The sequence below is a fragment of the Solirubrum puertoriconensis genome, from assembly GCF_001483135.1.
GTDB lineage: Bacteria > Bacteroidota > Bacteroidia > Cytophagales > Hymenobacteraceae > Solirubrum > Solirubrum puertoriconensis.
Map to the genome: position 1 here is coordinate 1,373,041 of NZ_LNAL01000008.1, position 54,122 is coordinate 1,427,162.

Here is a 54,122-nt window from a genome sequence, read left to right on the forward strand (position 1 = left end):
GCAGGTCTTCGCTGCGCTCGGAGAGCGTACCGCCGTTGAAGAGCGGACGGTGCGACATCCACTGGGCCGTGTGCTCCATTTCGATTTCGTCCGCAGCCAAGGCCACGACGGTGCCGGCCGAAGCGCACAGGCTCATGATGTGGGCGCTCACCGGAATGCCCAGGCCGCGCAGCAGGTTGTGCACGTCCATGGCGTGGCGCACCGAACCGCCGTAGCAGATGCCGAACTCCAGCTTGATGCTGTCGACCGTGCGGCCCTGGTAGTGCTCCCATTCGATGCGCATGCGCACGTCTTCGGCGGTGAAGCCAATCACGTACTCAAACAGCTCCCAGTCCATATAGCTGGGGCCGATGTGTTCACCAACAGGAATAACGAGTTCGGGCATGTTGCGGACCGCACCGCTTCAGGGTGCGTGCAACAAAGGTTCGCGCGGGAAGATGGGGCCTCCAACGAAAGGGCCGAACTTGGTACCAATCTGGTACCGTGTTGGTCCCACACCGCTATGGCCCAATTGAAATTGAATCCTGCCGAGAGCATCGCCGACGAAATCCGCAAGCAGGCGGCTTCGCTCGGCATCTCCGTAAACGCCTACATGGCACCCTACCTGAACGCCATTGCGCGCAAGGAACTGGTCATGGTGCCGCACTTCCCGCCGCCTTCGCCGCCGCAGCGAGAACCATCAGTAAATCGGAAATAATTAAGCAGTGTTGATGTATAATCACGTTGATTTAAGTGATAGCACTGATCAATCTGTGAATTATAGATTGTAAATTATGTCTATATAAATCACTTAAAATTCACATATATGCCAGATCCAAAAGAAAAACCAGAAAAACCCGACAAGCCAGAGCGTAAAGAGGTAGCCACTCATAAAGAAACGCGGGTTACTGACCGTCGGTTAGACAAGGAGCATAACGAAACATTTGGAGGGGGCGATAAGCCTTCGCCATCACCATCTCCAAAGGGAGGGGACCAATGAACCCTAAGTCTTAGTAACGAAAAAGCCCGACCACTACGGCCGGGCTTTTTCATTCCTAGGAATTAGCTAGCACTTCTGTGTAGGCTGCTTTGCTCTGCGCCGTTTGGATGTCGGTGACGCGGGTGTAGATCGGCCGCTTGCTCATGGCATCAGCTAGGCGGTCGTAGTCGATGCCTGGAGCTACCACCGGTGTGCCTGCCGACGCTATGCCACCTAGGGCCATGTAGCCCGAAGCTACCAACGGTACACCACCCGCGGCCACGTTGATGGCCGAGGCCGCCGCCAGCAGGGCCGGGTTGCGCGATACGCCAGCGGTCAGGATCGGCTCGCCACCTTCGGCCTCGCCGAAGTGGGCGCCGCTACGGCTGTAGAGCTGGATGCCGCCGGCCGCGTGGCTCGGGCCCTGCAGCACGCCACCACGGGCAAACTTCTGCCCTTGGATGGCGGCAATCTGCGCCGCCGAGGTAGCCAGGGCCAAGCCGATCTGAATAGCTGTCATGATGCCAAAGTCTGCTTTAGGCGTTTCAGCCAGGATTTTCACCACCGCTGCAGCGGCATTGATCTTGGCCTGCGCCAAAGCAATGCGGCGGCTGCGTTCGGCGGCGTTGCGCTCCAGCTGCTCACGCTTCTTGGTGAACTCTTCTTCGATCTTGGCGCGCTCCTTCGCATTGCCCTGTGCTCCACGCAGGCGCGCCTGCTGCTCTTCGTTGAGGCGGGCCAACGCTTGGTTTTTGCGGGCCTCCTCAATCGTGTTGATGGTGCTCAGCGCGCCCTGCGCCATCTGCGTCCACTCGTCGAACTGCGCCCCGAGCTCCTGCCGACGCTGCTGCGCCGTTTGCTCATCCAGTTCGAAAATGCGCTGTTGGGTTTCCTGCTCGATGCGCAGCCGCTCCGCTGAGCCTTCCTTCGTACCTAGGACCTGCGCATCACGCTCGGCCAGAATAGCGGCCTTACGGGCGTTGAGGTAGCCGTTGCTGAGTTCGACTTCTTTCCGCTGCCGTTCGCCGAGGCCCTGCAGCATCCGGTCGGCACCTAGGTTCTGCAGCTCGGCCGCTTCTGCCAGCACCTGGCGCTGGCGCTCCACTTCCGCCGCGGCATTGTCCTTAGCCAGTTGCGCCAGGTCAGCCGAGAGCTTCGCCCGAATGGCGTGCTCTTTCTCCGCATTGTTCTTGCGCTTATCCAGCGCCGCCAGCTCTAACTCGGCCTGCACCTCCAATTGGCGGCGCTCTAGTTCGTAGCGCTGCTGCGTGCCTTCCTTAGCGACAGCCAGTTCACCGGCTACCCGATCCGCTTCGGCTTGCAACGCATCCTGGTTGCGCTGCCGGTGGAAGTCGGCCGTTAGCTTGAGGCTTTCGGTTTCGTACTTCAGATCGGCCAGCTTCTTCTGGCCCACCGTCACGTCCTTCTGGGCTAGCTCCAGATCCCGGGCAATGCTTAGCTTGCGCTGCAACAGATTCAGCTCTTTGTCGGAGCCCTGCTGCACTGTGAGCAGCTGCTGCTCGATGCGCTGCTGCTCCAGCTGCAAGGCCTCGCGCTGGGCTTTGACACGGGCCTCGGCCGCTTTATCAGCCGCTTCCTTTTCTTTCTCCTGGCCTTCTTTGGCGAGCTGGTACCGATTCGTAATCAGTTCGTTTTGCTTGCCGGCGGCATCCTCCAGAATGTCCGACAGCTCGTTTTCGGCTTCCTTCAGCTCCTGGTACCGCTCGCGCGACACCCGTTCCCTGCCACCCTCCAGCTCGATCTGCCGGCGCAGGATGTCCACACGGCGGCGTGCCAGGTTGGCCAGTGTCTGCTCACGCTCCATCTCCACTTTGTAGGCATCCTCGTTGGCCTTGCGGCGGGCTGCCAGGGTATTGAACTCGTTGTCGCGCACGTTCTTCAGCCGCTCTACTTCGTTGAGCAGCCGCTTGTTGGTGTCGATGTTGTCGTCGGTGGCGCGGTCCAGCTCGCGCTGCAGCTGCGCCAGCCGCTCGCCTTCGTCTGCCGCGGTGGCCAGGCGCTGCCCCATAGCCTGAATCTTGCCCGTGGCGCCCTCGACGCCGGTACCGAGCTGGATAATGCCATCGGTCACCTTGCGCGGGTCTAGGTCTAGTATGCCCTGCGCAATCACACCGAACGACTTGAGGCGGTTGAGCAGGTTGGTTTCGATGAAGTCCACCAGATCCGAAAAGGCCTGCTTCGGGTTCTCGGCTGCTTTGAACAGCGTCTCGCTTAGGTCAGCTACCACGTTGGTAACAACCGAAACGACAGCTTTGAGCGCCCCCAGCTTGCGACTGAGGAAGTCGGCGCCAGCCTGCGTCTTGGTGAAGTACTGAAACAGGGCTACCAGCGCCAGTACCAGCAGGCCGATGCCGGTAGAAGCAATAGCTCCTTTCAGGCCGGTGAATCCGGTTTTGGCTAGCTCTACGCCTTGGTTGGCCTTGGCCCACGCATCTTTCAGGCCGCCTACATCCACACCGAGCGTCTCGGCCACTTCGCCCGCGGCCCCCAGGGCGCTGCCGGCTTTATCGGCTTCGGCCGGGGTATCCTCGAGCTGCTTGTTGACGGCGGCAATTTGGAAGCCGATTTTGCGGTAAGCCTCGGTGGACTCTTCGCCCGTCTCGATGATCTTGGCTTGTTCGGCCTCCAGCTTCACCAGTTCCGCCACGGCAGGCTGGATCGACTTGGCGTAGTTCTCGATGGCGTTGGTTGCCTCCTCGTAAGTTTTGCCCTGCCGCGCGGCGGCTTGCTGGACCGCGGTGAGGAAGCCCACCCGGCGGCGCTCCATTTCGTTGGCCTCGGCGGAGCCCACCACCAAGCCTTTCTGCGTTTCCTGCAGGCGCACCATTTCGCGCACCAGTGCTTCCAGCCCTTTCGAGGCATCTGGGTAGTTGCCCACGTTGCGCCGGAAATCGCCGTTAGCCTGCTCCGCCGCCTTGAGCGCGTCGCTGATTTCCTTGGTTTTCGCTACCAGCGCTTTCCCACCCTCGGTGTTGCGCTCCGCTTCCGACAGCGCATTCACCTGCTGGGTAGCCAGCGCGAGTTGCGCCCGCAGCTGGTTGATCGAGCCTTCCGCAGCCTGGTTGCCGTTACGGAAGGCTTCGAGCGCTTTGGTGGCGTCGGTCTGCTGCTTGGTCTGCTCGCGCAGCTGGGTGCGCAGCTCTACCGATTTCTTGGCGTATTCATCTTCGGAGATGGCACCTTCCTTCCGGGCCTGCGTCAAAGCCTTCTGGGCGGTGCGCGTGCTCTCGATGTCGAGCGTGAGCTTCTCCAGCTGCTTGACGGTTTGGCCTTCGTCGAGCTGGATGCGCAGGAGTAGGGTTTCGTTGGCCTCGGCCATAGACTCTAGAGATTAAGCTAGAATAAAGGTCGGAGCCATTAAGGAGGCACCTCGTTATCTCTTAAGTGTTTTGTTGCACGCGCCAAAAACATGCCTTAGTAAGCTTTTATGTGCCATTAATTATGCATGAGCATGATAGCAAGCTTACCTTTGAGGTCATGAATAAACATCTACTATTGCCTGTGTTAGTTGCTTTTTGCTTTAACACAGCTCAAGCTCAATCGAAGAAGCTTCATGCTGCTAATGACAAAGAACAGCTAGTCTCTAAAAGAAAAGCTTCTTTGCAAGAGAATGCATCTTCAATAATCATATTGAAAAGTGCTGAGGATTCGACCAAAAAATCTATTCCGATTGATTTAAACGTTAAGTTGAAACAGGATACTGAAGGTGTAGTGGATAAACATCCATTTGCAGTATACTTTATACTCATTGCCGCGGGTTTGGCAGCAGTAGCATCACTTGCTTCATCTATTATTACCGCTAGACTTAACCTAAAATCAAAGGATAAAGAGTATCTAAATGATTATCACAAAAAAGTAATCGATAAAAGAATTAAGGCAATTGAAGCGGTTGAAAGCTTGATGGCTTTGTTTTCTACCAGCTACACCCATCAAGTTAATGGAGAAAAAAAGCTATATAATTGTTTTTTTGTTGATGAATTAGAGAGTGAAAAGCTGTCAAATATCGTTGATAAAATGGGCGAATTTGGCATGTGGTATAGCATTAATACTATTAGATCATTAGAGGGATTTTGTGAAATGATTTTTCCTATTGTTAGAAGAGCAAGGACATTAGAGGGTGAAGAATTAGTTATGTATGCAATAAAACAAAAGGAAAAAATTAAACACAAAATAGAAATTATAGAGGGCTGTCTAGGAGAAGATATGGATAAGCTATACGATGTTAAAGGCTTTTTTAAAGCTAAGTTCAAAAATAAACACCCGAGTACTGAGAAAGTATTACAATCATAAGAACATCGAATAAAGCTTGCTAGAATTTTTAAATCCATATTCAAAGAGCGATGAGCCGTCGTCTTACGAGGCCTATGTTGAAAGGCATCAAGGCGTTTCATGCTGTGAGTTATCCCAAATGACATAGCCCCCTCCATCTTGGGCTATTATTAAGTAGCCCCCTTCATTCAGTGACTTGCCTAGCTGCCAAGGTTCGTAGCCATCCAGTGAACGCCCGCTGAAGAGCATTTGCACACCGTTATCAAATGAGATGGTCAAATTGGCCTCGTCATCACAATGCACTTCCGTGACCAAACGCAAATTCACCTTGCTGAACAGTAGTAGGATTTTTTCCTCTCTGCCGAGGCTTAGTCCTTCACCAACAACGATATTGGAAGTAACTTCTATTTCGCCGAGCGACAAGAGGTGATCAGCAGGCTCATCATCTCTAAACTCGAGAATAAGAACTTGATGCGAGAAGCCGTAACTCTCAACAGCTGCGTTACCGATGGCAGCCGTTAGCAGCTTATTAGCAGCAACGGTATCTGGGTTCATCCTCCAAGTTTAGGTATTATAGGCATTTAGGCAGCATAAGCATTAAACCCCGCCTCACTCTTAATCGGAGCTCGCCATAGGTTAGTAGTATTCGGTGGGGGAGAATTCACGGCCGTAGAACTCGAAGCCTGGCGCCTCGCCGGGTACCGGCAGCGGCAGCAGGTAGGCCGGGTGCAGCCGGGCCAGCTCCACGACGGTGGCGCGCCGCGGGTCGTGTTCGACAATGCGCGTCACGGCGAAGAAGTCGCCGAGTACGCCGTCCCAAATGGGGGTGGTAAAGTCGAAGCCGGCTACATCGGCCGCACTCAGGCGGTACTGCTCCTTGAGGTAGCGCGCCTCGGGCAGCATGGCCTGCAGCGCGGCCCAGTTGCGGGGCAGCACGTAGGTACTGGCATCGAGCGACGGCCGCAGCGGATCGTCCGACGCGAAGTAGGCCAGCCCGGCCGTCACCGGCGTGCTGACCCCATCGGCCAACAGCACCACATCAGTCGTGTCGCCGGCACGCACCAGTAGCCTAGGGACTATCGATTGCCGCTCGTAGTCGGTGCCGTCGCTGTTCTCTCGGTAGAGCGGCAGCAGCGGCAGGCCCTGCAGCCGCGGGCTGGGCAGCGTAGCCGCAAACGGCAGCGTGGCCAGCACCGCTTCGGGCGGTAGCGTCTGGTCGGGGCAGCTCAGGTAGCCGTCGCCGTAGCCCTGGGGCGCGGTGGTGGCCGGCTCTTTGTTGTCAAGCGCCGCGCCGTCTTCGGCCCACTTCAGGTAGTTGCGCTGGCCGTAGGAGCCGAAGTCGAACGACAATGACCTGGGTAGATGCGCGTGCACCGCCGGCGCGTCGCGCTTGCGGGTCCAGTCGCGGGCCTGCGGCACCTGGTCGAGCAGGGCGCGGGTGGGCGTGAGTTGCAGCCGGTCTTCGTACAAATCCACCTGCGGCGATAAGCCCCCGAGCTGCACCAGCACCTTGAAGAAGTCGAGCAGCTTGAGGTCGGGCAGCCAGTCCTGCAGGCGCATCGGCCCGCCCGGCGCCAGCTCCTGGGTGCAGGTCACGCGGAAGTAGTTGCGGTAGCCGTTGGGCGTGCCGTACACGAAGGCGCGGTAGCCCCAGACGGGGAAGCCCGCATCGAGGCCGCGCAGCTGCACCTTGGCCTTGAGCTGATCACCGGCCGCTAAGAAGATGCGCGTGCTGCTGGCCTGCGCCCAGATCCAGCCATCCTTGCGCGTTTCCACCCGCTCGCCGTCCACCACGCGGCCCACCTGGCCGTTGGCGCGGATGCAATCCACGTACACCTTCGCCGAGCAGCGCGAGTTGCTCAGGCGGAAGTACACGGGCAGGGCCACGTCGACATCGACGTAGCACGCCACGTCCGCGGTGTAGGTAAACGCTACCGGATCGAAGTTGCCGTTGGGGCTATTAACGTGGCCCAGCTGCCCGGTGAGCCCGAAGGGAATGTCGAGCTCCGTATCCGGCCGGTTCACCGACTCGCCTTTGTCCTGCTCGTGGTCCGGGCCGATGCCGAGGTTACCGGTGCGCGCCTTGGCGAAGGCTTCCGATAGGCCGCTTTCCGCCACGCTGGGCACCTCCAGCGCGTCGAGCAAGGGCGAGGCCCAGTCGTTGGCCGTAAAGCCCGCCTCGGCCAGCATTTGGCGCCAGATCAGCTTAGCTGACACCGTGGGGTACAGCTCGTAGGGCGAGACTTCCTCCAGGTTCAGCGGCTTGCCGCGGTCGGCCAGCAGGTAGCCCCAGCCGACCGACGCAAAGTGCCCAGCCTGCAGGCGCACGGCGATGTTCTCCGCGCTCCAGTTGTGGTCGAAGCGGGAGAAGTCTAAGTCGCGCAGGGTCTTTTCGCCCTGGGTGCCATCGGCCCGGGTCACCACTTCGCTCAGCGCATCCACGAAGCGGCGGTTGCCGCCTACGAGTCGGAGCTGGTAGCGCCCGCCCTCGGCACCCATCACCAGTAGCAGCGCCCTAGGCATAGTTTCCACGCCCGCGCAGCGCAGCACGGCTTCGGTGTAGCGGTAGGCGCGCGTCAGGCTGCTGGTGCCATACGCCGCTTGGCCCAGCAGCCGGTGGTTGCGCGGCGTGAACGGCACCGAGAACTCGGGCGCATAGTCGCTCTGGATGCTCTCCGGCTTCGTGAGGTCGTTGGCCTGGTAGGTGGGCAGCAGTTGCGTTTCCGCATCGAGATCTAGCAGCTCGCCGGCCACGAGTACTTCGTTGGTCATCATTGGCCTTGCACGTGGCGAGGCGCGGCCTCGGTGACTTTAGTATTGAATTCGAAGCGGCGCTGGCCTATGCGGTAGTTGGTCGACTCGCCGGCCTCCACCAGCACGGGTACCCAGGGGCTGTCGGGGCCGTCGAGCTGCGCCCACGCCTGGATGCACTCGCGCAAGGTAAGCAGCCCGTCGATGAGCGCCTGCCCACCGAAGTAGCCCGATCGCAGCAGCAGCGTGCGGCGCGCACCCGGGCGGCTGCTCAGGCGCTGCTCCCGGGTCTGGGCCTCGATGAAGCCTTGCCCTTCGGGCGCCAGCAGACCCGGGTCGTGCTTGCCGCCGAACACCCAATACCCGTAGCCGCCCGAGCGATCCAGCCACATCACCGGTACCGGGTACTGGGGGCACGACAGGTAGTGACTCACGGGCGCCGGGTAGCTCTCAATCACGCCGAACTTGCCCGTGGCGTCGGTACCCAGCTCGGCTACCTGGTAGTCATACCCGTGCCAGCCGGGCAGGGAGGCGAAGGGCGTCAGCTGCTTGCCGGTGAACAGCTGCGCATCACCTACAGCGGCGTTCACGGCATAGCCCCGTTCCCAGACAGCGCCGCGGCTGCGCAGCTCGTAGCCCAGCAGCAGATCCGAGGTCAGCGCCGTGGGGCTGTTGGCATCGAGGCGCGGCAGCAGCGGCTGCAGGTACGGCCCTAGGTCGAACTCGGCTTGGCCCGTTACCGGCGAAACGGTAGCGCGCATGTCGGCTACCTTGGCCATGGTCTTAGCAGCTGCGTACGGGTGGCCAGTTGGAAAGCCGGCCCACACCTCGGCGCTGAGAAACGCTTTCGGGTTGCCTTCGAAGTTGGCTAGGCGCACCTTGAGCTGCGGCCACAGGGCGCGCCACCTAGGGGCGTAGAGGCACACGCTGTTGTCGGTACCACCCACCACGTAGTTGGTTGCGTCCGGGTCGCCGCACTGGCCCGGCACCGGGTCGGGCTCGGGTTCGGGGTCCGGCTCCGGATCGGGGTCTACCGGCGGCACGTAGGGGCACGCGGGGCTATCGGCTTCGTCGCTGTAGCTCACGCCCTGCGCCACCAAGTTGCCGTCGAGCACCGAAGGGTCGTAGCTGTAGCTGCGCAGCGTGGTGCCGAGGCAGCGCGTGGCAAACACGCCGGCAGCTAGCTCCTCATCCGGAGGGGCGTTCTCGAAGTTGCGCAGGATGTAGAAGGCCTGCGAATTGTCGTAGGTGGTGCGCTCGAGGGCCGTGTCGTACACCCACACGAGCCGCCGTACTTCCTGCTGGTCGTAGGTCGGGTCGTTGGCGTCGGGAATAACCGGGCCGCGTTCGTAGCGCAGGCGGAGCTGGTGAAGGGCCATTACTGGGAAAGGGCGTGTCGGAGTTCAGTGGCAATGGCCACCATCTGCCCGGCGGCGATGCGGGCCTTGAGCGTGTTCAGGCGGTCGGGCGTGAGGATGTCGGAGAAGAGGCGCGAAGGCTGACCCAGGCGGTGCAGCGCGGTACCGGCGCGGTGAATCTTGCGCGCGGCCAGAAAGCCGAACTGCTGGTAGGTCATGCCGCCGGTGAGCTGAATGCCTTTGTCCTGGGCCCACTGCGCCAGAATCGCGCGCAGCGGCTCGCCGCCGGCGTTGCCACCGCCCCGGGTAGGGCCGCGGCCGGTGATGAGCGTTTGCGCGTGCGCCGGGCCGTACACCGCCCCGAAGTCGTCGCCGTGTTCTTCGCGGATGAGCTGGGCCGTGCGGCCGCTGGCCTGCGCCGGGCGGCCATACGGCGGCTGCGGATGCTGGCGCAGCGCCTCGATAGAAGCCTGCACCAACTCGGGCATGCTCTGGGCAAACGCCACCTTGGCCGAGGCTAGCATTGGGCGTAGTGGCTAAGCGTGAAGCTGACCACGTAGCCGGTACCGATGGCGGCCCCTTGGCGCAGCACGGGCGTGCGGTCCATGGCGCCGTCCACCAGCTCAACCTCGGTCAGGTCCGCAAACAGGCTATAGAAGCGCTGCGTCAGCAAGTCCATGGCATCCTGGATCACGATGCTGTCGGCGTTGCCGTTCTCGTGCTTGTCGGCCCCGTAGAAGCACATCGTTACCTGGGTGCGGATGCGCTGCTCCCGGAGCTGCGAAGGCATGAGGAACAAATGCGCCTGCGGAAACGGGGCGTTGTAGTTGATGTCTTTGGCCGTCTGCTTGCCGTGCCAGAAGGACTTGGCGCCGGCCTCCATGGCCAGTTGCTCGAGCAGGTGGGTGAGGTCAGCGTGGGTCATAGTTTTGGTTCTTGCCACTATCTTGGAGCATGCTCGTGCGTCTAACCTTGGTGCTGCTCACTGCTTTTTTGCTGATTGGCGGCCTAGTGCTTTTGGGATTTGGCTCTGCCTTTGAATACCTGGCCGGATGGGCATTCATCATCTTCGTGGTCGGATGGCAGGTAATCTTTCCTTTCCTGCTCATGGCCATCCTAGGGTGGTTGCTGTTCAGGTCGTGGGGGCGGGCGTCGAAGTAGATTCGGGTTAAGTCTGTTGGCTTTTAAGCTTCTGGTAGCGGCGCTGCGTGGCGGCTTTGGCTTGCATGAAGCGCAGCTTGGTGTAGGCGGTATCCGCGTCGAGCTGGAGCGTCTGCTCGTAGCTCAGGCGCAGGCTGTCGGCGAGGGCGTCGAGCGAAAGAAACGCGCCGAAACGCGCTGCCAGATCTTCCCCGCCGGCTTCGAGCCAGTCGTCGTCTTCGGCGTCGTCGTCACGGGGGCCGGGGGCGTGGCGCTCGTTAAAAGCAGCCAGCCCCCGTAGATAAAAACCACGTCGGGCCACACCTCCGTGACGGGGCTGCCGAGCACCGCCTGGCGCATCTGCTCCAGCTTTTGCGCATCGTGCTTGCCGTAGAGCTGGTGCGAGCGGTAGAGCGCGTAGAGGTAGGGCGCAGCGAGGATCTCGGCCTTGCCGTCGAGTGCCTGCAGGTGCTGCATGGCCAGGATGTGCAGCCCGTAGGAGGAACTGCCCACGTCGGGCAAGCCTTCCGACTCCTGCCGGTTCAACAGCTGCGTATCGCTGCCTAGGGAGCCCAGCACGGTGCTCAGGCGCAGGCCGTCCTGCACCGCCAGGCTGTCGATTTCCTCCATGCTCAGGCCGGTGAGGATGCTCATGGGAGGCGTGTCGGGTTCGGTGACCAGGCGCAGGTACTGCGCGAGCGTGACGTCGGCCCAGCTGGTGGGCACCGGTACCTGGCGCAGCGGCTGGCCGGTGGCGGTGGTGAGGGTTACGGTTAGCATCAGCGAACGATTGAGGGTTGGGCCGAGCGGCGGCGGGGCAGCGAGAGGGCCGGCAACGTGGCCAGTGCGGCGTAGCGCAGCGCGTCCATGCCGTGGTTGAACTTGTCGATGGGTTCGTTGGTCGGTTCCCCGGTTTTCGAGTCCACCTTCCACTTGTAGGCGTCAAACTCCTTGCGCAGGTTGGTGCTGCGGCGGGTGATGTTGAGGTGGTAGCGCTTGAGCGAATCGATGCCGGCCCGCAGCGAGTCCGGCCCCTTAGCGGCGCCTTCAATGGGTAGCCCCAGGGCCTTCAACTCTTGGATGGATTTGGGCTCGGCCGAGTCCGCCACCACGCGCTTGCGCCGGCTCATCGGGTCTTCCTCGAGCAGCCGGCGGTAGATGTCGGGGTTGGTGAGCCCGGTTTCCCACAGCACCTCGTCGACCCACAGCTCGCCGTTCTGCGTGAACAGGTCCACCACGGCGGTGGGGTCGTTGGTGAAGCCGAAGTCGAGCCCGCGGGCCAGGAACTTGGCGTGCTCCGGAATGGCCTCCACCACGGACGTTTTGCGGTAGATGATGCCTTGAATCTTGCCCGTCAGCCCGCGGCCGTACACGCGCCACAGCTCCTCGTCTTCGTCCTTGATGGCCTCGATGTCGGCGTGGTCCTGCGCCGACAGCCACAGGTTATGCCGGTGATCCGAGATGATCAGCCGTACGCCGGGCTTGCCGATCACCTTCTCGTGGGCCCAGAACTTGGCCGAGGGGTTGTAGTCGAGCAGCACCTTGAAGCGGGTGCGGCGCGCCAGCTGCCAGTAGATCTGGTAGCTGATGCCGTTGGCCTCGTTGACGAAGAGCACGTCGCGCTTGCCGTTCTTGGCGCCTTGCTCGGTTTCGTAGGAGGTGAACTCAATCAGGCTGCCGTTGTGGAAGCGGATGATGCGCTCGGTCTGGTTCCACGCGGCCACGTATTGGCTCAACTCGGGCGTGAGCGTGAAGATGGTTTCGGCGTCGCGGTAGGCGCCCTTTTTCAGGTTGGGGATGGATTCGCCCACCACCGTGATGACAAAGCGTGGGCGCGTGATGGCCCAGTAGTACAGCAGTTGCACGATGCTGTACGTCTTGCCCGAGCTGGTGCCGCCCTGGTTGACAAGCACCTTCTCGGGGGCGTTCAGGTTTTCGAGGTAGAGGGGGCCGGCGTCGAACATCAGGCATCCACCTCCTTTTCCGAGCCGGCCAAGGGCGGCGCGCCGGTGTAGATGCGGATCTCGGGCGTGGGCAGCGGCGCGCCGTCGGCGCCGCTGTGCTCCACCTGCTGCTTGTCGCCGTACTTCTTGGGCAGCACCTTAGCGGCGTACCACTTGCGCGCATCCACCCGCAGGGCGCTGCGCTGCATCCATTCCTTGTTGGGGAAGGCGCCTCTTTCGCCGTGGAGCGTGTCGGGCTGAGCTTCAATGTCATCCACCGGCCGGTTGTCGGCGATATCGATGATTTCGTCGACCAGCGTCTCGGCTTGGACTTGTCGCGCGCGGGCGTACTGGTCTTGGAAGGCGGCGAACACCCCCTCTGCGTCATCGTCCTTGCCCTTAGACAGCCAGCTCAGCACAGTGCCTTTGGCGGGCATTCCTTCCAACTGGCAAATGCGACGCAGGCTCATGCCTTCCATAAGTAGGAGGCAGATGCGTTGCGCGATTTCGGGCGAAAAGGAGGATGGGCGGCCGGTAGTGGGCATAGCCCAAAACTACCTCGGCAGGTCAGCGGCTTTGGGAAGCAGTTGGCACTACTTGTTGCGTGAACCTAGCTTCACGTTTTCCAAATCACCGTTTAGAAAACGTGACAGCCCGGCTGCATACGTTCCATTAGCCAACATTATCCAATTTAATAAAAGCTACTTAGGCGCTAAAACCGGGGGGTGATGTCACACTACCGAAGCTTGTACTGGTTCCTGATGGGCAGGTGCTGCTCCACGAGGATGCTCCGGTGTGGCGCGGCGGTACTTACATAAACCAATTGAGCGTGAATGGCCACCGACTTCGCCGTGGCGTTAAGGGTTCGCAAGAACAGGGCCGTATTACGAGGGGTGCACACCAGGGCAAAGACCTGCTCGTCTTGCAGGTAAAGAGTCCTGTTCGTGTGCGGTAGAATGCGGGCGAGCTCCTGCGCCTCCGCTTCGGGGTCGTAGGCAGCCGAGTGCAGCGTGTCCGAGTAGATGTGATTCTGGTAGCGGTACGTGCACCAAAACCGGCTGCGTTTGAAATCGAGCACCAGGGTGTCATCACTCCCGTTCGTCAGCCGCAGCTGGGAGACAAAGTACGGGCTGGCGCAATGCGCTTGCTGCAATGCCTTTGCCGAGGCACAGCGAAATTCCGTTTCGGTATGCACCACCAGAAGCGCAGTGGTGCCGGCAGCCAAGCACACGCCAGCGCAAGCGAATACCTGCCCGCAGGCAGTCAAGAGGGGGCTGATCACAGGAGCGGCAAGTCAGACGTACGACAACTTACGCGAACATAGTACCACTTTGCTCACGCGCAAGGTTCACGCGCTACTGAATGAAGTTTGCCTATGCTCCATGGCTTGTACAAGTACCATCCCACTACAGCCAATACAACCGGTCAGCAGCAGTACTTTCCCGAGGGGGCGGTTAGAACTACCATTACGTTAAGCAACTTTCCCTAGAAACCATAAAAGCCTTTGCTGCATCTTCGTGATAGCAAAAGTCCAGTTTATGTAAACTTCTATGAGGATCAAGAAGCATCTTATTGATGGCAGTATAATAACTATTATGTCTCTCCTGCTGATGTGCTGCGGGCGCGTTGCCCTCCCATCCGAAGCAGAAGTTAGCCAAGAGATGTGTAGCTGTTACCAGGCACAAAAAGGCGGTGACATTGATGCTCGCATGAAGCCCTGTTTAGAGGTGCTTAACGCCCGGCTAGCTGAAACTGCCCAGTTGCAGAGCCAGCCCGATACAGTTGCGCTACAGACTTTTTTATATCAAGTCCTAAGCGACATGGTTCTTTCCTGCGACGCTTTCGGAGCAGAGCTGTCCTCGATGTATGACAACTTCTATCCGCCGGATACCTCTGCTGCCAACCGAGCCAGTATTCAGGCTTTAGCGCGTGAGCTGTCCGCCACGTCAACGCCTGACAGTACAAAGAAGCTGTTGCATAAATTAATCACAAAGAGCATGGAAGCTCGATTGTTTGAACAAGGGCTACAGTATTGCGCTCGGCTAAAAGAGGTTGACCCTAATGAAGTAGCAGCCTACTTTGCCAGCGGGTATGCTTACAACCAACAAGGCAAATACGACTTAGCAGCTGGCGAAATAGAGAAAGCAATAAGCTTAGATAAAGAAACACACATGGAGATCTTTCTTGCATTGATCAAACGCCACCAAGAAACTAGTCAGAGCAAGCCTTAGTGCTAAGCCAAAAGGACAAAGAGGGTAAAGACTTACCATAAGCTAGTGCCATAGGTGGCCTTATGATAAGCACCGGTTATCATAAAGCTATTTATTGAAACCTGTACCGGGCAAGCAAATCCGATGGTATGTCCGCCTGCTTAAATTGTAGCGGCAGGCAGCCGCGGCCACACCTGAATTGCTGCAGCTGCTTGTGGTGTAGACGGCCTCGCGCCGGGTGCGGAAGCCCAAGGCGTTGAGCTCGGCTGCAACCCGTGCTTCTTGATTCAGTGCTACGTATCGGCTGTTTCATCAACTTGTATTTTGCGGGGCTAGCGAGTCCCCTAGTAGGGTGTCAACCCAATCGGGGACGTAGAATCAAATTGCCTTGGCAACTCTCTTCCTCAATCGTGTGTATGGTGATCCACTTCTTACTACCTGCTTCGTTGGTACTTTTCCCGCCGATAGCGCTCCAGACGCACCTTCCTGCTGCTCCAACCAAGGAAGCGGAGAAGCCCGTGGAGGGTTGCTATAAAGTGTTGAGGATTGACTCCATCACTACGGTCGTTAAGACCAAGGACACCAGGGACGAACGGAACCTAGAAGGCGTGTACATCATCTATGCACAACGTGAGCAGCGCGTCTACAAAATCACTTCGCCGAGGAAGCTTACCAGCTACCGCAAATGCATTGCAGTTGGGAAATGCTACCGGTTCCTACTCAGAAGCTGGTTTGACCCAGAGCCGAATGAACTAGGTGAACCGGCCGGCGGTGTGGTTGCAAACGGGGCCCTCGTAACGCGGGAGAAGCGCTCTGGTGATTTGTGGGATTACGAAGATCTGTACTACGATACCCGTTTGAACAACCTCTGCTTCGAGCACGTGCACAGCAAAAAAACACCGCGCAAAGGGCGCCAGTGAACCAACCATGAACTTGTGTCAGCCGAGGTAGTAGCGTCTTGGAGACGAGCAGTGCACGTGTATCAACTGGCAACCACATAAAACTGCTGTATTTTAGATATGGTGGTCCGGAAAATGTGACAAGACTCGATTAGATCTGATAACCCTTGCTTTGAGCACTTACTGTTCAAGCAAGCGGTACAACCCAGCCGTAGCCGCTACCTCATCCGCCAGCACCAGCTTGATGCGCTTGCGCACCTGCACGCCGTCGTGGAGTACGTCGCGGCTGATGTGGTGGGCGCAAAAGAACATGGGGCGCGTGGCGGGGGTGTGCGTAAGGGGCTTACCCACCCGCGGCCGGATATCCAGGTGCCAAACGCCTCCGCGGCGGGGCGGAGGAATCAGGTCAATGCGGTGGCCGGCTTTGAGGCCTAGCACGCGGCAGAGTTCTTTGCTCAGGAGCACACGGCGCGTGGCCGACACGCTGAGCGTGGGGGCGGTAGTGGAGGTAGACATAAACTGGTGGAGAGGGGCAGCCGGATAGGCTGTGTGGAGCGCTAAACTTTGTGCAGGCGGTGGCGTAGAGAAGGCGGGGAGAAACTCTTCCCGAACGTTGCAATAGGTGACCTGGTGGGCCTTGCCTGTCGGGTCCTTTTTGTATTGAATGCCAACCCTTTGTAGGCGGAGTCGTTAGCAATACTTGGTGAGGGGGTATTCGCCCCAAATAGTAAGGTGTGTAGATCCGGCGGGCCGTGCTTGCTGGGTCTCTGCCTTAGGCTTACAGCGCCTCCTCTACAGGGCAGCCAAACGCTCGAAGGCCGGTCGGTTTTGCTCGTCCAGCAGGTTGGCCATCCAAAACCCGAACGCAGCCGCGGGCAGCAGGTAGCCGCTCCACTCCATGCGGCGGGCGTACACCAGGCGAATGGTCTCGTAGTCGAAGTGGACTGTGCGGTACGGCCGGTGGTCCGAGTAGCGAAACTTTCGTTTGCGGGGATTGCCCGCGGACTTCACCGTTGCCAGTTCCGTGAAGCCAAGGTCTAAGAGGTGCCGCGCGAAGGCGTCGTTGGCTTCGTACACGGGCGCTTGTAGGGGTTTGCGGGGCTTTGTTTTTTGCATTGGTTCATCCATACGTGGCTGGCGCTCGGGCTCTCCGAAGCGGCAGGTAATTGCGGGCAGCTGCCCTGCGCGGGGCGAACTCATCCGGTGGGCGTACGTACGGCCTACGATGAGTCACGTTCTGCCCACCATCCTGCTGGTTGACGACGACGCGCCCACGCGCTACCTCATGCAACGCGCCCTGCGGCGGCTGCAGGTGCGGGCGCAGGTGCTGGAGGCCGAAGACGGCGCCCAAGCGCTGGCGGCTGTGCAAGCCCACTGCCGCGCCTCCGACCAGCCCAGCTCGCTGCTGGTGCTGCTGGATTTGAACATGCCCGTCATGGACGGGTTGGAATTTCTGGAACACCAGGTGCACTTGCCGCAGATCTGCCGGCAAGTCACGGCCGTGATTGTCGTGACGGGCACGCCCGACCCCAAAGAGCAGGCGCGGGCCCGCGCCCTCGCGGTGGACCTGGTGCCTAAGCCCCTGGGCCCCGACGGGGTAGCGGAGCTGCTGCGGCGGTACTTGCCGGTGGCGTTGTCGGCGTAGTGCCATTGGCGGTCGGGGGTTAGTTTTTTCCTAAATCGCAGGCGGAAAGTTGCAGGGCGAGCTCGCGCACCCCGTGGTCGGCAGCCAACTGCCGCAAGGCTGCAATCAGCCGAGGCGGGCAATTCGTAAAGACCACTCGGCCGTTAATGCCGGTGGCCACGGCGAATGCCGGCGGGAGCGCACGAAACACCTTGCTTTCGGCTTGTTTCGCAGCCTCAGAGCGCACCACCTCGGCCGGGAGCGTCTCCGATCGGGTGACGGGCTTCGGTGGCGCTGGTGCGGCGCTGGTAGCCTTAGTGCGGCCTTTCTTGTCCAGCTTCACGCCCTGCGCTTCCAGCTGCTTGCGAACGGCGTCGGTCATACCGGTATCCCTTGAGCACTTCTGGGTTGTTTTAGGGAGGCCTGCACGACCCGGTGCTGGTTGGCCTGGTTGAAGGCTAACACCACGTCATCGTCCTGGCTGCGGTCGGCGTGCGGGTTGCGGAAGTGATAATAAACACGCTTGGCAGCATCGGCCGTGCGTTGGCGGTTGAGCTGATCGTTGTTGGTGGAGGTGTTCATTGCTTGGTGGGCTGTTCCAGCGGCAGGCGCCGGCGTAGGAGTTCGGTGTTGAAGAAGTTGACAGTGTCCTGATCACCGCGCCAGAGGTGCCGGCGGCGGTAGAGCTGGGCCGGCGGTTCGTCGGCCAAGGCCAGCCAGAATTGCTTGCGGTTCATGCGCGCCGATCGGGAGCCTCTGCCGAAAACTTGACCGTATTGAACATCTCCCGCATGCGGCTCCGGACGCGGTTCTCGTACCGGGCCTCGATCTGGTCGGCACTCAGGTTGGTGGTGATGTGGGTGGCGAAGGGCTGCAGGCGACCGGCTACCAGCTCATCGTAGCGCGAGAGCAGCACCTCGGCCATGGGGTTGACGGCGTTGGCGTAGTGCTTTACCTCGGTCGACTCGGCCCCTAGATCATCGAAGCACACCCCGGTGGCGCCAGCCTGCAGGTAAGGGCCCAATCCCTCGGGGCCTTGCTGCTGGTAGCGCTCGGCTACCTTGCGCGTGCTGAGCACCCCGTAGCCCTGCAGCGGGTTGCGCATGAACAGCTTCATCAGGAAGCTCTTGCCGCGGCCCACGTTGCCCATGAGCAGCAAGCCTTTGCGGCGGGAGTAGCCCGGGCGCAACGCATCGAACCGGGCGTCGCCGGCGAAGTACAGGCACAGGGTCCAGAACACTTCCTCCACGCCGTTGTCGAGGCTGAAGCCGGGCACCAGCTGCCGGGCCTCGTAGAGCTTGATCTGGTAAATCTGCTCGGCGGTGAAGGTTTCCGGCTTGGGCGGGTTAGCCACGTCCCAGCGGTACTGGGCCATGCGCAGCGCGTCCCATTTGGCTTGGCGGGCCGCAGCCAACGCTGCCGCTGCTTCTTCCTCGGAGAGCACGGTGTCGGCCGGCGAGGACGGCAGCACGGGGCGCAGGTTAGAGATCGCCGTAATCGTCATTGTGGGGGGCACGGTAGCGGTCGGCGGTGCTGACACGGGCAGCAGAGCCGCCAGGCTTGCGGGTTGCGTCATCGGATTTCAGGGGGTAGAAGCCGGTCCATTCCCGGCCGATGGATTGTTTGATGATGGCCACCGCCTTGGCTTCGTTGCCGGCGGCGTGGCGGCCGAGGGTGAGCATGGCTTCCTGCTCGGAGATGTCGCCCCGGTAGGGCTTGCCCTGCTCGAGCAGGAAGCGGCGCCAGAGCACCCAGCTGTCTCGGAAGGTGTCGGTGTCGAAGGGCAGCGCCAGGGCCGGCGAGAAGTCGGTGATCGGGCGGCGTAGCCAGGTCGGCAGCGGCTCGGCTGGGGCGAGGGGGGCCGTCGCAACCGGGGGGAGTAGGGCTGCGCCTGCTTGGTCGGTAGGGGGGGCAGACTGCTCCATTTTTTTTTCGACCGGCGCGCGCTCCACTTTGTCTTCGTCTTCTACTACAGAACTAGTCTTAGTCTTATCTTCCTTATATATGTAGGTGTCAATTTTTGACACCTTTGCTGACACCTTTTCGCCCGGAATGGTATCAGAAATTGACACCTTCTCTGACACCTTTTCGGCGGAATAGGTATCAAATTTTGACACCTTTGCTGACACCTTTAGCGGGGCTACTTGGTGTCCGTTTTGCAGGGCGTAAACCGTCGCATCCCCGCGTCCATTGCCGCCGCCTTGGAAGGCCACCACGCCGCGCTCCACGAGTTCCGCGCGGGCTGCCTTCATGGTGTTCAGCGTCATGCCCAACACCAAGCAGAGCTGCTTATCGGATAGGACGAACGGGTTCGTCCAGCGCAGCCGGTTGCACTCCTGCACCAAGAAGAAGTACAGACGCGTCGCGCTGGCGCCGAACTTGCGTTCTCCGTCCAGTTGCCAGAAGCGGTTGAGCAGGTCGATGTAACTCATCTTGGGGGTGGAAGCACCGGTGGCGTCGGTGGTAAGCAAGGCCTTCATGGCGGCTGGAAACAACAGGATAACCCGCCGGCGCCAGCTGACGGGTTACCCAGGGTTAAGCGCTGATCTTTTGTTGTTGGCCAGCGACGATTTCTCGGGCCTCGGTGAGCAGCCCATGCATCTCTTTCACGGTAGTTACCTGCCAAGCAGAGTCTCGCAGCACTTGTTGCTTTTTGGGCAACGCGTCGAAGTATTGGTCGTGGGCGTCGAGGTAATGAAGCAACTCGGTGCGGGCCGCATTTAGCTCTTTGCGCAACGCATCGTCAGGCGTGTCGCCGTTCTCGCGCTCGTCGATGGTTTTCCTCAGGTTGGCAATGGCCTGTGTGGCACGTTCCTGATCGAGCTTGTTGATGTTCAGGAGCATCTTGGTCTTCTCCTGACGCGTAATCACCGGATGGTTCAGCAAGCGGATGATTTCCTCCTTCTGTTGCGCCGTAGCGTAGGTCGCAGTGCCGGCCAGTGGAGCGGCCTGTTCGACCTGAACCGCTTGCATCGGCTTTACTTCCACCGCGCCGGTACCGGGTTCATTACCCGAATTATCCATCTCTTCGGCCGGAGTCGGCTCGTAGCCCGCGGCGCGGATAATCCACGCCAAGATGTTGCGGTAAGCCTTGCCCACAGCGCGGGTTTGCGCCATCGATGCAATAGCAAACTCCTGGTAGAACTTCTTGCCTTGTTCCTTATTCGAGCATATGGCGAAGCCAGCACCGACTGTGGCTTTGTTGTTCAGGTCGTAGAGCGTCACTCGGGCCTGGTACTTTAATTCTGTGTCGGTGCTCAGGCTGATCACCTCCTCCACAATGGGCACTATGCCCAAGCGCGAACCGGCGTACTGCCAGCCTTCGACGTTGACAAAGTCTTTGCCTTGCACCACGGTACTCAGCTTGTTCTCTTTAATGAAGTTGGCTAGGTCTTTAGCAAGCGTAAGCGTTTCATCGCTTCTCTTCAGGTTAAAGGAAGCGGCAACCGACTTGGAGGTGCGAGCGGGAGTATTCGACGTTTCTTGCATAAGTTTGCAGGGCGTTAGGCGCTTTGCGCCAAGGATTACAATCGGTTTGAACCGTCGGCGGAGTGCCATCCGCCGACGGTTTTTGTTTTTAGCGGGCTTGGGCGGCTACTTTGGAGGCTTGCACTAACACATCCAGCGGACCGGCGAAGCTGCGGGCCTCCTTGCTGGTGAGGTGTTGGCCGAGCACGGTGAACAAGGCCTCTCTGGCGGTGTCGTAGGCTTGGCGAAAAGGCGCAGCGGCTTCGTCGACAGCTAGGTGTAACTGCTCATTAAGCGGAGCAGCGAGGCAGGCTGCTTGGCACACCGATTCGGCGGCGTCTTTTGCGGCTTTTGCTAACCGGTAAGTGTTGACAGTGGCGTTGGTGTCCATTGTGCCGAATGGAAGTGAAGGGTAGGGGAAGCAGTTGCAGATGGAGTTGGTTGACCCGGATAGCCAAGGGGCATCGCGTGCCAGAAACCCAGTTGGGTTATGCAACACGCAGGTAGCAGTGGCCACCGAGTCGCTTGCTGAGTTTGTAGTCGATGCAGCTGCGGCGCGAGTACAGGCACTTAGTGCCTTCCTTCCGGTACTTAAGCAGCGTGCCTTTTCGGTCTCGCTCGGCCACCAGCGTGGTGCGCGAGTTGATGCCGGTGAGCTGCAGGGCCGTGGCCGTGTCCACGTCGTCGTCGATGGCCTCGACGTAAGCCTGCAGCTGCAGCTCCAGGGCAGCAAAGCGCTGCTCCAGTTCGTGCATCTTGGCCGGCAGATCGGCGAGTTCGGCGAGGGTGGACATGGAGCAGCTAGCGGACGATGCGGAGAATAGGCTGATTGGCTTGATCGCGGCGGGCCTGTTCATCGGCCAGCACGAAGGCTGTTTCTTCAGCGAACTGCGGGTGCTGGTAGGCCACTTCGCGGGCGACGCGGGCGACTTCGTCGATGTGGGCAAAGCGCACGATGAGTTCTGGCATGTGGCTTTGGCGCACTTCGGCCAGCTCTTTCAGGTTCACGGGGCCGATGGTGGCGGCGGATAAGGCGAGGAGGCGGAGAGGCATAAGTGGAGTTGCGGAAATGCCCTATCTTTACTGGGCGTATTGGAATCAACAAAGGGGTTCCTCGAGCCCTCGGTCGGTAGCACGGCCGGGGGCTTTTTGCATTTAGGCGGCTAGGCGTAGCGTGAGCTGAGCGGCAGTGGGGAAGAAGACCAAATCGCCGGCGGCGTAGTCGTCGACTACCACTTCCGTCAGGTGCGTGGGGGCGTCGCCGAAGAAGACTTCTTGGACAAAAGCGGGGGCGTGCTCGGCAGCGGTGCGCAGCTTGGCGGCGGTGTGACCGGGCACGTACAGGCACAAGCCATCCGGCGTTCGGGCATAGCCCAGCAAGGGCTGGGCCGGCAGCAGCAGGCCAGTACTATCGCACCGCACGGCCAGCTGATCGCCTAGGCTCGGTTGCGAGAGGGTCGTGGTGGGGCCTTCTGGTAGCAGCAGACGGCGCGCGGATTGGGACTTTTTCATCGTGCGTATTGGGTAGGGGTAAGGGGTTATTGGTGCGGCTGCAGATGTGCAGCCTGCCAGGCGGCAAAGCCGTTGGGGTCGGTTTCTTGGGCTAGCTGTTCGACGGCGGGCCAGTACTTCGAATTGGTGGATTCGCTTAGCACGACATCGTTGAGCGTTGCCTTCTGCTTACAGTCCGTGCGCGTCTGAAGAATGCGGAGGTAACCAGCCGGCATGAGCTGGCGAATTCGCGTCGGCTGTGTGGCTGGATTGTCCATATGCAGTTTCAGTAAAGGCGTATATTGCGCCGTTCGTAGTAGTAGTAAGCCAAAGGTTAGGTATTTACGAGAGTAAATCAAGTTTTTGCCTAAATAAATTTCAGCAAATGCCTGAATTAGATAGTAAAGCCACTGTTAATCAGCGTATTCAAATGCTGATTGATAAGTATGAGGGTGGTAACAAATCTGCCTTTGCGCGCGCAGTTGATATGAAATCCGGCGTAATCGGCGATTTGGTAGGGGGCAGGCTCAATAAGCCGAGCTTCGATAACCTTCTGAAGATTATGGCAGCCTATCCTTCAGTAAATACCGAATGGTTATTAACTGGAAAGGGCTCTATGCTCAAGCCAGATGTTATTGTGCGCGATGGCGACCAAGCGTTCATTGCTGAGGCAAAGAATTACGCTAAGCCCGAAGTTGCTCACACAGATACGCACGTAGTAACCCTCGACTCAGCTCACGCCGACAACACGGCTGCACCCGTTTACAACGTAAAGGCCGCGGCTAACTACCTCGCCGGCTACGACAGCCAAGAGCAGGTGGAGCAGCTGGATGTGATCAGCTTCCCACGCTTTATGGTGAAGGGTGGCGAGCACGCCGTGTTCCCCGTGATCGGCGACTCCATGGAGCCGACCTTCCTGGCCAAGGACTACGTGCTCTGCCGGAAGATCCCGCAGTCGGATTGGCAGTATGTCAATGACCTCACCGTGTGCGTCGTGGTGAGCAAGCCCCACGGCCTGCAGCTCAAGCGCGTGAAGGTGCGCCCCGACGAGCACCTGGTGCGGTGCAAGTCCGACAACCGCCGCCACCACTCGTTCAACCTGGACTTCGCCGAAGTGGTGGAGCTGTGGCGCTTTGAGTGGCGTCTGACGGCCAACGCCGAAAACATTACCGAAGACATCTTCCTGAAGGTCGACCGCCTCGAGGACAACCTCGAAGACCTGCGACAGACCTTCCAGTCGCTCGTGGCTGCCAGCAACGTGCCGTTGGTGCGGGCTGGGCGGAACAACCCCGCTCAGTAACTCCAAGCAGACCCAGCATAGGTGCCTTAATCCTTGCTTCCGTGCTTAGGCACGTGTTCGTGCAATTGCAGGAGCACAGCTTTCTTCTCTCACCCATTACCTATATGGAAAACTTACACGATTGGATTTCGAGTGGATGCGCCCTTGTCTCCCTTGGTATTTCATTGTTCACCTTGGATAAGGTGAATAAGATCAAAAAGGAATCTAACATGTCCACTGGCGACATGACCAACAGCCGGCCAGTTAACCAAACGCTTCATGGAGGCTCTAACAACACCCAAGTAGGCGGAGACCAGTACAATGGCCGATAGCAACCAACGAATACTAGGCGGTACTGGACACACGCAGATTGCAGGTAACCAGTACAACAGCAATCATTACTACGCCGCGCCCACTTCCGATGCTATTGAACTTGGCGTCATTGGTGAGGTATTCTCCTTTGTTACCCAGAACATTGACGCCTGCAAGCAGTACAAGAAGAGCAAACCTGACACTTGGGTCCAGACGCAGGATAAAATGCGAATCAATTTTTCAGCAAAAGATTGCGAAGCGATAGAACAGCTTTACTACAACGCTTTGCCCAAGATGAAATTAATTGAATCGTATTTTCAAAAGTTAGATGAAGATCAGCACGATGATCTTCATAATTACTTTTATGAGCTATATCTAATTCATAGATCGCGAGATATTAATCCAATGATGATTTTTAGCGATTTAATAACGTCAATAATTCCTCCAAATCGACAGAGAGATCCGCAATACCGAAATATTGCAATGGCTATGGTAATGATGTTTTTTGAGGATTGTACTATATTTGAAAAAACAGTGACGCCAACACTCTGGGACTGATGATAACCCCAACAAAACATGGAGATATAACCAAGAATGCATTGGTTGTTGCTGCCGAGGTAATTAAATTATTGAAAAAGGATGATTATAATATTGATGAGTTGCATAAGGTTTTAGCTAAGAAAAAAGAAATATCTCTGTATTTGTATAACGACGTGTTATTGTTTTTGTATTTGGTTGATGCTATTGAGTTAGTTCAAGATAAAGTAATTCTCATCGAAAAAAAGGACGAAAATGTTCTTAATTAATATTTATTCAGAGCCTGCAGGTCTCTTTCCAGAAGTAACATTTAAAAATGGGGTCAATTTTATTTTTGGAAAGAAGGAAACCTCAGACCCTAAGGAGTCTTTGAATGGCATTGGTAAATCCACCTTTCTGGACCTTGTAGACTTTTGTTTGCTTGCTTCTTTACAAAAAACGCACAACCCGCGTCTGTACGCCGCTAAAGAAATAACTGACGATTACTTCATCGTCTTGAATTTCCGAGTGGGTGGAAAAGTGTACACAATCAAGCGCTCCACGGCAAATCCCAAGTTTGTTGCATTCGGCGAACTAGGCTTTACCCAAGGAATGAACGCCGACGAAGCACGCGAACTGCTTGCCGAACTCATTTTCAGCCGTCCAGAAAATTACCAAGGTTTGCTGGAGGCCAAGTGGTTTCGCCCCTTAATATCCTTCTACTTAAAGGTTCAGAAATTTAAGAAAGGACTTTTTGCTGATCCGTTTAAGTACTTGGCTGAGGCAAAGGACTTAGACTTAAATGTATATCATTTATACCTGCTCGGGCTTGATAATAACCTTGCAATCAAAAATGCAGAGTTGTATACGGAGCTTAAGTCTTTAAAGCCAGCAATTAAAAAGCTTCAGCACTTCGTTTCCAAACGCTTAAAGCTGAAGGATTCAGGTATGGTGGCGAGCGAAATAAATAAGATTGTTGCTAAAATTAAACGACTTGAAAATACTATCGATTCGTTCCGGCTTGCGGAACAGTATAAAGATGTGGAAAATGAAGCCAATGAATTGACCGGTAAAATTAAAGAGCTATTGCTTCAAAATGTTACCGACAATAAATTATTGGCAGACTATATATCTACCTATGAACAAGATGAGAAAATAAGCCCTCAGCGTGTTGCAAAGATTTATAATGAAATATCTGAGGAGTTGGCCTATGCTGTCAAAAAATCATTAAATGAAGCTGTGATTTTTCGACAGCGAATAAACATCTCAAGAAAGAAATTTTTGTCAGACGAAATCCAGCGTCTCACTCAGTCGCTTCAGGTCAACGAAAAGCAAATTCGTGAGTTAGAAGAGCGACGGGCTAAGCTGTTCACGTTTTTGTCAAACAAAAATGCTTTAAAGGACCTGACTGAATCTTACTATATTCTGAACGAACAGAAGCAACACTTGGCAGAAATACAAGCCAATACCAAATTGCTGGAGCAGTTGAATCAGGATCTAGCGCTGTTGGAGGTGCAGGTGTCCAACATTAAGGCAGCTTACTTTGCCTTTGTCAGAGAGAATAAAAGAACTATTGACGACCTGACAATGCTGTTTTACGAAGTATTGCAGGCGCTGTACTCCGAGGAAAACAACACGGCAGGATTTTCAATTACCCCAGACCAGACCAAGGAAAAGGTGTTAGACATTGTGGTAACCCTGCCGGATATGTTTGGGAAGGGCAAAAACCACGGACGAGCATTGCTTTACGATCTAACCGTGGCCATTCACAACATCCGCACAACCTACAACTTTCCCCGTTTCTTGGTGCATGATGGCATTTTCGATGGGATGGATAAGGCGCACTTCATCGCCACGCTCGAGTTTGTCGATAGGCAGGTAGAGAATGGCCTGGAGTTCCAGTACATTGTTACGGTTAACGAGGAAGGTTCATTAGAAGACAACTTCGGAAAGAAAGAACTAGTGGATCCAAGAGTGGTTGAGGATGAGGCCATCTTGGTGCTTTCGCCGAGCCGAAAGTTGTTCGGAACTGACTTCGCCGCATGATCTGTATTTCAACCACTTATGCCCGCCACCTTCAAGCTCGTTCTCTCCGCCAAGCCCGACGCCATCGACGGGCTCTACGATGTGCGCCTGCGCATCACGGCGGAGCGGGTGAGCCGTTTCCTTAATACGGGGGTCGCTATTGCACAGAAGCATTGGAATCCGAAAGCCACGCTGGACAAGGAGAACTGGATCAAGACCAGCCACCACGACCACGCCGAGCACAACGACTCCTTATATAATATGCTGCGGCATGCTAAAAAGCTGGCGACGGCGCATCCAGCCTGGAGCGCCGACCAGCTCAAGGCGGCGCTGAAGAACGGTGGGGTGGATCCTTCCGCGCCCGACTTTATTGCGTTCTGCCGTAAGGTACTCGCTCAGGAGCAGGCCGTGCTCGACGAGGCGCATCGCAAAGGCAAGCCGACGCCTGGCCTCAGCCAAGGCACCATCGACTCCCGCCGCCCCATCATCGAGAAGCTGGCCAGCTGGCACGGCAAGCCGTTGCCGTTCGCCCAGCTCACCGAGGAGCTCATCAAAAAGTACGAGCACTACCTGCTGCGTGACGTCGGCAACGCCGGCACCACGACGGTGAAGAACCTAAAGACGCTGCACACCTTTATCCGGGAAGCGATCAAGGCGCGCTACCTCACGCCCGACAAGGACCCGATGGCGCTCTACGAGTACCCGGATGCCAAGCCGAAGCGCGTGTGGATGGAGAAAGGGGAGGTGGATAGCTTTGAAACGGTGACGCTGCCGGCGGCCCAGCACGCCGCGCGCACCGTGTACTTCCTGCAGCACTACGCCCACGGCTCGCGCATCGGCGTAATCCTGCGGCTGAAGTGGCGCGACCGCGCCGCCGGGCGCATCCGGTTTGTCATGGACAAAGGCGGCCGCATCAAGCTGGTGGAAGAAACGCCCGAGCTCACGGCGCTGCTCGACTCCTTCCTGCCGAAGCAGGGCAAGCCGGATCCGGACGCGTACATCCTGCCGTACCTGCCCGCCGGCTTTGAGCAGCTGCACCCTAAGGAGCAGCTCGAGACGACCAAGCGCGTGACCTCGGCGATCAACGCCAACCTGAAGCGCGCGGCGCAGAAGCTGGGCATCGAGAAGAAGCTGAGCAGCCACGTGGCCCGGCGCACGCTGGCCACTCTGTCGGAACGGGTGCTGCGCGGCGACCTGCGCCAGGTAGGAGGACTGCTCGGCCACACTAACACCCGTACCACGCAGATCTACTTGCAGGATATGGATACCTTTGTCGTCGACGAGGCCGCAAGGCAGGTGTACCAGGCGCTTGGGGCGTCAGGTACAACACAGGTACAACAACCACTGAACACCGGTGAACAGCCGGTGTCCGATCCGGACGCTGAAAACGCTGCCTAGCCGGCAAACTGAACACCGGCTGTCCATAGCTGACCAGTTGTTGCGGTCCGCTCGTCACCTCAACTAAAGAAAAGCCCCAAAACTCCTTTTGTTTTGGGGCTTTTCGTTTTCCAGGGTACGCCTAAAGTCTTGCGTGCCCACTACCCAAGCCATCGTCTTGCAGCCACTTCTTTCAGCGGCTTTCCTCAATGCGCGAGTTCTTCAAAAATTCAGTAGGTAAGGTCATCTACCACAGCCAAGGCTATGTGCGCTTGGTGTATGGCCCTGAAAAGCGCGCAGTAGAGGAGCTAGAAGTTTTTGTGCGGCAGGTGAGTAACCTCATCAAAACGTCGGGCCTTAATAAGGTGCTCATTGACCAACGACTGATGAAAGAGTTTTCGCTTTCCGAGAGCCAATGGATAGCCAATTTTTGGCTTACTCAAGCCCAAGATTTAGGCCTGATTTACCGGGCAACTTTGCCGCCTAAGGATGTAATTGCACGGTTAGCAGCAAACAATCTGTTAAAAGCTTCCTCAGCACCTTACCTCATCAATCAGGCTTTTGAACACGAGGCCGAGGCGTTGGCCTGGCTGCTGAAGCAGCCTTAAAATGTCGAGTGCTATACGCAAGCTAAACCCGCTTTCAGCAAATACCTGAAAGCGGGTTTTTTGTGTTGATTTTGCCGCTGTTTAGGTGCACACAGCAAGCTTAAAAGGGCGGTTACTTAGCGCACCAATAACCTAGAAAAGCATAAAGCCCCGGTTCAACGAACCGAGGCTTTTGGGCTAACCTAGCAGCCAACTAATGTCGGCTACGGATACTTACGAAGCACTTTGCGCGACTGGATTTAGGGCAAGCAAAATTTATTTGCTCGGGCTACAACGGAAAAAGCCACGGACCAGAGGACCGCGGCTTTTCCCATATTCCAAACAAGAACGCCCTAGGGCGTTCTGGAGTGTAAACCAATCAGCTATCTGATAAGTGCCTGAAGGGTAACAAGAAAAATAGTGCACATATACCGTTTGTGGTTACTGGTTGCAGTGAGTATAATCAGCTGAACAGAGAAAAGAGCAGAGAAGAAGCTACGTATTTGTTCACGATAAAATGCGTATTGTACTGTAGGCATTTGGCAAGGATGAGCCGTACAATGCAGGAGGGAGCCTTACGTAAGTAGCGGCGCCCGAAAATGCCTGAGCTTAAGCAAGGTGGCAATGCCGTTGCACCAGTAGGTGGCCCGCTACCGAGCCCAAGCGAGGGTAATGTTGACAGCATTAAACCTCAAAAAGGCCTTGTTAAGCTGCTGAAGCCACATCCCAAAGACAAGCTCAGCCGTAGAGGAGCCCGATCTACATTCTCTCAACCTTCCCTCAGCTATGAAAATCGTCGACCTCCGCACCATGCGTGGGCCTAGCTACTGGTCCGTGAAGCACCCCAAAATCATCGTGCTGAAACTTGACCTAGAAGAACTGGCCGATACCTGGAGCAACGCCGTGCCGGGCCTCGATACTCGCCTGTTGCGCCTACTGCCCGACCTCGAGAAGCCGCGGAGCAACGATGCCCGCGAGGCTGCGAAGCGCCCACCGCTTACGTGCGAGCAAATCGCCGATGGCGAACCGTGGGGCCATATTGTGCAGCACGTAGCCCTAGAGCTGCAGCGCATGGCCGGTATGCCCATGCGCTGGGGCAAATCGCACCCGGCCCACGAGGAGAACATGGAGATGGTGCTGTTTGAGTACCAGGAGGAGCGGGCCGGCCGTGTAGCCGCCGAAGCCGCCGTCGACCTAATTAACGCCTTGGTGCGCAAGGAGAAGTACGACGTGCGGGCCATTGTCGATGAGCTGCACGAAATACGGGAAGAAGAATACTTTGGGCCCAGCACCTACAGCATTGTGGCCGAAGCCGCGTCGCGGGGCATTCCGTACATTCAGCTGCGCGAGAGCAACATTATCCAGTTGGGCTACGGCGTCAACCAGAAGCGCATTTGGGCTACCACCAGCAGCTACACCTCGCACGCAGCCGTGGAAATTGCCGGGAACAAGAACCGCACGAAAGCCATGCTGGCCGAAGCCGGGGTACCAGTGCCGCGCGGTACCACCGTGTACGATGCCGACGAGCTGAAGCAGGCTGTTGAAGACCTAGGCTACCCCATCGTAACCAAGCCGCTCGATGGCAACCACGGCAAAGGTGCCACTATCAACATCAAAAACTGGAAGGACGCACTGGCTGGCCTCAAAGCCGCGCAACAGTACTCCGAAGCAGTCATTGTAGAGCAATTCATCGAAGGGTTCGATTTCCGCTTGCTTGTGATTAACGGCAAGCTGGTAGCTGCGGCCAAGCGTACGCCGGCAGCCGTTACCGGCGACGGGGTGCACACCATTCAGGAGCTGATCGACGAGATAAACAAAGACCCGCGGCGCGGCATAGGTCACGAGAAGGTGCTTACCAAAATCAAGATTGATAAGCACACCAACCAAATCCTGAAAGCCCGCGAGCTGACACCCAAATCGGTGCTGCCGGCGGGGGAGGTGCTGTACCTCAAGAGCACGGCCAACATCAGCACGGGCGGTACTGCCACCGATGTCACCGACCTTGTTGACCCCTACAACGTGCTGCTGGCCGAACGCGTGGCTGGCATTGTGGGGCTCGATATCTGCGGCATCGATGTACTAACTACCGACATTGCCATTCCGCTGAATGAAACCCGCGGGGCCGTAATCGAGGTGAATGCTGCGCCCGGTTTCCGTATGCACATTTCGCCGGCGGAGGGCTTGCCGCGCAACGTAGCAGCGCCGGTGGTGGATATGCTGTTCCCGCGCGGTGCTAACTCGCGCATTCCGATTTTTGCGGTAACGGGCACCAACGGCAAAACCACCACCACGTTGCTGCTCTCGCACCTGGTGGCTTCCAAAGGCTTCAAAGTTGGGCACACTACTACTAGCGGTATTTATATACAAGGCCGCCAGCTGCAAAGCGGCGACTGCACGGGTGGCCAAAGCACCGAGTTTGTGCTGAAGGACCCCACCGTAGACTTTGCCGTGCTAGAAGTAGCCCGCGGCGGTATGCTGCGCTCGGGCTTGGGTTTTCAGTACTGCGATGTGGCCGTTGTAACCAACGTAGCCGCCGACCACCTAGGGATGCGGGACATTCATACGGTGGAGGAAATGGCAGCCGTAAAGGGTGTGCTGCCGCGCACGGTGCGCAAGAGCGGCTGGGCTGTGCTTAATGCCGACAACGAGTACACCTACGCCATGCGGCAGTGGGTCGATTGCAAAGTAGCCTTGTTCAGCATGGATGAGAACAGCCCGCGCATTCGCAGCCACGTGGAGGCTGGTGGGCTAGCCGCCGTGTACGAAGAAGGCTACATCACCATTTACAAGAACACTTACAAGCAGCGCATCGACCAGGCCGAGAACTTCCCCATTACCCTAGGTGGCCGGGCCAAGTTCAACATCGAGAATGCGCTGGCAGCGGCGTTGGCGGCGTACTGCTACGGCTTCGAGAAGGACGACATCAAGACGGCGCTGCGCACGTTTGTGCCCTCGGCTACCAAAACGCCGGGCCGCATGAATGTTTTCCGTTTCCCCGGCTTCGAGGTAATCGTCGATTACGCGCACAACACGCACGGCATCGAGAAATTTGGCGAGTTTCTGGCGGCCACTCCGGCGTCGCACCGGGTGGGCATCATCTCAGGTCTCGGCGACCGGCGCGAAGAAGACACCATCGATTACGCACGCACGGCTGGCCGCATCTTCGATGAAGTGGTGTTGCGCCAAGACCGCGACCTGCGTGGCAAGACCGCCGAGGAATTGGAGCGCCTAATGCGCACGGGCTTGACCACCGACAAGCCGAATTTGCCTATCACGTACATCGAGGATGAGCTTGAGGCCATTGAGTACGCCGTTCAAACAGCCCGCGAAGGCTCGGTAATCACCATCTTCACCGAGAACATCAAAGGCGCCCTAGGTAAGGTTGAAGAGCTGCAAGCCCGCATTGGGCAGCCCCAGCAGCAGCCTGCCTAGCACCTAGGTGCTACAAAGTAAAACGCCCCGCCGGATGCATCCGGCGGGGCGTTTTACTTTGCTGAGTAGCGCTTGAGGTTACTTCAGCGTGAAAGTGGTTTTGCCGATCAGGTATCCATCGGCGTACAGCTCCACGGTGTGGGCGCCGGTTTTGTACTCGTTGCCTTTGGCGTACACAAACTGCACGGGCTGGCGGGTGTTGTCGTACACAATTTCCTGCTTGGCGGTGTAGAAGGCTTCGTTGCCATCGATCAGGAAGGTGCCGCCGCCGGTGCTCAGGTTGTACAGGGCCGAGCCATCGGGCTCGAGCAGGCGCATCATGATTTGCTTGGTTTCCTTCGGGGCCACGTCGTTGCGGGCCAGGTTAAAGGTTACCTTGATCTTTTCGACGCGCTTGGCCTTAAACTCGTTGTCTTCGTCCTGGGCTTCTTTGTTGCGGCGGTTTACCACGCCCACCCGAATGTTTTCGGCCTGCAGGCGCGAGGCAATGGCTACCTTTTCGCTGAGCTCCTGGTTGGAGCGGGCAATGGTGCCGAGCGTATCGGTAAGCTTGTTCTGACGCTCTTTCAGGGTTTGCGTCTCCGTGAACAACATTTCGTTGTCCTTTTTCAGCTGAACGATTTCCTCGTCCTTCTGGCGCAGCTGGCGCTCAAAGTTTTGGGCGCGTTGCTGGTAGCGCTTTTGGTCGGCCAGCGAGAACGAACCGGCTCGGAAGGAGCGCAGCTTCAGCAGGTCGGCATTAACGCTGGCAATCTTAGCTTCCAGCGAATCGTTGGCGAGGCCCATGCCTTGCAGTTCCTGGCTTTGGCGCTCGAAGTCGGCTTTCAGCGTTTCGTACTGCTTAATTTGTTCCTCCAGCTTGGTATCCTTCACCTTGATATCAGCGGCGAGCTGCTCGTTCTGCTTGCTCTTTTGCTGGTTCATGTAGAAGAGGATACCGTTGATGCCTAGCAGCACGAGAAACAGCGCGACAATCAGCAGCACGCGATTATTGTTGCGGCGTTCGGGGGCTTGCTCTTGTTCCATAGGGGGGTGGAAAGTGAATGAAACCGCACCGGGAATAGCCCGGCCACAGCGTTACCTTTACGCCAAAAATACACGGATATTATAGCCGAGCAACTTTATTGCCCAGCTAGCCTGCCGTTCGTCGCATGTCAGCAACCTCTTTCGACGCCGCTTACTGGAGTGCCCGCTACGCCGACGGGCGCGACCAGTGGGACACCGGCACCGTAACCGAACCGCTTCGGGCCTACTTCGCTCAGCTGGGCCCTGGCGATGCCCGTCGCATTCTAATTCCGGGCGCCGGCCGTGCCTACGAAGCTGAGTACCTGCATAGTGCGGGTTTTGAGGAAGTGTATGTGGCGGATATTGCGCCGGAGGCCCTAGGTGCTCTGCAGCAGCGTGTGCCTACTTTTCCGGCTGCACACCTGTTGCTCCAGGACTTCTTCGAGCTGGAAGGACCTTACGACCTCATCGTGGAACAAACATTTTTCTGCGCCCTCAGTCCGGAACTGCGCCCGCGCTATGCCCAACAGTGCGCCAAATTGCTCCGGCCAGGCGGAAAACTCATGGGTTTGCTCTTTGATGGCCAAGTAGGGCCGGGCAACGAGCCGCCCTTTGGTGGCACCCGCGAGGAGTATCGTCGCTACTTCGAACCCTACTTCGAGTTCGTGCACTTCGATACGGCCTACAACTCCATTAAGCCGCGGGCCGACCGCGAGCTGTTCATCTGCCTTCAGAAAAAAGCCGACACCCCGGCCTAGGTACCCGGGTGTCATTTCTCTACCAACATGCTGAATACCCTAACCGCTGCACTGCCCAACTTCGCGCATACCAACTCGGGCCAGTTTTTCCTGATGGCCGGACCCTGCGTAATTGAGGGCGAAGACATGGCCTTGCGCATCGCCGAGCAAGTGCGCACCATTTGCGACCGGCTGCAGATTCCGTACATCTTCAAGGGCTCGTATCGCAAGGCCAACCGTTCGCGCCTCGACTCGTTCACTGGCATCGGCGACGAAACCGCCTTGAAGATTCTGCAGAAGGTAGGCCGCGAAATCGGGGTGCCTACCGTCACCGACATTCACGAGTCGAGTGAGGCTGCTATGGCGGCCGAGTACGTGGATGTGCTGCAGATACCGGCTTTTCTGTGTCGCCAAACCGAGTTGTTGGTAGCTGCAGCTAACACGGGAAAGGTAGTCAACATCAAAAAAGGTCAGTTTCTGTCGGGCGAGTCGATGGGCTTTGCCGTGGATAAGGTGCGCCAGTCGGGCAACCCGCACGTTATTCTCACCGACCGCGGCAACTCCTTTGGCTACTCCGATCTGGTGGTGGATTACCGCAACATCCCGGCCATGCAGGGCTTCGGCGTACCTGTGGTGATGGACGTAACGCACTCCCTGCAAGAGCCTAACCAAAGCAGCGGCGTAACTGGCGGCAAGCCACAGCTCATCCAAACCATTGCCAGCGCTGCCATTGCCGTTGGTGCCGATGGCTTGTTCATCGAAACGCACCCGACGCCTGCCACGGCCAAATCCGACGGGGCCAACATGCTGCAGCTCGACCGCCTCGAAGCCTTGCTGGAGCGCTTGACGCGTATCCGCGAGGCAGTGCGCGCCTAGGTGCCAGAACTTTCTCCTGGGGCAAAAGCGAAGCGCCTGCTCGCAGTTGGTAATTATTACCAGCTGCGAGCAGGCCTTGTCTTAAGGATAGATCAGACGCCCAACCCGCGCGACTCTATCCGCAGGATAAAGTGCTGCTTGGGCGCGTTGCGCCGGAAGAACACCAAGCCGATAAAAAACAGGTCGATGGTCAGTGCCACCTCCGGATGCGCTTTGATGGCCTCCCAGGCCCGGTCCATCTCGCCCGACCAATGAATGTCGTCGAACACGAACACGGAGTTTTCGGTGCGGTGGGGGAGGCACTGCTCGAAATAGCGCAGTGTGGGCTCGTAGCGGTGGTTGCCGTCGAAGAAGGCAAAATCGAGCGGGTGCTGTAGCTGAGCTAGGGTTTGCGGCAGCGTTTCGTCGAAGTTGCCCTCAATCAACTCAACGTTGCTTAGGCGCAGCTGCTCTAGCGTTTCGCGGGCAACGGCCGCCGTTTGGGGGCAACCCTCGAAGGTGAGCACATGGGCCCGCGAACTGGCCGAGGCCAAGTAAGCAGTGGTAAGACCTAGGGAGGTACCCAACTCCAGGATAGTGGCGGGCTGCAGGTGGTTCACCAACCGAAAAAGCAGCTGCGCCAACCTAGGCGGCTTGGCGGCTGAGCGTGCTATGTTGCGCACCAGCCGCTCCGGGCCCGCGCCCGTGTGCGAGCCAGCACCGAAATCGGTGATGCGCAGGCTGCGGGTGTCCTCGCGCAGCGCCTGGCGGCGGTCTTCAATGGCCTGAAAGGAGCCAAACTCGCCGGTGTGGCAGACTACGTCGAGGTAAAGCGAAAAAACAAACGGGGAATGCAGCCCGTGTGCATTCCCCGATCGAAGCCAGTAGCGGATGTAGCGCAGTGCCTGGGGCAGTAGCGACAAAGCGGAGCGGGTTTAGTTGAGGCGGAACGGTACCACGAGCGTAAACTCGGGGATTTCGACCTCAAAGGTACGGCCGTCGGCCACACGCTCCATTAGGTAGGTGCCACGCATCTTGCCGATGCCGGTTTTCAGGTTGCAGCCCGACACGTACTGGTGCGCATCGCCGGGCTCGAGGGTAGGTTGCTGGCCCACCACGCCTTCCCCCTCCACCTCGCGTACCACGCCGTTGGCGTCGTAAATGTGCCAGTGGCGGCGCAGCAGCTTCACGGTGTATTCGCTGTGGTTGCGAATGTCGATTCTATAGGCGAAAACGAAATGTTCCTGGTTGGGGCTCGAATACTCGGACAGGTAGCTGGTCGATACGCTAACCGTCACGCCCTGAGTGGTTGTAGAGTTCATGGCAACGGGGCCGAAACGGCAATGGGTGAGTATGGAAGGAGCTAACAGCAGCCTTTCGGATTTGGTTTACGTACGCAACCCGGCTACGTTTGGCCCAAGTTGTCGCATACGTTTACCCCCCAGAGGCATGACCGTAAAGATAAATGAAAGCTGGCGCAAGGTGTTGCAGCCCGAGTTCGAGAAGCCCTATTTTCAGGAGCTTATTCAATTTGTCAAGCAGGAGTACCAAACCCAAACGGTTTACCCGGCGGGCGGCCAAATTTTTCATGCTTTTGACGCCTGCCCCTTCGAGCAAGTGAAGGTGGTTATCCTAGGTCAGGATCCCTACCACGGCAAGGGGCAAGCCCATGGGTTAGCCTTCTCGGTGCAGTTCGGGGTCCGGTCGCCTCCTTCGCTCGTCAACGTGTTCAAAGAGCTGGAAAGCGACCTAGGCATACCGCGCCCCGACAACGGCAACCTCGACCGGTGGGCGCAGCAAGGCGTGTTGCTTCTGAATGCTACCCTTACGGTACGGGCCTCTACGCCCGGCTCGCACCAGAAGAAGGGCTGGGAGGAGTTTACCGATGCCGTTATCCGCATCATCTCCGAGCAGAAGGAGCACGTGGTGTTTATCCTGTGGGGTGCCTACGCCCAGAAAAAAGCCGAGCTAATCGACAGCCGCAAGCACCTCGTCCTGAAAGCCGCGCACCCCTCGCCCTACGCCGCCGACAAAGGCTTCTTTGGCTCCAAGCCCTTCAGCAAAACCAACGCCTACCTGCAGCAGCAAGGCCTTGGGCCCATTCAGTGGTAACGCCGCTCTGCCCGCTGTCATTGCGAGAACGAAAGACGAGGCAATCGGTCCTGAGCAGGGCACAACCCTTCACCCAGTACCAACCGAAAACTACGTAGGCTAAAAACCGCACCGCCCGACCCTGCTACCAGGTCTCGGGCGGTGCGGTTTGAGAGTTCTGCCAACCGAACTGTTGTGCCGCCAAAGGAAGGATTGACGCCGCTCAATGCGCGAAATGTCGTACCTCCTCGCAACGACAGCGGTATAAAACACAACGGCCCGGTGATTACGTCACCGGGCCGTTGTGTTTTGCTTAAAGCCCGAGCTTAGTCGATGGTGTTGAACAAGCGGCTCCAGCGGATTTTGCCACCTAGGCCGGCATTCGGGTCAACCGACATCCAGATCAACACGGCTTTGCCCACGATGTGGTCGGCGGGTACGAAGCCCCAATAGCGCGAGTCGAGCGAATCGTGGCGGTTGTCGCCCATCATGAAGTAGTAATCCTGCTTGAAGGTGTAGCTCGTCAGGGGGGTGCCGTTTTGCAGAATCTGGCCGTTGGCTACCGTAATGCCTTCGTTGTGCTCGTAGCGCTGGATGATCTTTTGGTAGATCGGCACGTTTTGCGCCGTAAGCTGCACGGTTTGGCCAGCTTTGGGCACCTGCAGCGGACCGTAGTTGTCGCGATTCCAGTTTACGAGCGGCGCGGGCGTGCTGTGTGGGTAGTCGGGGTTGTTCGGGAATACGTCGGCTTCGGCTTTGCCGGGCTCCGTAGCGTCGTTCACGATGCTGCGCACGTAGGGCTGCTTCTTGAAGAAAGCCGCCGTGGTGGCCGTCATATCTACCATATACACCGGCGTATTAAAGGCCGGGTTGGGCTGCGGCGTGCCACCTTGGGCGTAGTAATCGACCACGCCTTGCTGCTGAAACGCATTCTTGAGGTCGTCGTTAGGTTGCGGCACATCCACGAAGTAGCGGCGCTGCGACTGCGGCGGCGTTACCTGCTGCTTGCCGTTCACGAATACCTCTTGCTGCTTAATTTCGAGTACATCGCCGGCCACGGCCACGCAGCGCTTAATGTAGTTGGTGCGCAAATCGGCCGGGTGCTGATCCTCGAAGGGCACGTTAAATACCACCACGTCGCCGCGCTTAATCTCCGAAAAGCCGGGCAGGCGGTAAGAGGGCAGCTGAATCAGATCGGAATAGCTCTTGATGGCGGTTCCCCACAGCGTTTGGTGCGTAAGCGGCACCTGCAGCGGTGTTTGCGGGGTGCGCGGGCCGTAGTGCAGCTTGCTTACAAACAGGTAGTCGCCTACGAGCAGCGAGTGCTCCATCGAGGGCGTCGGAATGGTGTAAGCCTCGAACGTAGCCCAGCGGATCAGCGTAGCGGCCACCACCGCAAACAGGATGGCATCGCCCCATTCGCGCCAGAAACCTTTGGGTTTGGTTGGCTGCTCGGCCGGTTTTTTCTTCCAGAAAGTAACTGCCATGGAGAACAACAAAGCGGCAGGGCCGCCTTTGGGTGTCGGGGGTGAAAAGATTTGTGCGGCTGAATATCCGATTTTCCGCGTCAGTTAGCGCTAACGCTGGCAAAAAGCTGGTATTGCAGCCAGAAGTAAGATGCTTTTGCCGGATATAAAAAGAACGCGTCGAAACGCGTTCCATTTACTCGGGGCAAGCCCTAGGTGCTTAGAGGCCCAGTAAGTCCTTCATGCCAAATACGCCTTGGCGGCTGGGTAGCCACTCGGCGGCCAGAACGGCGCCGTGTGCAAACCCTCCGCGCGAGTAGGCTTCGTGCTTTAACTCCAGGCCATCAACGGGCGAGGTGTAGGTTACCACGTGCGTGCCCACGGTTTCGGACAAGCGTTCCGAGATGATAGCCAACTCCTCTGGCGACTGAGCTGGATCGTTGCGCCACCGTTTCTTTTCGGGGTAGTGGCGCATAATGCCTTCGGCCACGGTAAGGGCCGTGCCGCTTGGCTGATCGACCTTGTGTACGTGGTGGATTTCGCGCACTTGCACATCGTAGCCGCCAAACTGGTGCATTTTGGCCGCGATGTACTCGTTGAAGTGGAAGAACAAATTCACGCCCACGCTGTAATTGGAGGCGTAGAATAGGGCGCCGCCTTTTTCCTGCGCCAAGCCGCGAGCTTCGGGGAAGTGGTGCAGCCAGCCCGTGGAGCCGCATACTACCGGAAGGCCTTGCTCGAGGCAAGCCTTTACATTCTCGAATGCAGCATCGGGGTGCGTAAACTCGATGGCAACGTCGGCATCGGCGGGGCCAAACTGGCTGAGTTTGGTTTCGGGGTGTGCCGGATCGATAATGCCGACGATTTGGTGGCCGCGGCTGAGTGCCTGAGCTTCAATGGCCCGGCCCATTTTGCCGTAGCCAATCAACAAAATTTTCATAGAGCTAAAAGCGTCGCGGCGCTGCCGGGCTAGATCCGGGGCGCAGCGTAAAGGTAAGGGCAACACCGGCTGCCGGCCCACTTGGGGTTGGCAAGGTTGCCGGCTGCCAGCGCAAGCTTAAATCGTCGCTTACGTCGAAGTCGTGGAGGTGCGCATCTACCAGCGCGTCCAGCATCTGCAGGGCATAAGCGCCCGCAATGTAGGCAAAGAACACGTCGCGCTGCGTGCGGTAGAAGTTAAGCGCCTGCTGTTGGGCTGCGTCGGTGGTGAAGCTACTGGAGCGCGGGCCCGGATCGGGTAACCCAGCCCGGCGGGCGTTGTACCCGTCGCGGAACTCGCGGTAGCGGTCGAGGTAAAATAGCTCGCCGGCAATGGTGCCACCTAGGGCGCCGTACACCAGCGGCAACTTCCAGTACTTGCGGTTGTACACCTGCCCCGCGCCGGGCAACACCGCGGCTAGTATCACAGCTTTGGTGGGGCGGCTCATCCGAATACCCAACAACCGCTCGCGACGGCGCAGCGAATCGGGCACGGTGGGACCGGCCGCTACTTGCGTCGAGTCGGTATCGGACGTAACGGTTTGGGCCTGCGCCGGTGCAGAAAGACAAAGCAGCCCCACTGCCATAAGCAATGGGGCTACCGATAAGCGTAAAGCGAATGGGTTGCTCATAGTGCCACCCTCAACGTGGTTAGGCCGGTTGCAGTATGCTGATGATGCGGTGCATGTCTTCGGCCGAATCGAAGCTGATGCGGATTTCTCCCCGGCCCTGCGCTGTGGGTTTTACTTGTACGCGCGAACCAAAGCGGTCGGACAAGAAACGCTCGGCGCGTTTTACCTCGGCCGGCGGCACGGGCAAGGCATCCTCGGCGGGCTGGGCCTGATTAGGCTTAGCTGCCACCGGCACACCTTGGCGCACCAGCTGCTCGATGCGGCGCACCGAAAGCTCTTCGGCCACAATGCGCTCGAACAGGTTGAGCTGATGCTGGGCATCCTCTACGCTAAGCAATGCGCGGGCGTGGCCCATGCTGATAACGTTGTCGCGCAGACCGATCTGGATATCGGGCGGCAGCTTTAGCAGGCGCAGGTAGTTGGTTACGGTCGAGCGGTTTTTGCCTACTCGGTCGCCCAATTCTTCCTGCTTCAGGTTGCACTCGCTCACCAAGCGCTGGTAGCTCAACGCAATTTCGATGGCGTTGAGGTTTTCGCGCTGAATGTTCTCGATCAGGGCCATTTCCAGCATTTGCTGGTCGTCGGCCTTGCGGATGTACGCCGGAATGGTTTCCAGGCCAGCTAGGCGCGAGGCCTGCAAGCGACGCTCACCCGAAATAAGCTGGTATGCAGCGGGGCCGGTTTGGCGCACCGTGATGGGCTGAATGATGCCCTGTACCCGGATGCTTTCGGCCAGCTCTTGCAGCGCTTCCTGATCGAAGTGCGTACGGGGCTGGTAGGGGTTTGCCTCGATCTGATCGGTCGGGATCAGACCTACGGAGTTGACGGGGTGGGGCACCAAGCTGCTCACCCGCTCGCTTTTCTTTTCGTAGCTACCCTCGATGAGGGCGTTCAACCCGCGGCCCAGGCCACCCACGCGGCGCTTGGCCAGCGGCGTCTGGGCGGTTTTCTCTTCGTGCTTCTCTGACATACTCACTCTGAGGCCCTAGGGCCAGACGGCGGCCGAAGGGAAATCAAAAATAGCACAAAGCCCACGGAAGAAATCCACAATTTTTGTGGAACATTGGTGGATAAAGTGGGTAAGTGTCTGTTAGTAAGACGAGTATGCGTGGAACAATTCTTTGTTATGGTTCAGTAAAAGCGGGTTTAAGGCCTTGATTGGCTTGTAACTGCTTCGGTAACAATAACAACGCTGGGCGCGAAAGCAAGGCAGCGCGTCTTACGGGTTTACTGACGATGTTGTACTGATAACGGCTGTCTAACGCCTATGCTAGAGTCGTTCGCGCACCAGGGTAAGCACGCGCTCCATTTCGTTGCGTATTTCGGAAGTCTCAGCCAGGTGGTTGTTGTTCATGAAGCTGAAGGCAAGCAATTGCCCCGAGCGCGTGCGCAGAAATCCGCAGAGGTTATGGGCATTGGTGAGCGTGCCGGTTTTGCCCCACAGCCACAGCCCGGTTGGGTCGCGGTACACGCGGCGCAGGGTGCCCTGCCGTCCGCCGGCGGCCAGCAAATCGAACAGGCGAGCTTCGGGTACCAGTTGATGCAGTTTCAGCAGCACAGCCACTTGGTTGCGCGGGGTGGTAAGGTTTTGGCGCGAGAGGCCCGAGCCATCAACCCAGGCCAGCGAATCGGGCAAATCGAGCAACCACTGCTTGCGGGCATAGGCGATTACGCGGGCTACGCTGAGGCTATCGTGGCCAAGTTGGCTGGAGCAGAGCAGCATGGTTTGCTCGGCCAGCAGGTTGTCGCTCACGCGAATGGTGCGCCGCAGCAGCGAATCAACGCCGAGGCTGTAGTACGTCCTAGGTGTTTCGTTGGGCCGGAGGCGCCAAGGGGCAGGGCGTACCTTGCGTTTCAGGGTGTCGCGCAGCAGTGTAAGCAGCAGCTCACGGCTGGTCCTGAAAGGCGATTCATCAGTCCAAGACCTAGGGCTGGGGTACCAAGTGTAGCGGTTGGCTTCCAGCGCGCGGGCCACATGGTCGGGGCTGGTAGCGCCAGCGGCCGCAGGCTTCACCGATTTGGCAAACCAACGCGGTTGCACCGTAACGGCTCGTTGGCCGGGCTGGCGGTACTTAAAGCGTACCACGTTGCCGTAGATGGGAAACGTGCTGCGCTCGGGCTGAAAGTAGTACGGGTAATCATCCCAGCTCCAGCCGGGGCCAAACTTAGACTCGGCGGCGGGCGTTTCGGCGTAGTAAAGCTTGCCGGGCCAGCGTTTCAGCAATTCATACGCGCGGCGACTCGGCACGTCGCCGTGCAGGAGGGTAGGGTCGCCGGTGCCGCGGAAGATAAGCGAATCGCCGTGCACCACGTAGCGCAAAGCCGGCACCGAATCGGGCAGGATGCGCAGGGCTGCGTACAGCGTAAGCAGCTTGTGGGTGCTGGCGGGCACAAAGTACTTATCGGCTTGCCAGGTGGCCAGCGTTTGCCCTGTGGCTACGTCGGTTAGCTGAAACCCAACGTGATGCTGGCGCAGTACCGCAGAGGTCTGAAGTTCGGGCAAGAGCCATTCGGCAGGAGCTGGAGCAGGCGCAGCGGCGGGTTCCGGAGTTTGGGCACGTGCAACGCCCGCGAGCAAACCCAACTGAGCAAGTAACAGAAGCAAACAGCGCATAAGGCGCCTAAACTACGACTTAGCGGCGCACAAGCACTGTGCCCAAAGAGCCACCAAGGGCGGCACAAGATTGATACAGTTCGTTGCTTGTTTCGCTGAAATGCTACTTTGGATGACCCTACAGCTGTGCCCAGCAACACACGAGCCACTTACCTGTTGTATGGGCCACCCTAGCATCAAGAACAATCCTTATGGAAATCGGCATCGATAGTTTTGCGGCGGCCTTGCCCGACCCCAGCACCGGCATTACGCCCACCGGCGCGGCCGCAATGGAGCAACTGCTCAGCCGCATCGAGTACGCCGAGCAAGTGGGGCTCGATGTATTTGGCATTGGCGAGCATCACCGCCGCGAGTACCTCGATTCGGCCACTGCTGTGATTTTGGCCGCCGCTGCGGCCCGCACCAAGCGCATTCGCCTTACCAGTGCTGTTACGGTACTTAGTGCCGCCGATCCGGTGCGCGTGTTTGAGCAGTTCGCCACCCTCGACCTTATTGCGCAGGGCCGCGCCGAAATGGTCGTCGGGCGGGCTTCTTCCATCGAAGCGTTTCCGCTGTTTGGCTACGACCTCGACGATTACGACGAGCTGTTTGTGGAAAAGCTCGACCTACTGCTAAAGATCCGCGACAACGAGCGCGTGCAGTGGTCGGGCAAGTTTCGGCCGGCGCTAACCGGACAAGGCATATATCCGCGCCCGGTGCAGCAGCCCTTGCCCGTTTGGATTGGGGTAGGAGGTACGCCGCAGTCGTTTGCCCGGGCCGGAGCCCTAGGTCTGCCGCTGATGGTGGCCATCATCGGCGGCGAAACCCACCGTTTCCGCCCTTTAATTGATTTGTACCGCGAGGCAGGCAACCGGGCCGGCCATGCACCGCAGAAGCTAAAAGTAGGCCTACACTCCCTCGGCTACGTGGCCGAAACCACCCAGCAGGCCCAGAACGAGTTCTTTCCGGGGTACGCCCGTACTTTTTCGGCTCGGGCACGCGAGCGGGGCGGTATGCCCATCACGCGGCCCCAGTTCGATGCGCAGGTAGGCCCGCGTGGTGCGCTGCTGGTGGGCAGCCCTGAGGAAATAGCCGATAAAATCCTGCGGCACAGCGAAGCCCTAGGTGGCGTTTCGCGGGTTACGTTTCAGCAGGATGTGGCCGCGCTGCCGCACGAGAAAATCACGCGTTCCATTGAGCTGCTTGGCACCCGCGTAGCGCCCCTGATTCGTTGAGCTGAACCGCTAGGGTAGAAGTTCGTGCTGGCTTTACAAGGATTACTCTAGGAAGCTGAAGGCATAACGCCCGGCGCTAAGCCGGCAAGCCAAGCAGGTACAGTCGTTTTGCTTTGCCAGCGAATACGCCCTTTTCCCAAGTGTAATCCGCCGCTTGCAGCCCATCGAGCAGAACATCCAAGTCCTGCAAGGTGTAGGTGCGGGCGTTGGATACGGCGCCGTCCCAGGCAAAGCAAAGCGGAATGATGGGGATGAGGTAAGTAAACAGCAGTTGCCGCCAAGTGAGTGGCCGGGCAAGTGGCGTGATGAAGAAAGCCATAATAAAAACCATGGGGATAGAAATCCACCACAGCAGGGCCGGAGAGCTGTTGTCGCTGATTTCGTAGATGCAAATAGGCTGCCGGCTGCGCTGCGCATCCTGCAGAATATTGCGCGCTACGTTTGGGGGCATATGGTGAAAGCTGCACACCATGCTGCGGATACCCGTTAACTCCGGCCCAACTTGGGTGGCATCAACGGGGGCGGTCCGATACGATATGCTGCTGCCGGCTTGCTGGTTGATTGCTGCGGCAAGCCCTAGGTCGGGGTACAAGTCGGTTAACAGCAGCGACAAATCGGCCGATGGATTCTGCTTTTGCAGCTCTGCGAATACTTCGGGCATAGGGCCGCCGCTACCCGAGCACAGATCAACGATAGTACGCTGGCCCGAGTGCTGCATGGCTTTGGTAAAGAGCATCACCAAGTCCTCGCGCGAGCCCAGAAACCGGTGCATGACATTTAGCAGCCTTGTCATGCAGGTTCTAATCCACTTCGGAAGCCACGGCAGGTCTTCAAACTCGAACAAGTGTATTCTTTTCATGGCTGCCGGAGTTGTTGAGGAGAAGAGGCATGAACCAAGTTGATCTTCAGCAGAAGCGGCAAGAGTAAACCGCTGCGCCGAGTGCCTAAGCTAAGGTAGGAGCGGCAGGCTTTCATGCGTCACATTTAAGCTATAGCTAGCCCGCTATTTGCGCGATGGCAGCCGTGCTCCCTGGCTCAGAAAATAGCGGCTGCACCAACAAAGCCCGGGAAGCCCCAACTCTTTCCCGTACTTTTGTTTCCCGTTATGCCAGACCGACACCTCACCCCCCCGGCTGCGACGGCCAAGTACATTTTCGTAACAGGTGGAGTAACCTCCTCGCTGGGCAAAGGCATCATCTCGGCCTCCCTGGCCAAGCTGCTGCAAGCCCGCGGCTTCCGGGTTACCATCCAGAAGTTCGACCCCTACATCAACATCGACCCGGGCACGCTGAACCCCTACGAACACGGGGAGTGCTACGTAACCGACGACGGTGCCGAGACGGACCTCGACCTAGGCCACTACGAGCGGTTCCTGAACGTACCCACCTCGCAGGCCAACAACGTAACCACCGGCCGCATCTACGATGCCGTAATCCGGAAGGAGCGCGAGGGCGCTTACCTAGGCAAGACGGTGCAGGTGGTACCCCACATCACCGACGAGATTAAGCGGCGCATGCTGCTGCTCGGGCAAGAAGGTGAATTTGACGTGGTGATTACCGAAATCGGTGGCTGCATCGGCGACATCGAGTCGTTGCCCTTCGTGGAGGCCGTGCGCCAGCTGCGGTGGGAGTTGCCCCCGCACGATTCGCTCGTGATTCACCTCACGCTGCTGCCGTACCTCGCCGCCGCAAAGGAGCTCAAAACCAAGCCCACCCAGCACTCGGTGCGCGACTTGCGCGAAGCTGGCCTGCAGCCCGATATTCTGGTGTGCCGCTCCGAGCACTCCATTCCGGCCGAGATGCGCAAGAAGATTGCGCTGTTCTGCAACGTGCAGGTGAATTCGGTTATCGAGTCGCTCGACGCCGACAGCATTTACTCCGTGCCGCTGCTCATGCGCAAGGAGAAGCTCGACGAGCGGGTTATCAAGAAGATGAAGCTCACAGGCGGCCTGCCCGACCCCGACCTCGAGGTGTGGAAGGATTTCCTAGGTCGGTTGAAAAACCCCACCGAAGAAATTACGGTGGCGCTGGTGGGCAAATACGTGGAGCTGCCCGATGCCTACAAATCCATTCTGGAGGCGTTTGTGCACGCCGGCGCGCAAAACGAGTGCAAGGTGACGGTGCGCATGATTCAGTCGGAGCACCTTACGCCCGAAAACATCCCGCAGATGCTGCACGGCGCCGATGGGGTGCTGGTGGCGCCGGGCTTCGGCGAGCGTGGTTTTGAGGGCAAGCTGGCTGCTATCCGCTACGTGCGCGAAGCCAGCATTCCGTTTTTCGGCATCTGCCTGGGCATGCAGTGCGCCGTGGTGGAGTTTGCCCGCAACGTACTGGGCCTGCAGGGTGCCAACTCTACCGAAATGAACCCCGAAACGCCGTACCCGGTAATCGGGCTGATGGCCGATCAGAAGAACGTTACCCAAAAAGGGGGCACCATGCGCCTAGGTTCGTACGTGTGCGAGCTGCGCAAAGGCTCGAAGGCTGCCAAGGCGTACGGCCGCACGCACATCGAGGAGCGCCACCGTCACCGCTACGAGTTCAACAACGAGTTTCTGCAGCAGTTTGAGGCAGCCGGCATGGTTGCCTCGGGCATCAACCCCGATACCGGGCTGGTAGAAATGATTGAACTGCCGGAGCACCCGTGGTTCGTGGCTGGTCAGTTTCACCCCGAGCTGAAGAGTACCGTGCAAAACCCGCACCCGCTGTTCGTGCGCTTTGTGCGCGCCGCCATTCAGCACCACAAGCAGCAGGTGGCGGTAGCGTAAAGCCCAAAGACCTCAACTCGAAGTAAGTCATGCTGAGCTTGTCAAAGCATCTCGCCAGATAGTGATTTTACTATCTAAATAACGCGGTAGAGATGCTTCGCTTAGGCTCAGCGTGACGTTCTTTTTCGGTATTGCGCCGGCCAATTTGGCATGTTGCCCTAGGTGCGCCCGGTTGTTGCATCCACCCGGAACCCAAGCGACTTTGCGCCGGGTTGTTAGCAGTTAGCTGATTGCCACGTACTTTTGCGGCTCGCTTGGGCAGTGGCGGGCTGGTTGCCGGCCACAACTGCCTTTTACCCAATACCTAATCCATTCATGGATAGAAATCAGGCCACGGGCCTCATGCTTATTTCGGCCCTGCTGCTGGTATACCTGTTCTTCTTCTCGCCGAAGAAGGAGGAGCAAGCTCAGCAACCCGCCAAGCCAGCTGCCGCAGCCGCAGCACGCCCCGATACCGCCAATACTGCTGCTGCTGTCCAGCTCGATTCTGCCGCGCTGGTGCGCAACCTAGGAGCGTTTGCCGCGGCAGCCCAGGGCGCCGAGCAAACGGTTGAGCTTCGTAACAGCAAGATTACCGTTTCGCTGAGCACGCGCGGCGGTCGTCCGCAAGTGGTGCTGCTCAACGACGAGAAGACCTACTTCGGTACTCCGCTGTACCTGCTCGATAAGCAGAGCGGCGGTATTGATGTGCAAGTTCCCGCCGCCGATGGCCGTAAGGTGAAGCTTTCGAGCCTCAGCTTCCGCCCCACGCCGGTGCAGCCCGTAACCGAGGGCAGTAAGCAAGGCCAGCGCGTACAATTGGTTGCCGAACTGGGCCCCGGTCAGCAGATTCTGCAGACGTACACGCTCTACAACGATTCGTACCAGCTAGCCTACAACCTGAAATTTCAGGGCTTGAATGGCTTGGTAACGGCTGAACCGCTTACGCTCACCTGGCTCGACAAAGTGCGCCAGACGGAGAAAAGCGCCAAGCAGAACCGCAGCCACACCACCGTCAACTACTACCTGGCCGAAGACGACCTAGGCTCCATTGCCGAAGCCAGCGAAGACCCCGAAGAGCAGGTAGCACCCGGCCCGGTGAAGTGGATCGGACACAAGCACGACTTCTTTACGGCCGGTTTGATTGCCGATAAGGAGTTCACCAATGGCAAGTTCAACTCGAACGTAAACACCGCCGATAGCACCTTCCTGAAGACGCTACAAAGCACCGTGCAAATTCCGGCTGCCGATGTGCAGTCGGCCAGCGGTGCGAGCTTCCAGTACTACTTCGGCCCGAACTCTTTCCCGATCCTGAAGAACGTAGCGCCCAATTTCGAGCGCAACGTGTACTTGGGCTGGGGCATTTTCCGGTACGTAAACCGCTTCCTGGTTATTCCGGTCTTCAACTTCCTGGAGCAATACATCAGCTCCTATGGCCTGATCATCGTGCTGCTGGTGATTATCATCAAGCTAGCGCTGTGGCCGCTGGTGTATAAGTCGTATCTCTCGCAGGCCAAAATGCGGGTGCTGAAGCCCGAAATCGACCAGATTAAGGAGCGCCTAGGCGACGACCAGATGGCCGTGCAGCAGGAAACCATGAAGCTGTACCAGAGCACCGGCGCCAGCCCGCTAAGCGGCTGTTTGCCCATGCTGGCTACGCTGCCCATCTTGTTCGCGCTGTTCCAGTTCTTCCCCAACGCTATCGAGCTACGCGGCGAGTCGTTCTTGTGGGCTCAGGACCTGAGCACCTACGACGACCCCATTAAGCTGCCGTTTGTGTTGCCTTTCCTGGGCAACCACATCAGCCTGTTTACGCTGCTGATGACCATCTCGACGCTGCTGATGACTTGGCAGAGCAACCAGATGAACCCGGCCGCCATGCAGGGCCCGATGAAGTTCTACAGCTACCTGATGCCGCTGATCTTCTTCTTCGTACTGAACGACTTCCCGGCTGGCCTTACGTGGTACTACTTCGTATCGAACATTGTGACCTTTGCGCAGCAGGCCATTACCCGCACCTTCGTGGATGAGGACAAGCTGCACGCCCAACTGCAGGCCAACAAAGAGAAAAACAAGGACAAGAAGCCCGGCGGCTTCCAGGCTCGCTTGGCTGAGGCCATGAAGGCTGCACAGGAGCGGGAAACCGAAGCTCGTAAGCAACCCAAGAAAAAATAGTTTACCTGCTATCAGATAGCTAGTTAAAAGCCTCCCGAGTAGTGCTCGGGAGGCTTTTTTGTGCAGTAATATTCGGTATTTGCGCTATTGGTCCGCTTTTTGGCTACAGCGTTTGCACCTCCTTCTCTCAATACAACAGGTACTATGCGTACATCTTTACTCACTTTGGGCTTGTGTTTGCTCATCAGCACCCTGCCGGCCTGCACCGTGAACTATTACGTTGCTGCCCCGGCAGCGGCTCCTGCCCAAACCTCCGGGCCGCAGCCGGGCTACGATTACGATTACCCAGTGCCAGGGCCGGTAGCTACGGGGCCAACCGGCCCATCGAGAGGACCTGCCTACCCACCGCCCTCGGCGCCACCTAGGGTACCCCCGGGCCCGGTGCGCACCCCGCCGCCACCCGTACGAACCACCCCGCCACCGCCCGTCCGGAACACGCCTCCACCTCCCGTAAGAACAACGCCACCACCGGTTCGGAATACGCCGGCGCCTACCACGCCACCACCTGTACGCAACAGCCCGGTGCCCACCACACCGCCGCCAGCCCAAACGCCCGGGAGCATACCGCCTCCGCCTGCCTCGCACACACCGCCGGTGCGCCCGCCCCGTACACCGCGGCCTAGGGTTGATGAAACCTCGGGGAACCCGGCACCTACTACCAACCCCGGCGGAGGCAACACGCCACCACCTAGCACCGGGCCCAATAAGCCTACCACACCTAGCGCCCCAACGCCCGGTGGCAATGCGCCCACGCCCATACCCCAGCAGCCTACTTTACCCACAGCTCCGCCCAAGCGGGCCGAGGTACCCGCTACGCCCCAGGCCGAAACGCCTACGGCCCCCACAAAGCCAGAGGCAAACCCCAGCAACCCAGCATACCCAACCTCGCATACCCCCGATACCAAGCCCACGCCTGGCCCCAACCGCACGAACGAGGCCGAATCGGTGCCAACGACAGTACCTGTGGAAAGCAGCCCACAAGTGCCAACCGGCCCCACCACGCGCCCGCCCGTAGAAGCTGAGCCGAAAACCGAAAACACGCCCGTGCCCCAGAGCAACGCTCCGGTGCTGGTATTCCGCAAAACGCCCTGCCTAGGCAGGTGCCCGCACTTCGAGGCCAGCATCTTTGCCGATGGGCGGGTGCAATACAACGGCTACCAGCACGTGGCCAAAACGGGTGCGCACGAGCTGCGCCTCCCCGCTGATGTGGTGCAAGCAATGGTGAACCAGACTACTCAAATAGGTTTTGCCAACTTACAGCCCCAGTACCTGAGCGGCGCCAGTGATATGCCCTCGACTTACCTCACGCTTAACGTGCCAGGCCAAACCAGCAAAACGGTCCAAGTGGAGGAGGGCGCCCCAGACAACTTGCAGACGCTGCTCAACTACATCAGCAACGAGTTGGCCCGCGTTGGTGCTGGCGATGTGGTTCTCGATCGTTAAGCGCTAGGTTGATCTAATCCAAGAGCCCTGTAAAGCAAGCGCTTTGCGGGGCTTTTGTTTTTTTACCAAAGTTGGCAGGGCACATAAGTCCACTCGCCGGTAAGTTGCAGCGGTTTGTCGAATAGAAAGCTTATATAGGATTTGTTCAATGTCATATATTTAAAACAATAAAGCTGAACGGGTCGTAAAGCGAGGTGTGATGTTTAACAAACAGCCGCATTTTGTTCAACAAAATAACTTGATATGTCTCATGCAGAAGCCCAGGCAATATCAGGGGAATACCTCGCGTTTATCAATAACAAAGAATTCCCTTGCGTAGCGGCCAAGACGGCCCTCACCTGGAATCAACTCCACTGCTTGGTGGTCGACCACTTGGCTTGCCCCAAGGACGACGCCGACATCCTGCAGTTTGTATACAACTTCGTGGATGACTACCGCCAGTCGGAAAAGCTGTACCACAGCGCCGCCGTGGTGTTTAAAGGCCCCGAAGAAACTACCGAAGCCATGTTTGAGCAGTTGTTCTGGCAACGGCTCCAGTCGCTTTCCAACCTCGACGCCCGCCAATACGGCTACGACCCAAGGGTGGTGCCCGACCCAACCTCGCCCGATTTCAGCTTCAGCTTGAAAGAAGAAGCCTTCTTCGTGATTGGCTTGCACCCCGGCAGTAGCCGGGCCGCCCGGCGCTTTGAGTACCCCACCATAGTATTCAATGCGCATCAGCAGTTTGAGCAGCTGCGTGCCAACGGGCGGTACGAGTACTTGCAGCAAACCATTCGCAAGCGCGACGAGGCCTTCTCGGGCTCAGTGAACCCCATGCTCGCCAACTTCGGCGAAGCCTCGGAGGCCCACCAGTACACCGGCAGCTTGCACGACGAATCCTGGAAATGCCCTTTCTTGAGCCAACATGGACGAACTGACCGTAATACCGCCGCGTAGTGGCACCGCCTTCGAGTTGCGCAAGGGCCAGCGCTTGCGCGTGGTGGATTTGCAGGGCGAACAGGTGTCGGACTTTGTGTGCTACAACTTGCACGACCGCGACGAATACCTGTCGTCGGGCCGCACCATCGACTACGCCGAAACCATTTTCCTCACCAAAGGCCACCCGTTCTACTCAAACCGCAGCAACGTGATGTTTGAGCTGGTGGAGGACACGGTAGGCCGCCACGACTTTCTGCTCACGCCTTGCTCTGCCGATACGTTTCGGATCATCTATGGGCATCAGCATCCGCACCGCGGCTGCTTTGGCAACCTCAGCGAGGCCCTGCAGCCCTACGGCATCAGCCCCGATAGCATTCCTATTTGCTTTAACATTTTCATGCACGTAACCGTGGATGGAAACACCGGCAAGGTGGGCGTGCTGCCGCCCAAAAGCCGCGCCGGCGACTACGTGGTTATCGAAGCGAAAATGGATTTGGTGGTGGGCATGACGGCGTGTTCGGCCGAAATGTCGAATAACTATGCCTTCAAGCCTATCGGTTACCGTATCGAGAGCTAATGCCCTAGGTGCCCAAAACGCCTTGGCCCGGCTGCAGTTGCAGCCGGGCCAAGGCGTTTTGGGTTCTTAATTGTCCCTTCGGTTAATCCTTCCAGACGCGCTCCAGTACCAACTGGTTCATGGGGTTGGGCGTGAGGCCGTGCACGTTGTTTTGCGTGAGGCGCACTACTTGGTCGTAGTACAGCGGAATTACGGGTACATCGCGCACTACCAGGCGGTCCATGGCTTGGTACAGCTCCCAACGGCGGCGGTCGTCGCGCTCCAGCTTGGCTTGCTCGTACAGGCGGTCGTACTCGGGGTTCTTGTAGTGTGTTTTGTTAGGCCCGGCGGGCGAGAAGTTGAGGCCGTAGAACAGGGCTAGGTAGTTCTCGGCGTCGGGGTAGTCGCCCAGCCACGACTTGGTAAAGAACGCGGCCCGGCCGTTGTCTACCATCTCCTGGTGCGCTGCCGACTGGTTCACGTCGATCTGTACCTGCACGCCTATTTCGGCCCACTTTTTCTGCAGGTACTCGCTTATCTCTTTGGTGTCGGCCACGGTGCTTAGGCGCAGGCGCAACGGCTTGCCGGGACCGTAGCCCGCTTCGCGCAGCAATTGCCGCGCTTTTTCGGGCTGAAAGGTGTAGCCCGGCACCGCCTGCTGGCTGAAGGATGGCAGCGACGAAGGCACGAAACCCGAATGGCCCGGCACGCCCACGTTGTTGAGGAAATAAGCCAGCAGCTCGGGTTTGTTGAGGGCAAAGTTGAGGGCCTGCCGCACGCGCCGATCGCGCAGGGCGGGTTGATCGGCGTCGCCGCGCAAGTTGGTAGGGTCTTGCTGAATCCCTAGGTACTCGGTGTTCAGGTAAGGAACCTTCTCGAACCGGAACTTACCCGCAAAGTCTTCGCGCAGCTGGCCGTTGGGGTACAGAATCAGGTCGCGCGAGCCGGCCCGAATCCCCGACAGAAAATCGAGCTTACCTTGCTGAAACGTCAGAAACTCCGATTTACGGTCGGAAATAAAGCTAATCTGCACCGCATCGAGGTAGGGGAGCTGTTTGCCCTTGGCATCGCGCCGCCAGTAGTTGGGGTTGCGGTGGTACACAATGGCTGAGCCTTCGTCCCAGCGCTTGAACACGAAGGGGCCGGTGCCCACTGGGTGCTCCCGAAAGTCTTTGCCGTAGCGCTGCACGGCCTCGCGCGGCACCACATAGGCGTAGGGCATCGTGAGGATACCTAGGAACGGGATGAACGGCTCCTTCAGGTAAATGCGCACCGTGGAGTCATTCGGGGCCACGAAGGCGGTGTCTGATGGCTCTCCGTCGGCGGTTTCCAGGATTTTGCCCCGAAAAATCCAGCCGCCAGGGCTGGCCGTGGGCTTGTCGAGGATGCGGCGGAAGGAGTAGACTACATCCTGGGCCTTAACCTCGCGGCCCTTGCCGCCGGGAAACACTTCCGAATCGTGGAAGTGCACGCCCGGGCGCAGCACAAAGGTGTAGCGCCGGCCATCGGGCGAAATATCGTAGCGGCGGGCCAGGGCCGGAGCCGGGCGCAGCGAGTCGTTCAGCTCTACCAAGCCGTTGTAGAGCTGCGTCACGGCCCAAATGTTGGCTTGGTTACGGGAAAATGCTGGGTCGAGCGAGGTAAGCGCCTCGGGCTGGTTGTAGCGGAAAACGCGCCGCTCATCGGCTGGTTTGGTAGCCGTACCGCAGCCGCTCAGCAGGGCCAACGCCGGCAGCAAAAGGCCGCGCCCTAGGTGCGTATGGCGCCGAAAAAAGGCAGGGGGGAAGAAGAGACGGATCAAGTGCTTACGGGGCCAGGAGCTAATGGTAGCCATTGGCTTTAGCAAAGGAAAAGAACTCAGAAGCAAGTCGTTGCCGATTGACTAAGCGCGCATGTGGCGGTCGGTTGCAGCTCTTTTCGAAGGGGCTTCGGAAGTGCCGCTAGAAGCCAAAAAACGGGCTCTGCGAACGGGAAAGACGTGTATATTTGTAGCAAAGTACGGCTAAATCTGCGCTCGGCCGCAGCCGTGTTTATCCGCTAACTTCGCTGCATGGAACTTACCTATTACGGACACTCCTGCTTTGGTCTGCACGTGGGGAGCTCGCGCCTCCTGTTCGACCCGTTTATTCGGCCTAATGCCTTGGCTAAGGACGTACAGGTAGATCAAATCGAAGCTGACTTTATCCTGCTCTCGCACGGCCACTACGACCACGTTTCGGAAGTTGAGGAGATAGGCAAGCGTACCAACGCCCCACTGGTAGGTATGTTTGAGGTGCTGAGCTGGTTTGAGCAAAAAGGTTTGCAGGCGCCGTACAAGATGAATATTGGTGGCCGCGCACAGCTGCCTTTCGGTTCCGTGAAAATGGTACCGGCCGTGCACAGCTCGTCGATGCCCGATGGCTCGTACGGCGGCATAGCTGGCGGCTTTGTGCTCGAAACGGGCGAAGGCAACCTGTACTTTGCTGGCGACACGGCCCTCAGCTACGAAATGAAGCTGATAGGCGAGCGTACCAAGCTCGATGTAGCCCTACTGCCCATCGGCGACAACTTTACCATGGGCATCGACGATGCCCTGCAGGCTGCGCAGTGGCTGGGCGTGAAGCGGGTAGTAGGCATGCACTACGACACCTTCCCGCCGATTAAGCTCGACCACGAAGCCGCTCAGCGCAAAGCACAAGCGGCTGGCGTGGAGCTGGTGCTGATGAACCTCGGGCAAACGATAAATTTGTAAAGTTGCGGAGGTAGCAGTAGTCAGTGAGCAGTTTCTTACCTTCGAAATCTGACACCTGACAACTGGCCACCGACAACTGTCAACTACAGAGAAATGGGTAAAATTATTGCGGTAGCAAACCAGAAAGGCGGCGTGGGCAAAACCACCTCGTCCATCAACCTCGCGGCGTCGTTGGCTGCGCTGGAATACCGCACCCTGCTGGTAGATGCCGATCCGCAGGCCAACGCTACCTCCGGCGTGGGCTTCGATCCGAAGGACATTCAACACAGCATTTACGAGTGCATGGTCGATGGCATCAACGCCC

59 protein-coding genes (2 of these 59 only partly in view) are annotated in these 54,122 nt (G+C 58.2%); 24 read left to right on the forward strand and 35 right to left on the reverse strand.

Annotated features, from left to right (window positions below; all coding sequences use genetic code 11):
- Nucleotides 1–385, reverse strand: the 5' portion of a protein-coding gene (locus ASU33_RS20100) for a Clp protease ClpP (RefSeq protein WP_059072577.1). It extends 932 nt beyond the left edge of the window; the window shows 385 of its 1,317 coding nt (coding positions 1–385); it begins with the start codon at nt 383–385; its stop codon lies beyond the left edge, outside the window.
- 117 nt (nt 386–502) lie between these two features.
- Between ASU33_RS20100 and ASU33_RS20105 the strand changes: the two genes are divergently transcribed.
- A complete protein-coding gene (locus ASU33_RS20105) occupies nt 503–697 on the forward strand; it encodes a hypothetical protein (protein ID WP_059072578.1) in 195 nt (64 codons plus the stop codon).
- 337 nt (nt 698–1,034) lie between these two features.
- On the opposite strand, the gene ASU33_RS20110 is transcribed toward ASU33_RS20105, so the two are convergent.
- Nucleotides 1,035–4,298, reverse strand: a complete 3,264-nt coding sequence (locus ASU33_RS20110) for a coiled-coil domain-containing protein (RefSeq protein WP_059072579.1) — start codon at nt 4,296–4,298, stop codon at nt 1,035–1,037.
- 158 nt (nt 4,299–4,456) lie between these two features.
- On the opposite strand from ASU33_RS20110, the gene ASU33_RS20115 reads away from it, so the two are divergent.
- Nucleotides 4,457–5,269, forward strand: a complete 813-nt coding sequence (locus ASU33_RS20115; RefSeq protein WP_149867328.1) for a hypothetical protein — start codon at nt 4,457–4,459, stop codon at nt 5,267–5,269.
- An 87-nt stretch (nt 5,270–5,356) separates the two neighbouring features.
- Here the strand turns inward: ASU33_RS20115 and ASU33_RS20120 are convergent, their stop codons facing one another.
- The 5 genes from ASU33_RS20120 to ASU33_RS20140 all read right to left on the reverse strand — a co-directional run bounded on the left by ASU33_RS20120 (nt 5,357) and on the right by ASU33_RS20140 (nt 10,282).
- Nucleotides 5,357–5,803, reverse strand: coding sequence for a hypothetical protein (locus ASU33_RS20120; protein ID WP_059072581.1), 447 nt, complete (start codon nt 5,801–5,803; stop codon nt 5,357–5,359).
- Between the two features lie 81 nt (nt 5,804–5,884).
- Nucleotides 5,885–8,023 (reverse strand): hypothetical protein, encoded by a 2,139-nt coding sequence (locus tag ASU33_RS20125; protein WP_149867329.1) that lies wholly within the window; start codon nt 8,021–8,023, stop codon nt 5,885–5,887.
- Entirely contained in the window at nt 8,020–9,378 is a 1,359-nt protein-coding gene (locus ASU33_RS20130; protein ID WP_059072583.1) for a hypothetical protein, read from the reverse strand. Before ASU33_RS20130 ends, ASU33_RS20125 begins: the two co-directional genes overlap by 4 nt.
- A complete protein-coding gene (locus ASU33_RS20135; RefSeq protein ID WP_059072584.1) occupies nt 9,378–9,881 on the reverse strand; it encodes a hypothetical protein in 504 nt (167 codons plus the stop codon). Before ASU33_RS20135 ends, ASU33_RS20130 begins: the two co-directional genes overlap by 1 nt.
- Complete coding sequence (locus tag ASU33_RS20140) at nt 9,875–10,282, reverse strand: hypothetical protein (protein ID WP_059072585.1); 408 nt, start codon at nt 10,280–10,282, stop codon at nt 9,875–9,877. The genes ASU33_RS20135 and ASU33_RS20140 overlap by 7 nt, the downstream gene beginning before the upstream one ends.
- Before the next feature lie 29 nt (nt 10,283–10,311).
- Between ASU33_RS20140 and ASU33_RS20145 the strand changes: the two genes are divergently transcribed.
- Nucleotides 10,312–10,518 (forward strand): hypothetical protein, encoded by a 207-nt coding sequence (locus ASU33_RS20145; protein WP_059072586.1) that lies wholly within the window; start codon nt 10,312–10,314, stop codon nt 10,516–10,518.
- 123 nt (nt 10,519–10,641) lie between these two features.
- Here the strand turns inward: ASU33_RS20145 and ASU33_RS20150 are convergent, their stop codons facing one another.
- The 4 genes from ASU33_RS20150 to ASU33_RS20165 form a co-directional block, all read right to left on the reverse strand.
- A complete protein-coding gene (locus ASU33_RS20150; RefSeq protein ID WP_059072587.1) occupies nt 10,642–11,277 on the reverse strand; it encodes a hypothetical protein in 636 nt (211 codons plus the stop codon).
- Nucleotides 11,277–12,461, reverse strand: a complete 1,185-nt coding sequence (locus ASU33_RS20155) for a PBSX family phage terminase large subunit (RefSeq protein ID WP_059072588.1) — start codon at nt 12,459–12,461, stop codon at nt 11,277–11,279. The genes ASU33_RS20150 and ASU33_RS20155 overlap by 1 nt, the downstream gene beginning before the upstream one ends.
- A complete protein-coding gene (locus tag ASU33_RS20160; RefSeq protein WP_216818578.1) occupies nt 12,461–12,985 on the reverse strand; it encodes a terminase small subunit-like protein in 525 nt (174 codons plus the stop codon). Before ASU33_RS20160 ends, ASU33_RS20155 begins: the two co-directional genes overlap by 1 nt.
- Before the next feature lie 191 nt (nt 12,986–13,176).
- Nucleotides 13,177–13,722: a hypothetical protein gene (locus ASU33_RS20165; protein ID WP_149867330.1), complete on the reverse strand. Its 546-nt coding sequence runs from the start codon at nt 13,720–13,722 to the stop codon at nt 13,177–13,179.
- Between the two features lie 313 nt (nt 13,723–14,035).
- Between ASU33_RS20165 and ASU33_RS20170 the strand changes: the two genes are divergently transcribed.
- The gene (locus tag ASU33_RS20170) at nt 14,036–14,671 is read left to right on the forward strand and encodes a tetratricopeptide repeat protein (RefSeq protein ID WP_149867331.1); all 636 of its coding nucleotides are present in this window, start codon (nt 14,036–14,038) and stop codon (nt 14,669–14,671) included.
- A gap of 395 nt (nt 14,672–15,066) precedes the next feature.
- The gene (locus tag ASU33_RS20175; protein WP_059072591.1) at nt 15,067–15,570 is read left to right on the forward strand and encodes a hypothetical protein; all 504 of its coding nucleotides are present in this window, start codon (nt 15,067–15,069) and stop codon (nt 15,568–15,570) included.
- A 159-nt stretch (nt 15,571–15,729) separates the two neighbouring features.
- On the opposite strand, the gene ASU33_RS20180 is transcribed toward ASU33_RS20175, so the two are convergent.
- A complete protein-coding gene (locus ASU33_RS20180) occupies nt 15,730–16,065 on the reverse strand; it encodes a hypothetical protein (protein ID WP_059072592.1) in 336 nt (111 codons plus the stop codon).
- Nucleotides 16,066–16,341: 276 nt separating this feature from the next.
- Nucleotides 16,342–16,665 (reverse strand): hypothetical protein, encoded by a 324-nt coding sequence (locus ASU33_RS20185; RefSeq protein WP_149867332.1) that lies wholly within the window; start codon nt 16,663–16,665, stop codon nt 16,342–16,344.
- A gap of 109 nt (nt 16,666–16,774) precedes the next feature.
- Between ASU33_RS20185 and ASU33_RS20190 the strand changes: the two genes are divergently transcribed.
- A complete protein-coding gene (locus ASU33_RS20190; RefSeq protein ID WP_059072594.1) occupies nt 16,775–17,194 on the forward strand; it encodes a response regulator in 420 nt (139 codons plus the stop codon).
- 19 nt (nt 17,195–17,213) lie between these two features.
- On the opposite strand, the gene ASU33_RS20195 is transcribed toward ASU33_RS20190, so the two are convergent.
- From ASU33_RS20195 to ASU33_RS20240, 11 genes are all read right to left on the reverse strand, one after another.
- The gene (locus ASU33_RS20195; RefSeq protein ID WP_059072595.1) at nt 17,214–17,555 is read right to left on the reverse strand and encodes a hypothetical protein; all 342 of its coding nucleotides are present in this window, start codon (nt 17,553–17,555) and stop codon (nt 17,214–17,216) included.
- Complete coding sequence (locus ASU33_RS20200) at nt 17,552–17,755, reverse strand: hypothetical protein (protein WP_059072596.1); 204 nt, start codon at nt 17,753–17,755, stop codon at nt 17,552–17,554. The genes ASU33_RS20195 and ASU33_RS20200 overlap by 4 nt, the downstream gene beginning before the upstream one ends.
- Entirely contained in the window at nt 17,752–17,910 is a 159-nt protein-coding gene (locus ASU33_RS21540) for a hypothetical protein (protein WP_160328247.1), read from the reverse strand. Before ASU33_RS21540 ends, ASU33_RS20200 begins: the two co-directional genes overlap by 4 nt.
- Entirely contained in the window at nt 17,907–18,677 is a 771-nt protein-coding gene (locus tag ASU33_RS20205; RefSeq protein ID WP_059072597.1) for a P-loop NTPase family protein, read from the reverse strand. Before ASU33_RS20205 ends, ASU33_RS21540 begins: the two co-directional genes overlap by 4 nt.
- Entirely contained in the window at nt 18,655–19,653 is a 999-nt protein-coding gene (locus ASU33_RS20210) for a phage replication initiator YdaU family protein (protein WP_059072598.1), read from the reverse strand. The genes ASU33_RS20205 and ASU33_RS20210 overlap by 23 nt, the downstream gene beginning before the upstream one ends.
- A 55-nt stretch (nt 19,654–19,708) precedes the next feature.
- Complete coding sequence (locus ASU33_RS20215) at nt 19,709–20,662, reverse strand: hypothetical protein (protein ID WP_286130695.1); 954 nt, start codon at nt 20,660–20,662, stop codon at nt 19,709–19,711.
- Between the two features lie 88 nt (nt 20,663–20,750).
- Entirely contained in the window at nt 20,751–21,032 is a 282-nt protein-coding gene (locus ASU33_RS20220) for a hypothetical protein (protein ID WP_059072599.1), read from the reverse strand.
- 97 nt (nt 21,033–21,129) lie between these two features.
- A complete protein-coding gene (locus ASU33_RS20225; RefSeq protein ID WP_059072600.1) occupies nt 21,130–21,435 on the reverse strand; it encodes a hypothetical protein in 306 nt (101 codons plus the stop codon).
- Between the two features lie 7 nt (nt 21,436–21,442).
- Complete coding sequence (locus ASU33_RS20230; RefSeq protein WP_059072601.1) at nt 21,443–21,694, reverse strand: hypothetical protein; 252 nt, start codon at nt 21,692–21,694, stop codon at nt 21,443–21,445.
- A 102-nt stretch (nt 21,695–21,796) separates the two neighbouring features.
- Nucleotides 21,797–22,153 (reverse strand): hypothetical protein, encoded by a 357-nt coding sequence (locus ASU33_RS20235; RefSeq protein ID WP_059072602.1) that lies wholly within the window; start codon nt 22,151–22,153, stop codon nt 21,797–21,799.
- Between the two features lie 26 nt (nt 22,154–22,179).
- On the reverse strand, nt 22,180–22,410 hold the full coding sequence (locus tag ASU33_RS20240; RefSeq protein WP_059072603.1) for a hypothetical protein: 231 nt from the start codon (nt 22,408–22,410) through the stop codon (nt 22,180–22,182).
- A gap of 338 nt (nt 22,411–22,748) precedes the next feature.
- Between ASU33_RS20240 and ASU33_RS20245 the strand changes: the two genes are divergently transcribed.
- The 7 genes from ASU33_RS20245 to cphA all read left to right on the forward strand — a co-directional run bounded on the left by ASU33_RS20245 (nt 22,749) and on the right by cphA (nt 31,660).
- Nucleotides 22,749–23,432, forward strand: coding sequence for a S24 family peptidase (locus tag ASU33_RS20245; protein ID WP_059072604.1), 684 nt, complete (start codon nt 22,749–22,751; stop codon nt 23,430–23,432).
- A gap of 300 nt (nt 23,433–23,732) precedes the next feature.
- A complete protein-coding gene (locus tag ASU33_RS20255) occupies nt 23,733–24,281 on the forward strand; it encodes a hypothetical protein (RefSeq protein WP_059072606.1) in 549 nt (182 codons plus the stop codon).
- Nucleotides 24,281–24,529 (forward strand): ABC-three component system middle component 6, encoded by a 249-nt coding sequence (locus tag ASU33_RS20260; protein ID WP_059072607.1) that lies wholly within the window; start codon nt 24,281–24,283, stop codon nt 24,527–24,529. Before ASU33_RS20255 ends, ASU33_RS20260 begins: the two co-directional genes overlap by 1 nt.
- The gene (locus ASU33_RS20265) at nt 24,516–26,285 is read left to right on the forward strand and encodes a DUF2326 domain-containing protein (protein WP_059072608.1); all 1,770 of its coding nucleotides are present in this window, start codon (nt 24,516–24,518) and stop codon (nt 26,283–26,285) included. The genes ASU33_RS20260 and ASU33_RS20265 overlap by 14 nt, the downstream gene beginning before the upstream one ends.
- An 18-nt stretch (nt 26,286–26,303) precedes the next feature.
- A complete protein-coding gene (locus ASU33_RS20270; protein ID WP_059072609.1) occupies nt 26,304–27,662 on the forward strand; it encodes a tyrosine-type recombinase/integrase in 1,359 nt (452 codons plus the stop codon).
- Nucleotides 27,663–27,850: 188 nt separating this feature from the next.
- Nucleotides 27,851–28,249: a hypothetical protein gene (locus tag ASU33_RS20275; RefSeq protein ID WP_059072610.1), complete on the forward strand. Its 399-nt coding sequence runs from the start codon at nt 27,851–27,853 to the stop codon at nt 28,247–28,249.
- Between the two features lie 765 nt (nt 28,250–29,014).
- Nucleotides 29,015–31,660, forward strand: a complete 2,646-nt coding sequence (gene cphA / locus ASU33_RS20280; RefSeq protein ID WP_059072611.1) for a cyanophycin synthetase — start codon at nt 29,015–29,017, stop codon at nt 31,658–31,660.
- Nucleotides 31,661–31,738: 78 nt separating this feature from the next.
- Here cphA and ASU33_RS20285 read toward each other — a convergent pair whose 3' ends face one another.
- The gene (locus ASU33_RS20285; protein ID WP_059072612.1) at nt 31,739–32,686 is read right to left on the reverse strand and encodes a DUF8428 domain-containing protein; all 948 of its coding nucleotides are present in this window, start codon (nt 32,684–32,686) and stop codon (nt 31,739–31,741) included.
- A 125-nt stretch (nt 32,687–32,811) separates the two neighbouring features.
- On the opposite strand from ASU33_RS20285, the gene ASU33_RS20290 reads away from it, so the two are divergent.
- Both ASU33_RS20290 and kdsA read left to right on the forward strand, forming a co-directional pair.
- Nucleotides 32,812–33,423 carry a methyltransferase domain-containing protein gene (locus ASU33_RS20290; protein ID WP_059072613.1) on the forward strand — a complete coding sequence of 204 codons (612 nt, stop codon included), beginning with the start codon at nt 32,812–32,814 and terminating at the stop codon, nt 33,421–33,423.
- A 27-nt stretch (nt 33,424–33,450) separates the two neighbouring features.
- On the forward strand, nt 33,451–34,278 hold the full coding sequence (gene kdsA, locus ASU33_RS20295; RefSeq protein WP_059072614.1) for a 3-deoxy-8-phosphooctulonate synthase: 828 nt from the start codon (nt 33,451–33,453) through the stop codon (nt 34,276–34,278).
- Between the two features lie 92 nt (nt 34,279–34,370).
- On the opposite strand, the gene ASU33_RS20300 is transcribed toward kdsA, so the two are convergent.
- Together ASU33_RS20300 and apaG are read right to left on the reverse strand one after the other, a co-directional pair.
- Nucleotides 34,371–35,180 (reverse strand): O-methyltransferase, encoded by an 810-nt coding sequence (locus tag ASU33_RS20300; protein ID WP_059072615.1) that lies wholly within the window; start codon nt 35,178–35,180, stop codon nt 34,371–34,373.
- A gap of 12 nt (nt 35,181–35,192) precedes the next feature.
- Nucleotides 35,193–35,579, reverse strand: coding sequence for a Co2+/Mg2+ efflux protein ApaG (gene apaG, locus ASU33_RS20305; protein WP_059072616.1), 387 nt, complete (start codon nt 35,577–35,579; stop codon nt 35,193–35,195).
- 127 nt (nt 35,580–35,706) lie between these two features.
- Between apaG and ASU33_RS20310 the strand changes: the two genes are divergently transcribed.
- Nucleotides 35,707–36,369 (forward strand): uracil-DNA glycosylase, encoded by a 663-nt coding sequence (locus tag ASU33_RS20310; protein ID WP_059072617.1) that lies wholly within the window; start codon nt 35,707–35,709, stop codon nt 36,367–36,369.
- Nucleotides 36,370–36,674: 305 nt separating this feature from the next.
- On the opposite strand, the gene lepB is transcribed toward ASU33_RS20310, so the two are convergent.
- The 5 genes from lepB to ASU33_RS20335 all read right to left on the reverse strand — a co-directional run bounded on the left by lepB (nt 36,675) and on the right by ASU33_RS20335 (nt 41,927).
- Nucleotides 36,675–37,835, reverse strand: coding sequence for a signal peptidase I (gene lepB / locus ASU33_RS20315; protein WP_059072618.1), 1,161 nt, complete (start codon nt 37,833–37,835; stop codon nt 36,675–36,677).
- Nucleotides 37,836–38,034: 199 nt separating this feature from the next.
- Nucleotides 38,035–38,754 (reverse strand): 4-hydroxy-tetrahydrodipicolinate reductase, encoded by a 720-nt coding sequence (dapB, locus tag ASU33_RS20320; protein WP_059072619.1) that lies wholly within the window; start codon nt 38,752–38,754, stop codon nt 38,035–38,037.
- A 4-nt stretch (nt 38,755–38,758) separates the two neighbouring features.
- A complete protein-coding gene (locus ASU33_RS20325) occupies nt 38,759–39,424 on the reverse strand; it encodes a DUF5683 domain-containing protein (protein ID WP_149867333.1) in 666 nt (221 codons plus the stop codon).
- Between the two features lie 19 nt (nt 39,425–39,443).
- Nucleotides 39,444–40,394, reverse strand: a complete 951-nt coding sequence (locus ASU33_RS20330; RefSeq protein WP_078063282.1) for a ParB/RepB/Spo0J family partition protein — start codon at nt 40,392–40,394, stop codon at nt 39,444–39,446.
- A 300-nt stretch (nt 40,395–40,694) separates the two neighbouring features.
- A complete protein-coding gene (locus ASU33_RS20335) occupies nt 40,695–41,927 on the reverse strand; it encodes a D-alanyl-D-alanine carboxypeptidase/D-alanyl-D-alanine-endopeptidase (protein ID WP_160328248.1) in 1,233 nt (410 codons plus the stop codon).
- Nucleotides 41,928–42,229: 302 nt separating this feature from the next.
- Between ASU33_RS20335 and ASU33_RS20340 the strand changes: the two genes are divergently transcribed.
- Entirely contained in the window at nt 42,230–43,252 is a 1,023-nt protein-coding gene (locus ASU33_RS20340; RefSeq protein WP_059072622.1) for an LLM class flavin-dependent oxidoreductase, read from the forward strand.
- A 76-nt stretch (nt 43,253–43,328) separates the two neighbouring features.
- Here the strand turns inward: ASU33_RS20340 and ASU33_RS20345 are convergent, their stop codons facing one another.
- Nucleotides 43,329–44,024, reverse strand: coding sequence for a hypothetical protein (locus ASU33_RS20345; protein ID WP_286130698.1), 696 nt, complete (start codon nt 44,022–44,024; stop codon nt 43,329–43,331).
- 333 nt (nt 44,025–44,357) lie between these two features.
- Between ASU33_RS20345 and pyrG the strand changes: the two genes are divergently transcribed.
- Both pyrG and yidC read left to right on the forward strand, forming a co-directional pair.
- Nucleotides 44,358–46,016, forward strand: a complete 1,659-nt coding sequence (pyrG, locus tag ASU33_RS20350) for a CTP synthase (RefSeq protein ID WP_059072624.1) — start codon at nt 44,358–44,360, stop codon at nt 46,014–46,016.
- Between the two features lie 315 nt (nt 46,017–46,331).
- Nucleotides 46,332–48,170 (forward strand): membrane protein insertase YidC, encoded by a 1,839-nt coding sequence (gene yidC / locus ASU33_RS20355; RefSeq protein WP_059072625.1) that lies wholly within the window; start codon nt 46,332–46,334, stop codon nt 48,168–48,170.
- Nucleotides 48,171–48,508: 338 nt separating this feature from the next.
- Here yidC and ASU33_RS21365 read toward each other — a convergent pair whose 3' ends face one another.
- Nucleotides 48,509–48,733, reverse strand: a complete 225-nt coding sequence (locus ASU33_RS21365) for a hypothetical protein (RefSeq protein ID WP_149867334.1) — start codon at nt 48,731–48,733, stop codon at nt 48,509–48,511.
- A gap of 31 nt (nt 48,734–48,764) precedes the next feature.
- On the opposite strand from ASU33_RS21365, the gene ASU33_RS21370 reads away from it, so the two are divergent.
- The 3 genes from ASU33_RS21370 to ASU33_RS20375 all read left to right on the forward strand — a co-directional run bounded on the left by ASU33_RS21370 (nt 48,765) and on the right by ASU33_RS20375 (nt 51,108).
- A complete protein-coding gene (locus tag ASU33_RS21370; protein WP_149867335.1) occupies nt 48,765–49,613 on the forward strand; it encodes a DUF6438 domain-containing protein in 849 nt (282 codons plus the stop codon).
- A 243-nt stretch (nt 49,614–49,856) separates the two neighbouring features.
- Nucleotides 49,857–50,549, forward strand: coding sequence for a guanitoxin biosynthesis heme-dependent pre-guanitoxin N-hydroxylase GntA (gene gntA, locus ASU33_RS20370; protein ID WP_059072628.1), 693 nt, complete (start codon nt 49,857–49,859; stop codon nt 50,547–50,549).
- Nucleotides 50,518–51,108, forward strand: coding sequence for a DUF1989 domain-containing protein (locus tag ASU33_RS20375; protein WP_059072629.1), 591 nt, complete (start codon nt 50,518–50,520; stop codon nt 51,106–51,108). Before gntA ends, ASU33_RS20375 begins: the two co-directional genes overlap by 32 nt.
- Nucleotides 51,109–51,190: 82 nt before the next feature.
- Here the strand turns inward: ASU33_RS20375 and ASU33_RS20380 are convergent, their stop codons facing one another.
- Nucleotides 51,191–52,921 carry an ABC transporter substrate-binding protein gene (locus ASU33_RS20380; protein ID WP_078063284.1) on the reverse strand — a complete coding sequence of 577 codons (1,731 nt, stop codon included), beginning with the start codon at nt 52,919–52,921 and terminating at the stop codon, nt 51,191–51,193.
- A gap of 216 nt (nt 52,922–53,137) precedes the next feature.
- On the opposite strand from ASU33_RS20380, the gene ASU33_RS20385 reads away from it, so the two are divergent.
- Both ASU33_RS20385 and ASU33_RS20390 read left to right on the forward strand, forming a co-directional pair.
- On the forward strand, nt 53,138–53,818 hold the full coding sequence (locus tag ASU33_RS20385) for a metal-dependent hydrolase (protein ID WP_059072630.1): 681 nt from the start codon (nt 53,138–53,140) through the stop codon (nt 53,816–53,818).
- A 93-nt stretch (nt 53,819–53,911) separates the two neighbouring features.
- Nucleotides 53,912–54,122: the 5' end (the start) of a ParA family protein gene (locus ASU33_RS20390; protein WP_059072631.1), read on the forward strand. The gene runs 599 nt beyond the window's last position; 211 of the gene's 810 nt are visible here — the first part of the coding sequence; it begins with the start codon at nt 53,912–53,914; the stop codon falls past the right edge of the window.

What these genes read in the sequence shown, in the direction of transcription:
- ASU33_RS20105 (WP_059072578.1), top strand. Translation starts at nt 503, where the DNA reads ATGGCCCAATTGAAATTGAATCCTGCCGAGAGCATCGCCGACGAAATC.
- ASU33_RS20110 (WP_059072579.1), bottom strand. Translation starts at nt 4,298, where the DNA reads ATGGCCGAGGCCAACGAAACCCTACTCCTGCGCATCCAGCTCGACGAA.
- ASU33_RS20115 (WP_149867328.1), top strand. Translation starts at nt 4,457, where the DNA reads ATGAATAAACATCTACTATTGCCTGTGTTAGTTGCTTTTTGCTTTAAC.
- ASU33_RS20120 (WP_059072581.1), bottom strand. Translation starts at nt 5,803, where the DNA reads ATGAACCCAGATACCGTTGCTGCTAATAAGCTGCTAACGGCTGCCATC.
- ASU33_RS20125 (WP_149867329.1), bottom strand. Translation starts at nt 8,023, where the DNA reads ATGATGACCAACGAAGTACTCGTGGCCGGCGAGCTGCTAGATCTCGAT.
- ASU33_RS20130 (WP_059072583.1), bottom strand. Translation starts at nt 9,378, where the DNA reads ATGGCCCTTCACCAGCTCCGCCTGCGCTACGAACGCGGCCCGGTTATT.
- ASU33_RS20135 (WP_059072584.1), bottom strand. Translation starts at nt 9,881, where the DNA reads ATGCTAGCCTCGGCCAAGGTGGCGTTTGCCCAGAGCATGCCCGAGTTG.
- ASU33_RS20140 (WP_059072585.1), bottom strand. Translation starts at nt 10,282, where the DNA reads ATGACCCACGCTGACCTCACCCACCTGCTCGAGCAACTGGCCATGGAG.
- ASU33_RS20145 (WP_059072586.1), top strand. Translation starts at nt 10,312, where the DNA reads ATGCTCGTGCGTCTAACCTTGGTGCTGCTCACTGCTTTTTTGCTGATT.
- ASU33_RS20150 (WP_059072587.1), bottom strand. Translation starts at nt 11,277, where the DNA reads ATGCTAACCGTAACCCTCACCACCGCCACCGGCCAGCCGCTGCGCCAG.
- ASU33_RS20155 (WP_059072588.1), bottom strand. Translation starts at nt 12,461, where the DNA reads ATGTTCGACGCCGGCCCCCTCTACCTCGAAAACCTGAACGCCCCCGAG.
- ASU33_RS20160 (WP_216818578.1), bottom strand. Translation starts at nt 12,985, where the DNA reads ATGCCCACTACCGGCCGCCCATCCTCCTTTTCGCCCGAAATCGCGCAA.
- ASU33_RS20170 (WP_149867331.1), top strand. Translation starts at nt 14,036, where the DNA reads ATGTCTCTCCTGCTGATGTGCTGCGGGCGCGTTGCCCTCCCATCCGAA.
- ASU33_RS20175 (WP_059072591.1), top strand. Translation starts at nt 15,067, where the DNA reads ATGGTGATCCACTTCTTACTACCTGCTTCGTTGGTACTTTTCCCGCCG.
- ASU33_RS20180 (WP_059072592.1), bottom strand. Translation starts at nt 16,065, where the DNA reads ATGTCTACCTCCACTACCGCCCCCACGCTCAGCGTGTCGGCCACGCGC.
- ASU33_RS20185 (WP_149867332.1), bottom strand. Translation starts at nt 16,665, where the DNA reads ATGCAAAAAACAAAGCCCCGCAAACCCCTACAAGCGCCCGTGTACGAA.
- ASU33_RS20190 (WP_059072594.1), top strand. Translation starts at nt 16,775, where the DNA reads ATGAGTCACGTTCTGCCCACCATCCTGCTGGTTGACGACGACGCGCCC.
- ASU33_RS20195 (WP_059072595.1), bottom strand. Translation starts at nt 17,555, where the DNA reads ATGACCGACGCCGTTCGCAAGCAGCTGGAAGCGCAGGGCGTGAAGCTG.
- ASU33_RS20200 (WP_059072596.1), bottom strand. Translation starts at nt 17,755, where the DNA reads ATGAACACCTCCACCAACAACGATCAGCTCAACCGCCAACGCACGGCC.
- ASU33_RS21540 (WP_160328247.1), bottom strand. Translation starts at nt 17,910, where the DNA reads ATGAACCGCAAGCAATTCTGGCTGGCCTTGGCCGACGAACCGCCGGCC.
- ASU33_RS20205 (WP_059072597.1), bottom strand. Translation starts at nt 18,677, where the DNA reads ATGACGATTACGGCGATCTCTAACCTGCGCCCCGTGCTGCCGTCCTCG.
- ASU33_RS20210 (WP_059072598.1), bottom strand. Translation starts at nt 19,653, where the DNA reads ATGAAGGCCTTGCTTACCACCGACGCCACCGGTGCTTCCACCCCCAAG.
- ASU33_RS20215 (WP_286130695.1), bottom strand. Translation starts at nt 20,662, where the DNA reads ATGCAAGAAACGTCGAATACTCCCGCTCGCACCTCCAAGTCGGTTGCC.
- ASU33_RS20220 (WP_059072599.1), bottom strand. Translation starts at nt 21,032, where the DNA reads ATGGACACCAACGCCACTGTCAACACTTACCGGTTAGCAAAAGCCGCA.
- ASU33_RS20225 (WP_059072600.1), bottom strand. Translation starts at nt 21,435, where the DNA reads ATGTCCACCCTCGCCGAACTCGCCGATCTGCCGGCCAAGATGCACGAA.
- ASU33_RS20230 (WP_059072601.1), bottom strand. Translation starts at nt 21,694, where the DNA reads ATGCCTCTCCGCCTCCTCGCCTTATCCGCCGCCACCATCGGCCCCGTG.
- ASU33_RS20235 (WP_059072602.1), bottom strand. Translation starts at nt 22,153, where the DNA reads ATGAAAAAGTCCCAATCCGCGCGCCGTCTGCTGCTACCAGAAGGCCCC.
- ASU33_RS20240 (WP_059072603.1), bottom strand. Translation starts at nt 22,410, where the DNA reads ATGGACAATCCAGCCACACAGCCGACGCGAATTCGCCAGCTCATGCCG.
- ASU33_RS20245 (WP_059072604.1), top strand. Translation starts at nt 22,749, where the DNA reads ATGCTCAAGCCAGATGTTATTGTGCGCGATGGCGACCAAGCGTTCATT.
- ASU33_RS20255 (WP_059072606.1), top strand. Translation starts at nt 23,733, where the DNA reads ATGGCCGATAGCAACCAACGAATACTAGGCGGTACTGGACACACGCAG.
- ASU33_RS20260 (WP_059072607.1), top strand. Translation starts at nt 24,281, where the DNA reads ATGATAACCCCAACAAAACATGGAGATATAACCAAGAATGCATTGGTT.
- ASU33_RS20265 (WP_059072608.1), top strand. Translation starts at nt 24,516, where the DNA reads ATGTTCTTAATTAATATTTATTCAGAGCCTGCAGGTCTCTTTCCAGAA.
- ASU33_RS20270 (WP_059072609.1), top strand. Translation starts at nt 26,304, where the DNA reads ATGCCCGCCACCTTCAAGCTCGTTCTCTCCGCCAAGCCCGACGCCATC.
- ASU33_RS20275 (WP_059072610.1), top strand. Translation starts at nt 27,851, where the DNA reads ATGCGCGAGTTCTTCAAAAATTCAGTAGGTAAGGTCATCTACCACAGC.
- cphA (WP_059072611.1), top strand. Translation starts at nt 29,015, where the DNA reads ATGAAAATCGTCGACCTCCGCACCATGCGTGGGCCTAGCTACTGGTCC.
- ASU33_RS20285 (WP_059072612.1), bottom strand. Translation starts at nt 32,686, where the DNA reads ATGGAACAAGAGCAAGCCCCCGAACGCCGCAACAATAATCGCGTGCTG.
- ASU33_RS20290 (WP_059072613.1), top strand. Translation starts at nt 32,812, where the DNA reads ATGTCAGCAACCTCTTTCGACGCCGCTTACTGGAGTGCCCGCTACGCC.
- kdsA (WP_059072614.1), top strand. Translation starts at nt 33,451, where the DNA reads ATGCTGAATACCCTAACCGCTGCACTGCCCAACTTCGCGCATACCAAC.
- apaG (WP_059072616.1), bottom strand. Translation starts at nt 35,579, where the DNA reads ATGAACTCTACAACCACTCAGGGCGTGACGGTTAGCGTATCGACCAGC.
- ASU33_RS20310 (WP_059072617.1), top strand. Translation starts at nt 35,707, where the DNA reads ATGACCGTAAAGATAAATGAAAGCTGGCGCAAGGTGTTGCAGCCCGAG.
- lepB (WP_059072618.1), bottom strand. Translation starts at nt 37,835, where the DNA reads ATGGCAGTTACTTTCTGGAAGAAAAAACCGGCCGAGCAGCCAACCAAA.
- dapB (WP_059072619.1), bottom strand. Translation starts at nt 38,754, where the DNA reads ATGAAAATTTTGTTGATTGGCTACGGCAAAATGGGCCGGGCCATTGAA.
- ASU33_RS20325 (WP_149867333.1), bottom strand. Translation starts at nt 39,424, where the DNA reads ATGAGCAACCCATTCGCTTTACGCTTATCGGTAGCCCCATTGCTTATG.
- ASU33_RS20330 (WP_078063282.1), bottom strand. Translation starts at nt 40,394, where the DNA reads ATGTCAGAGAAGCACGAAGAGAAAACCGCCCAGACGCCGCTGGCCAAG.
- ASU33_RS20340 (WP_059072622.1), top strand. Translation starts at nt 42,230, where the DNA reads ATGGAAATCGGCATCGATAGTTTTGCGGCGGCCTTGCCCGACCCCAGC.
- ASU33_RS20345 (WP_286130698.1), bottom strand. Translation starts at nt 44,024, where the DNA reads ATGCACCGGTTTCTGGGCTCGCGCGAGGACTTGGTGATGCTCTTTACC.
- pyrG (WP_059072624.1), top strand. Translation starts at nt 44,358, where the DNA reads ATGCCAGACCGACACCTCACCCCCCCGGCTGCGACGGCCAAGTACATT.
- yidC (WP_059072625.1), top strand. Translation starts at nt 46,332, where the DNA reads ATGGATAGAAATCAGGCCACGGGCCTCATGCTTATTTCGGCCCTGCTG.
- ASU33_RS21365 (WP_149867334.1), bottom strand. Translation starts at nt 48,733, where the DNA reads ATGCTCCCGGGCGTTTGGGCTGGCGGCGGTGTGGTGGGCACCGGGCTG.
- gntA (WP_059072628.1), top strand. Translation starts at nt 49,857, where the DNA reads ATGTCTCATGCAGAAGCCCAGGCAATATCAGGGGAATACCTCGCGTTT.
- ASU33_RS20375 (WP_059072629.1), top strand. Translation starts at nt 50,518, where the DNA reads ATGGACGAACTGACCGTAATACCGCCGCGTAGTGGCACCGCCTTCGAG.
- ASU33_RS20380 (WP_078063284.1), bottom strand. Translation starts at nt 52,921, where the DNA reads ATGGCTACCATTAGCTCCTGGCCCCGTAAGCACTTGATCCGTCTCTTC.
- ASU33_RS20385 (WP_059072630.1), top strand. Translation starts at nt 53,138, where the DNA reads ATGGAACTTACCTATTACGGACACTCCTGCTTTGGTCTGCACGTGGGG.